General features: G+C 49.5%; 55 protein-coding genes, 3 tRNA genes and 2 pseudogenes (2 of these 60 only partly in view). 21 read left to right on the top strand and 39 right to left on the bottom strand.

Features of this window, described 5'->3' with window-relative positions; translation table 11 throughout:
* The 8 genes from EBA_RS04715 to EBA_RS04680 all read right to left on the bottom strand — a co-directional run.
* Positions 1-307 carry the start of a hypothetical protein gene (locus EBA_RS04715; protein WP_192373584.1) on the bottom strand. 311 nt of this gene lie to the left of the window's left edge, so only the first 307 of its 618 coding nucleotides appear in the window; the start codon lies at positions 305-307; its stop codon lies beyond the left edge, outside the window.
* Positions 308-1,194: 887 nt separating this feature from the next.
* Positions 1,195-1,929: a hypothetical protein gene (locus EBA_RS04710; protein WP_192373583.1), complete on the bottom strand. Its 735-nt coding sequence runs from the start codon at positions 1,927-1,929 to the stop codon at positions 1,195-1,197.
* A gap of 108 nt (positions 1,930-2,037) precedes the next feature.
* Positions 2,038-2,532 carry a hypothetical protein gene (locus EBA_RS04705; protein WP_192373582.1) on the bottom strand — a complete coding sequence of 165 codons (495 nt, stop codon included), beginning with the start codon at positions 2,530-2,532 and terminating at the stop codon, positions 2,038-2,040.
* Positions 2,533-2,791: 259 nt separating this feature from the next.
* Positions 2,792-4,078 (bottom strand): phospholipase effector Tle1 domain-containing protein, encoded by a 1,287-nt coding sequence (locus EBA_RS04700; RefSeq protein WP_192373581.1) that lies wholly within the window; start codon positions 4,076-4,078, stop codon positions 2,792-2,794.
* 768 nt (positions 4,079-4,846) lie between these two features.
* Positions 4,847-5,836 carry a hypothetical protein gene (locus EBA_RS04695; RefSeq protein WP_192373580.1) on the bottom strand — a complete coding sequence of 330 codons (990 nt, stop codon included), beginning with the start codon at positions 5,834-5,836 and terminating at the stop codon, positions 4,847-4,849.
* Between the two features lie 60 nt (positions 5,837-5,896).
* The gene (locus EBA_RS04690) at positions 5,897-6,718 is read right to left on the bottom strand and encodes a class I SAM-dependent DNA methyltransferase (RefSeq protein ID WP_225615907.1); all 822 of its coding nucleotides are present in this window, start codon (positions 6,716-6,718) and stop codon (positions 5,897-5,899) included.
* 126 nt (positions 6,719-6,844) lie between these two features.
* Positions 6,845-7,081, bottom strand: a complete 237-nt coding sequence (locus EBA_RS04685; RefSeq protein ID WP_192373579.1) for a WGR domain-containing protein — start codon at positions 7,079-7,081, stop codon at positions 6,845-6,847.
* 3 nt (positions 7,082-7,084) lie between these two features.
* Positions 7,085-7,393 (bottom strand): helix-turn-helix domain-containing protein, encoded by a 309-nt coding sequence (locus EBA_RS04680; protein ID WP_225616469.1) that lies wholly within the window; start codon positions 7,391-7,393, stop codon positions 7,085-7,087.
* A 48-nt stretch (positions 7,394-7,441) separates the two neighbouring features.
* Between EBA_RS04680 and EBA_RS04675 the strand changes: the two genes are divergently transcribed.
* The gene (locus tag EBA_RS04675; protein ID WP_192373578.1) at positions 7,442-8,044 is read left to right on the top strand and encodes a winged helix-turn-helix domain-containing protein; all 603 of its coding nucleotides are present in this window, start codon (positions 7,442-7,444) and stop codon (positions 8,042-8,044) included.
* A gap of 407 nt (positions 8,045-8,451) precedes the next feature.
* Here the strand turns inward: EBA_RS04675 and EBA_RS04670 are convergent, their stop codons facing one another.
* The 16 genes from EBA_RS04670 to EBA_RS04595 form a co-directional block, all read right to left on the bottom strand.
* The gene (locus tag EBA_RS04670; protein ID WP_192373577.1) at positions 8,452-9,408 is read right to left on the bottom strand and encodes a VPLPA-CTERM sorting domain-containing protein; all 957 of its coding nucleotides are present in this window, start codon (positions 9,406-9,408) and stop codon (positions 8,452-8,454) included.
* A gap of 777 nt (positions 9,409-10,185) precedes the next feature.
* On the bottom strand, positions 10,186-10,353 hold the full coding sequence (locus EBA_RS04665) for a type II toxin-antitoxin system RelE/ParE family toxin (protein ID WP_229427825.1): 168 nt from the start codon (positions 10,351-10,353) through the stop codon (positions 10,186-10,188).
* Positions 10,350-11,063, bottom strand: coding sequence for an AAA family ATPase (locus EBA_RS04660; protein WP_192373576.1), 714 nt, complete (start codon positions 11,061-11,063; stop codon positions 10,350-10,352). The genes EBA_RS04665 and EBA_RS04660 overlap by 4 nt, the downstream gene beginning before the upstream one ends.
* 44 nt (positions 11,064-11,107) lie before the next feature.
* Positions 11,108-13,024, bottom strand: coding sequence for a Mu transposase C-terminal domain-containing protein (locus tag EBA_RS04655; RefSeq protein ID WP_192373575.1), 1,917 nt, complete (start codon positions 13,022-13,024; stop codon positions 11,108-11,110).
* A complete protein-coding gene (locus EBA_RS04650) occupies positions 13,014-13,649 on the bottom strand; it encodes a hypothetical protein (RefSeq protein WP_192373574.1) in 636 nt (211 codons plus the stop codon). The genes EBA_RS04655 and EBA_RS04650 overlap by 11 nt, the downstream gene beginning before the upstream one ends.
* A gap of 116 nt (positions 13,650-13,765) precedes the next feature.
* Complete coding sequence (gene parE, locus EBA_RS04645; RefSeq protein WP_192373573.1) at positions 13,766-15,655, bottom strand: DNA topoisomerase IV subunit B; 1,890 nt, start codon at positions 15,653-15,655, stop codon at positions 13,766-13,768.
* Between the two features lie 484 nt (positions 15,656-16,139).
* Positions 16,140-16,637: a phage tail protein gene (locus EBA_RS04640; protein ID WP_192373572.1), complete on the bottom strand. Its 498-nt coding sequence runs from the start codon at positions 16,635-16,637 to the stop codon at positions 16,140-16,142.
* Positions 16,638-16,851: 214 nt separating this feature from the next.
* Positions 16,852-17,604 (bottom strand): hypothetical protein, encoded by a 753-nt coding sequence (locus EBA_RS04635; protein WP_192373571.1) that lies wholly within the window; start codon positions 17,602-17,604, stop codon positions 16,852-16,854.
* Positions 17,550-17,756, bottom strand: coding sequence for a hypothetical protein (locus EBA_RS04630; protein WP_192373570.1), 207 nt, complete (start codon positions 17,754-17,756; stop codon positions 17,550-17,552). Before EBA_RS04630 ends, EBA_RS04635 begins: the two co-directional genes overlap by 55 nt.
* On the bottom strand, positions 17,722-18,039 hold the full coding sequence (locus tag EBA_RS04625; protein ID WP_192373569.1) for a hypothetical protein: 318 nt from the start codon (positions 18,037-18,039) through the stop codon (positions 17,722-17,724). Before EBA_RS04625 ends, EBA_RS04630 begins: the two co-directional genes overlap by 35 nt.
* A gap of 130 nt (positions 18,040-18,169) precedes the next feature.
* Positions 18,170-19,528, bottom strand: coding sequence for a cytochrome-c peroxidase (locus EBA_RS04620; protein WP_223146642.1), 1,359 nt, complete (start codon positions 19,526-19,528; stop codon positions 18,170-18,172).
* On the bottom strand, positions 19,525-19,932 hold the full coding sequence (locus tag EBA_RS04615) for a FixH family protein (RefSeq protein ID WP_192373568.1): 408 nt from the start codon (positions 19,930-19,932) through the stop codon (positions 19,525-19,527). The genes EBA_RS04620 and EBA_RS04615 overlap by 4 nt, the downstream gene beginning before the upstream one ends.
* A gap of 702 nt (positions 19,933-20,634) precedes the next feature.
* Entirely contained in the window at positions 20,635-21,255 is a 621-nt protein-coding gene (locus EBA_RS04610; RefSeq protein WP_192373567.1) for a hypothetical protein, read from the bottom strand.
* Positions 21,256-21,353: 98 nt separating this feature from the next.
* Positions 21,354-21,593 carry a hypothetical protein gene (locus EBA_RS04605; RefSeq protein ID WP_192373566.1) on the bottom strand — a complete coding sequence of 80 codons (240 nt, stop codon included), beginning with the start codon at positions 21,591-21,593 and terminating at the stop codon, positions 21,354-21,356.
* Between the two features lie 149 nt (positions 21,594-21,742).
* A complete protein-coding gene (locus EBA_RS04600; protein WP_192373565.1) occupies positions 21,743-23,050 on the bottom strand; it encodes a c-type cytochrome in 1,308 nt (435 codons plus the stop codon).
* Positions 23,047-24,516, bottom strand: coding sequence for a c-type cytochrome (locus tag EBA_RS04595; RefSeq protein WP_192373564.1), 1,470 nt, complete (start codon positions 24,514-24,516; stop codon positions 23,047-23,049). Before EBA_RS04595 ends, EBA_RS04600 begins: the two co-directional genes overlap by 4 nt.
* A 502-nt stretch (positions 24,517-25,018) precedes the next feature.
* On the opposite strand from EBA_RS04595, the gene EBA_RS04590 reads away from it, so the two are divergent.
* From EBA_RS04590 to EBA_RS04575, 4 genes are all read left to right on the top strand, one after another.
* Positions 25,019-25,252: an exodeoxyribonuclease VII small subunit gene (locus EBA_RS04590; RefSeq protein ID WP_020484945.1), complete on the top strand. Its 234-nt coding sequence runs from the start codon at positions 25,019-25,021 to the stop codon at positions 25,250-25,252.
* The gene (gene ispA / locus EBA_RS04585; protein ID WP_192373563.1) at positions 25,245-26,138 is read left to right on the top strand and encodes a (2E,6E)-farnesyl diphosphate synthase; all 894 of its coding nucleotides are present in this window, start codon (positions 25,245-25,247) and stop codon (positions 26,136-26,138) included. The genes EBA_RS04590 and ispA overlap by 8 nt, the downstream gene beginning before the upstream one ends.
* A 116-nt stretch (positions 26,139-26,254) precedes the next feature.
* A complete protein-coding gene (gene dxs, locus EBA_RS04580; protein ID WP_192373562.1) occupies positions 26,255-28,114 on the top strand; it encodes a 1-deoxy-D-xylulose-5-phosphate synthase in 1,860 nt (619 codons plus the stop codon).
* A 16-nt stretch (positions 28,115-28,130) separates the two neighbouring features.
* Entirely contained in the window at positions 28,131-28,646 is a 516-nt protein-coding gene (locus EBA_RS04575; protein WP_192373561.1) for an adenine phosphoribosyltransferase, read from the top strand.
* A 32-nt stretch (positions 28,647-28,678) separates the two neighbouring features.
* Here EBA_RS04575 and EBA_RS04570 read toward each other — a convergent pair whose 3' ends face one another.
* The 3 genes from EBA_RS04570 to hpnH are packed head-to-tail and all read right to left on the bottom strand — an operon-like array spanning position 28,679 to position 31,485.
* Positions 28,679-29,707 carry an MlaA family lipoprotein gene (locus EBA_RS04570; protein ID WP_192373560.1) on the bottom strand — a complete coding sequence of 343 codons (1,029 nt, stop codon included), beginning with the start codon at positions 29,705-29,707 and terminating at the stop codon, positions 28,679-28,681.
* Between the two features lie 22 nt (positions 29,708-29,729).
* Positions 29,730-30,335, bottom strand: coding sequence for an ABC transporter substrate-binding protein (locus tag EBA_RS04565; protein WP_192373559.1), 606 nt, complete (start codon positions 30,333-30,335; stop codon positions 29,730-29,732).
* A gap of 46 nt (positions 30,336-30,381) precedes the next feature.
* Positions 30,382-31,485 (bottom strand): adenosyl-hopene transferase HpnH, encoded by a 1,104-nt coding sequence (hpnH, locus tag EBA_RS04560; protein WP_192373558.1) that lies wholly within the window; start codon positions 31,483-31,485, stop codon positions 30,382-30,384.
* A gap of 439 nt (positions 31,486-31,924) precedes the next feature.
* Between hpnH and EBA_RS04555 the strand changes: the two genes are divergently transcribed.
* From EBA_RS04555 to EBA_RS04515, 9 genes are all read left to right on the top strand, one after another.
* Complete coding sequence (locus EBA_RS04555; protein WP_192373557.1) at positions 31,925-33,016, top strand: phytoene/squalene synthase family protein; 1,092 nt, start codon at positions 31,925-31,927, stop codon at positions 33,014-33,016.
* A 9-nt stretch (positions 33,017-33,025) separates the two neighbouring features.
* A complete protein-coding gene (shc, locus tag EBA_RS04550) occupies positions 33,026-34,984 on the top strand; it encodes a squalene--hopene cyclase (protein WP_192373556.1) in 1,959 nt (652 codons plus the stop codon).
* Positions 34,981-35,685, top strand: a complete 705-nt coding sequence (locus tag EBA_RS04545) for a phosphorylase family protein (RefSeq protein WP_192373555.1) — start codon at positions 34,981-34,983, stop codon at positions 35,683-35,685. Before shc ends, EBA_RS04545 begins: the two co-directional genes overlap by 4 nt.
* Before the next feature lie 83 nt (positions 35,686-35,768).
* A complete protein-coding gene (locus EBA_RS04540; RefSeq protein WP_192373554.1) occupies positions 35,769-37,154 on the top strand; it encodes an aspartate aminotransferase family protein in 1,386 nt (461 codons plus the stop codon).
* A 10-nt stretch (positions 37,155-37,164) separates the two neighbouring features.
* A complete protein-coding gene (locus EBA_RS04535; protein ID WP_192373553.1) occupies positions 37,165-37,524 on the top strand; it encodes a copper resistance CopC family protein in 360 nt (119 codons plus the stop codon).
* 5 nt (positions 37,525-37,529) lie between these two features.
* Positions 37,530-39,161 (top strand): copper resistance D family protein, encoded by a 1,632-nt coding sequence (locus tag EBA_RS04530; protein WP_192373552.1) that lies wholly within the window; start codon positions 37,530-37,532, stop codon positions 39,159-39,161.
* Between the two features lie 2 nt (positions 39,162-39,163).
* On the top strand, positions 39,164-41,026 hold the full coding sequence (gene dxs / locus EBA_RS04525; protein ID WP_192373551.1) for a 1-deoxy-D-xylulose-5-phosphate synthase: 1,863 nt from the start codon (positions 39,164-39,166) through the stop codon (positions 41,024-41,026).
* A gap of 96 nt (positions 41,027-41,122) precedes the next feature.
* Positions 41,123-41,890 carry a hydroxyacylglutathione hydrolase gene (gene gloB, locus EBA_RS04520; RefSeq protein WP_192373550.1) on the top strand — a complete coding sequence of 256 codons (768 nt, stop codon included), beginning with the start codon at positions 41,123-41,125 and terminating at the stop codon, positions 41,888-41,890.
* Positions 41,891-41,975: 85 nt separating this feature from the next.
* Complete coding sequence (locus EBA_RS04515; protein ID WP_192373549.1) at positions 41,976-42,839, top strand: glycosyltransferase family 2 protein; 864 nt, start codon at positions 41,976-41,978, stop codon at positions 42,837-42,839.
* A 1-nt stretch (position 42,840) separates the two neighbouring features.
* On the opposite strand, the gene EBA_RS04510 is transcribed toward EBA_RS04515, so the two are convergent.
* The 10 genes and pseudogenes from EBA_RS04510 to EBA_RS04465 all read right to left on the bottom strand — a co-directional run bounded on the left by EBA_RS04510 (position 42,841) and on the right by EBA_RS04465 (position 51,571).
* Positions 42,841-43,974: a methyltransferase gene (locus EBA_RS04510; RefSeq protein WP_192373548.1), complete on the bottom strand. Its 1,134-nt coding sequence runs from the start codon at positions 43,972-43,974 to the stop codon at positions 42,841-42,843.
* Between the two features lie 246 nt (positions 43,975-44,220).
* Positions 44,221-45,021 (bottom strand): TatD family hydrolase, encoded by an 801-nt coding sequence (locus EBA_RS04505; protein ID WP_192373547.1) that lies wholly within the window; start codon positions 45,019-45,021, stop codon positions 44,221-44,223.
* A gap of 50 nt (positions 45,022-45,071) precedes the next feature.
* On the bottom strand, positions 45,072-45,425 hold the full coding sequence (locus EBA_RS04500; RefSeq protein ID WP_036273356.1) for a PilZ domain-containing protein: 354 nt from the start codon (positions 45,423-45,425) through the stop codon (positions 45,072-45,074).
* Between the two features lie 4 nt (positions 45,426-45,429).
* Entirely contained in the window at positions 45,430-46,431 is a 1,002-nt protein-coding gene (locus EBA_RS04495) for a DNA polymerase III subunit delta' (protein WP_192373546.1), read from the bottom strand.
* Positions 46,431-47,057 (bottom strand): dTMP kinase, encoded by a 627-nt coding sequence (gene tmk / locus EBA_RS04490; RefSeq protein ID WP_192373545.1) that lies wholly within the window; start codon positions 47,055-47,057, stop codon positions 46,431-46,433. The genes EBA_RS04495 and tmk overlap by 1 nt, the downstream gene beginning before the upstream one ends.
* Positions 47,054-48,043 (bottom strand): endolytic transglycosylase MltG, encoded by a 990-nt coding sequence (gene mltG / locus EBA_RS04485; RefSeq protein ID WP_192373544.1) that lies wholly within the window; start codon positions 48,041-48,043, stop codon positions 47,054-47,056. The genes tmk and mltG overlap by 4 nt, the downstream gene beginning before the upstream one ends.
* Positions 48,044-48,045: 2 nt before the next feature.
* Complete coding sequence (gene pabC / locus EBA_RS04480; RefSeq protein WP_192373543.1) at positions 48,046-48,867, bottom strand: aminodeoxychorismate lyase; 822 nt, start codon at positions 48,865-48,867, stop codon at positions 48,046-48,048.
* A 27-nt stretch (positions 48,868-48,894) separates the two neighbouring features.
* Positions 48,895-50,138 (bottom strand): annotated as a pseudogene (gene fabF / locus EBA_RS04475) (beta-ketoacyl-ACP synthase II).
* A 90-nt stretch (positions 50,139-50,228) separates the two neighbouring features.
* A complete protein-coding gene (gene acpP, locus EBA_RS04470) occupies positions 50,229-50,462 on the bottom strand; it encodes an acyl carrier protein (protein ID WP_013820083.1) in 234 nt (77 codons plus the stop codon).
* 176 nt (positions 50,463-50,638) lie between these two features.
* Positions 50,639-51,571, bottom strand: a complete 933-nt coding sequence (locus tag EBA_RS04465) for a hypothetical protein (protein ID WP_192373542.1) — start codon at positions 51,569-51,571, stop codon at positions 50,639-50,641.
* A gap of 171 nt (positions 51,572-51,742) precedes the next feature.
* Between EBA_RS04465 and EBA_RS04460 the strand changes: the two genes are divergently transcribed.
* Complete coding sequence (locus EBA_RS04460; protein ID WP_192373541.1) at positions 51,743-52,429, top strand: VIT1/CCC1 transporter family protein; 687 nt, start codon at positions 51,743-51,745, stop codon at positions 52,427-52,429.
* A 37-nt stretch (positions 52,430-52,466) separates the two neighbouring features.
* On the opposite strand, the pseudogene draG reads toward EBA_RS04460, so the two are convergent.
* A pseudogene (gene draG / locus EBA_RS04455) lies at positions 52,467-53,326 on the bottom strand (ADP-ribosyl-[dinitrogen reductase] hydrolase).
* A gap of 11 nt (positions 53,327-53,337) precedes the next feature.
* Positions 53,338-54,144 carry an NAD(+)--dinitrogen-reductase ADP-D-ribosyltransferase gene (locus EBA_RS04450; protein ID WP_192373540.1) on the bottom strand — a complete coding sequence of 269 codons (807 nt, stop codon included), beginning with the start codon at positions 54,142-54,144 and terminating at the stop codon, positions 53,338-53,340.
* A gap of 306 nt (positions 54,145-54,450) precedes the next feature.
* Between EBA_RS04450 and aqpZ the strand changes: the two genes are divergently transcribed.
* The 6 genes from aqpZ to EBA_RS04420 form a co-directional block, all read left to right on the top strand.
* Positions 54,451-55,140, top strand: coding sequence for an aquaporin Z (gene aqpZ / locus EBA_RS04445; protein WP_192373539.1), 690 nt, complete (start codon positions 54,451-54,453; stop codon positions 55,138-55,140).
* Between the two features lie 198 nt (positions 55,141-55,338).
* Entirely contained in the window at positions 55,339-56,259 is a 921-nt protein-coding gene (locus tag EBA_RS04440) for a DUF3616 domain-containing protein (protein WP_192373538.1), read from the top strand.
* Between the two features lie 571 nt (positions 56,260-56,830).
* Positions 56,831-57,376, top strand: coding sequence for a hypothetical protein (locus EBA_RS04435; protein ID WP_192373537.1), 546 nt, complete (start codon positions 56,831-56,833; stop codon positions 57,374-57,376).
* A 50-nt stretch (positions 57,377-57,426) separates the two neighbouring features.
* A tRNA-Gly gene (locus tag EBA_RS04430) sits at positions 57,427-57,502 on the top strand.
* Positions 57,503-57,551: 49 nt separating this feature from the next.
* Positions 57,552-57,625, top strand: a tRNA-Cys gene (locus EBA_RS04425).
* A 12-nt stretch (positions 57,626-57,637) separates the two neighbouring features.
* A tRNA-Gly gene (locus EBA_RS04420) sits at positions 57,638-57,671 on the top strand; it runs 42 nt beyond the window's last position.

Genomic DNA, 57,671 nt, shown 5'->3' with positions numbered 1-57,671 from the left:
GGCCCGCTGTTGCGGTTGGGCCATTCAATCCAAGATTTAACAGATCCAGTTGATCACCTAGCAACGGATCCCCAAAAGTTACTTGTGAAAAAGATAATAAGGTGGGATCGAAGCCGATATCCAGATCGTAAACACTGAGTGCAGTATTGGCGTCAAGCCCAGATAAAGTAACCGCAAAGGAAACAGGTGAACTGATACCAACACTTTGAATGCTAGGTGAGATATCTAGGATGGCAACAGCATGCGATGGTGTTATTGAAAACATATACAGAGCTGCACTGATAAGAGTCGATGCAATCTTATTCATAATGACTTCCCTTTCGGACAATTGATTAAGTTTAAATAATTGATCTATCTTTACTCAAAACTCGTGCCAATAAAATTACCATATAAAAGTCATTGACTTATAAACGCCCCAAAATATCAACTAACAAAAATTGTAAATAATGCTGACATCGATTAATTCGTTTGAAGAATTCAATCGACGTCAATGAAGTCATATTTTTAATGTTGAATTGCTACGAATTCCCTAGCGCAGGAACAGAGTTGAAAGAACTTTATGCTAATCGCTGATGCCCGTTCTAATGAATATGTATGGACGCTAGGTGTAAAAAAAATCGACACCCCATAATCCTGATTGAGTTCAGTTACGTCAATTTGCTAAAACAGGATAGATCAACCCTATTCGATTATTGGTTGAAGCTGATCGAAACTTTGATGTCAGCTTTGAGGGTATAAGCCGCCAATGTTTAAGGAGAGGCGACTGACTCCTGAGGGTCGCCTTGCGACTGCCAGCTTTCAGATTCATCGCCCGAAAGCCGTCATTGAATTCCGATACCCGATAGCGGCCGTTCGTCACTGGGTCAAACCGACCCAAACTTGCCTGTCGGGTTTCTCCAAAGCGGCCAGTGAAAAAATCCAGAGTATGCTGGTTGTAAATCTACAAAGCGGTCTTTGGTGACCTCACCAAACCGGCCACTAGCTGACATTCGAGGCTTTGCGTTCAGTGTCGGCGATGTTTCAATGAGCTGCCGTTCAACTTGGGGCCGGCCCAAATAGCTAACCGCATTACAACCGCGCCCCGGTTGAGCGCCATGTTAGGATGACCACTTCGACTTTTCCAAACACAGTAAGAATTGGGTGAATATATTTTCCGGTTCGGAAGTCAGTCACAATTAGGCTGAAAAATATTTTTTATTCACCGTTATCTCTAGTTATATCAGATGCTCTAGCACTTAACCTGTCGGATAACAGATCAGCAAGTCTGTCTGGGACATCAAGGTGCATCACCCCTGCGCGAGGATGAATCTTCGCCAATTCTACCTGAATATTCTTAATTGAATTGTCATTGCCAGCAGCTGCGTTTGAAATAATATAGTCTAATTCCAATATCTCTTTGACCAAATTTCTTATTGGCCTATAGATTTCTGAATCTACTGATGCTAAAAACGTTACGGCTCCCATTAGATTTGCAATCGTTTCTTTCATTGATAAATTATGAGCCTTTATAGTCTCAAAAGTTAGATTATCAGAATCAAATTTCGCACACCATGTGATCCAGCAGAACGCATTTACTGATGAAGAAACTTGTTTAGATATTTCCTGAAAAGTCAAACTAATAGTCGACATCATCGCGTCTTCGCGATTCTTGGCCCAAAGTTCGAACTCCTTTGATATTTCCAATTGCTGCTTGAGGGATATGTTAAGTTTCTCAGCTTCCGTGCGAAGGCTTTGGATATCTAGTTGGGCTTGTGTCTTAAATTCTTCCAACGCAATTGCCGCGCAATCTTTTTGATTTTGGAGCTCTTTGTCAATAACTGATTTTTCTTCTCGGGCAATTCTTGCTGCCCACACTTTTCCGAGCCAAGCAGAAAGGCCAATTAGAAATGGAGTTGAGGCAATTAAACTTAGAATTTCTATCGATGACATACAGACATAATACTGTAAATTGCGAGCACACCAAATAATTAAACAGTTAACTGAATAACGTCGACAACAGGCATCAGGAGTTGGTAATGGTCAAGTCGCTGCATTGAATCACTTCTTCTCCGGTACCTGCCTTAACGATGCTGTACCCGTTGTTTCCGGTATATGTATGCTATTTTCTGAATCAGTTTTTTTTGTGGATTCCCCTAAATAGACTCTAAAAACATACATTCCAATCGCGCCAATTATTGTGGCAGACACGAATCCGAGAAATCTAACCCCATAAAATACGTTGTTTATTAATCCTGAATTCTCAAAAATATGATTTAGTGTTGGCTCCAGTTTGGCGAGAAAATACCCAGTGACACCGGAGTAAATTAAATTCGCATATTTTGGAAAGTTAACAACCTCATGTTGTCGTTTTGGGGTGGCTAAATAAACGGTTAACCACCCGATGAGAATTCCAAATAAAGATAACAATAGAGTTATCCAAAATTCCGTCGAGTATTGGCCGCCATGACACCGGTATAAAATATAAACAAGCGCGCATAAACAACTAAAATCAATAATCAGTGCTGCAATACACTTAGCAAAATTCCTATTCATAGCCCCCTGCATGTAATCAGTGACAGGCACCTTTGCCTGATAACGATCAACTCTCTGCCTCATCGGTGTGGCAACTGCCCGCAAATAGGACGAATTTGCTCATTCAAAATCGGTAGCAGCCGGAAATGAACGACTGCTACCTTGTCAAGCCCTAATTTTTAGTATGCACTGAAATTTCCAAGGCCTCATTATGCTTAGTTGCCGCCACGATAGAGGCGGTCAACTTGCAGCGTTGAATAAGCATAGTTGCTTCTCTGAATCATTGTAAATCTGCACAATTAAGAGGGTAGCCTAAACGTTTCACAACCCCATTAACTCGGATGGGTACCGGGGAGGATCGTTTTCGCTTATCGATACTGGGATGGAGTGTGGCCGCCGGAGGTGGCTCGCGATCTACGCACTCGCTCCCGGTATTTGCAGGAAAGTCTTTTATAGACCAATGAGCTAAACCTTCTGCTACACCCTCAATTTTAGGTGGCCTTGGATTGAATTTATATTTACCTTTATTTGCAAGTTGATCAATCATCCAACTTAATGAAATGTCTTGGAGTTCATGCGAATCCTCATATCCTCCACCGACATCAGCATGAGCTCCAGGAAACCAAACTTCTGTCGTCTCAGTGGCTTGAGCATTGATGGGCGGACATAATAGTATCGGCTTGAATTTGCTCCGTTTTTCGTCTAATGACACCGCATGAACAATGTAATGGATGGCTGGGTATGAGTCTGTCTTATAGCGTTCTCCAGCACTAATCCCAGGAAGCCAAGAAAAATACGTTTTAACGAAACCTTTTTCCTCTTTGCAGGCACCATAATTTTTAAATGAAGAACCTGGAACCGTGTCCCAAACACCTAAGAACGTAATTTCCACCGGTAACATGTCTAGGTCTAATTCTTCTTTAATCTCTTTTGCTAATACGGGGGGTTGGCCCGGAACAGAAGATTTCAATGCATTTCTATAATCTGCGTCCTCATCACTTTTATCTTTTGAAAAATCTAGAATTGTATTGCCGATGTCCATAAGTTTGTTTTTGTTTTCGGCAGACAATATTGGATATCCAGCTAAAGCGAGGAGTCCAGCAAGAGATCTGGCTTCATGTGCGCCTCTACTAAAACCAAAAATATAAATATTATCTCCAGGATGGTAATTTTCAATAATAAATTTGTATCCTGTAAGAATACGTTCTTCCATTCCTTTCCCTAGGGCTGCACCTAGTACTGGATTATCAGTAGTTCCAACGCCTTTAATATAGACCTCAGTAGTTTGTGGGTCATTATTACCAGCAATTAAATTATATAAGTTCCAAACATTTGTTGATGATTTTTGGTCATTCAAGGTTCCATCAAAAAAAATGAATATATTCTTATGTTGATCTGGATTTCCAAGTAGTTTAATATTTTTTTCACCAACATCGGAAGTTTCTATTTGTGCCATTGGTGTCTGCGCGAAACCAGATAATAAAAAAACCAGGGCGATACCACCTATTTGTCGCAAAAAATACCTCTGATCCCACGCCCAAAAAATATTGCCAAGTAAAACTTTCATGTTCGGTTCCCCTTTATTATCAGCAGTGTATTTCCGATTAGCGATAGCGTAATCGGAGGAATGTTGATCTGGTATGTGCGATTACTCAAACTAATCGCACCTATACGTTGAATGGTAGGTTTCTCGTCGTTTCCTGTAAAAGCAAATTAACTTATGTCTGTCAACTTAGGGGCCATAACACCAATTCAATCAAATCTTCATTTATCCTGTAATAAATCGCGTCTTTTATCAATGGCGCATTTGTACCAGTACAAATGTACTAATAGCCTAACAATAAAAATATTAGTGGGTTTGAGAAGTTGCAACGGAATGGCAGCATTACGTTCATTTGCTGCCATCAAAAAATTCAGGCTGACCGACTAATTTGGGTCGCCAAGCGACCGTCTTCTCTTCGGATTCATCGCCGCAAAGCGGTCAATGAAATTCCGATTCCCGAAAGCAGCCGCTCGTCATTGAGTTCAACCGGTAGAGTCGAGATGTGGCGCGGTAGCATTAGGTTTGGCTTGCTGTTTCCGTGCCTTTCGTTTGACGGTGTCCTAATAGCCTTACCGTAACCCCGTTTCCACACCCCGCTCATCGAACCGGACTGGCAGATTTCCCGCATCCGGCTCTCGGACAAGATGTCACGCTTTCGCCCACGGTTCGTCACACCCCAAGCGGCTTAAGCGCACCAAACCTAGTGTCTGGTAGAGATACGAAAGTGGATAGCCTCCGTCTGCACGCTTTCTCACCTTATACTTGTTGCGTAACGCTTGCCAGTGGCGGGCTTTAAAAATAGATGTACAGATTCTTCCTTTGCTCGGCCAGCCCCGCGCCCTTCCGGGTTGCTATAGCAAGCACCTTAGGGCGGACCTTTTCACGGTAATAATGAAGTTTTAGAGCTAGAGGTAATGGCAAAAGAATTTCACCGGATGGGCCGATCTTGTCGCCGTGATCACGCCCATATTCCTTACCTTTTGTCCCATATCGAAGGTTGACGGCCACTGCCTGGTTTTCGATTTCAGATGACGGATTAACAATCTGCCACTTGTCTCGCTCTATGGGCAAAGTGTCCAGCCTCCAACTCGCGGCTTCTTCACGACGGATACCAGTTTCCAGTACAAGCTCGGCAATCAGTCCTACAGTGGGTCCTGAAACTTCCTTTGCGTACAATCGATTAAGCCAGGCAGCTATCTCCGTGTCATCCGGAAATTTTAAGTGCCCGTCGGCTTCGCGAAGTTTACCTGCCCGAACCTCGATTTCTTTTGGAGAGTGCCCCCGAAAACTTTTGGGGTTTGCAACCACACCGGAGCGCGTGATCTTCGGTATCGAGAACGGAGCGCGCAACTCCTTGTCTGCCATCCAGGATAAGTAGTCAACCGCAGTGTCGATACGAACATTGATCGTGCGTTCAGACAGCGGCCTGTTATCGCGAGACCAGGTTCCATTAAGCATTTCGTTTTGATATCGTCCAATCAAATCCCGCTTGTAATCGGCAATCTTCGGATTAAGACCACGAACTGTGCACCATTCCAGGAAATTCGCAAGCCGATCCGCATAGTTTTTTATGCTCTTGGTCGTTGGTGGGTATGGGTTTTGGTCAGCTCCGCGATGACGAGGATCCCAGATTCCTAGCCCACGATCAATCAGGAATTGGCTACCTAGGCGGTGATAGGCAAGCTGTGAGTCAAAGATGAAAGGTAAGTCTGCGACTTTCGCAAAGCCGGCCTGAGCGATGAACCCAGGGTCTGCGTATGCGACTTTAAAGCTCCGTTCCATACATTAATATCTAATGTCGTTATATTTTGTGAATTTAGACAAAAGGACCCTCTTGTCAAGTTATATGTAGTGAAATCTACCATCCACTCTATTGGCGACTACGTAGTCGAAGGTTTTAAGTGTTTCGCCGTCTTTGAATTTAGGGTCTGCCAGCGTGTTGCCTTGAAAGATCAACGCCGTAGCATGGTCGTGCAGGATCATATTCATCCGTGCCAAACCGCTGGTAGCGCCGTCCTTTTCCTGACCATTTAGAGTAACTTTGGCATTGGCTTCGTCGCCGACTTTCAGTAACAATGAGCCTGAGCCGCAGGTGGGATCGTACACCGTAGTATTGCTGCTGGTGTTGGCCTCGCTGATACCGATGATTTGGGCGATAACCCGACTGACTTCCGCCGGCGTATAAAACTGGCCTTTGCTCTTACCGCTGTCGACAGCAAAATGCCGCATCAAAAATTCGTAGGCATCGCCGAGGATGTCGTCGCCTTCGGCGCGGTTTTTGGAGAAGTCCAGGGCGGGGTTCTCGAAGATGGCAATCAGGCTGGTCAGCTTCTCGACCATTTCACTACCGCTGCCCAGTTTGCCGGCATCGTTGAAGTCCGGCATGTCGGTCAGTTTGTTGGCTGACTTTAACGGCGCAATGATCTTTTTATTGATCTGATCGCCAATGTCGGGCTTGCCTTTGAGGGCGACCATATCTTTAAAACTGGCACCTTCCGGAATGGTAACCGGGGCGTAAGGTATACCGGCATATTTATCACTGACATATTTGATAAACAGCAATACCAGCACACAATCCTTGTATTGCGATGCATCCATTCCGCCGCGCAGTTCGTCGCAGCTTTTCCATAGCGAGCTATACAGCTCGGATTTTTTGATGGCCATGAGCTTTTTGCTGTTATCTACCGGTAAATTTGGCGGTAGCGTGATTGAAAGTCCTTGTAACCCTAAATGAGGTTAACGCTAGGCTGCGGAGAATACACTGATAGCAAGCGCTGTTTCAATTGCGGCCTAAACGCTAATCACTTGATAACCCTTTTTACATTTGGCCGTGTACAACTTATTCCCAGCGACAATGGCTTCTTCCTGGGTATCGAACCACTCCTTCCTGACTGTGCCTGGAGAACCTACCCTGCCCCACTCCTTGATCAGTGACCAATCATCAAATAGACCTGGCGTGACAAACATCTGGTAAAACCGATGCAGGTTGTTTTCGGTATCGTGTCTTTCAAGATATAGATGATTCATCAGTTACTCCCCAGAAGAGTGGACCGTATGATCAGTTTGCGGTGATTTCATCGCCGCTTCCCGAATCCGCATAATGGTTTGCCGAGTGGTTTTGAATTCTCGAGCCAACTCGGAAACGTTGCTGCCTGCGGCCAAGCGTTTGACAACGTCAGCACGCGCTTCCGCATTAAGTGCCGGCGGCCGACCAAACTGTTTACCCGCGGCCTTCGCGCGACTGATTCCCGCTTGGGTTCGCTCAATCAACAGATCACGCTCAAACTCGGCGACAGCTGCGATCACTTGCATGGTCATCTTGCCGGCAGAACTGGTCAGATCAGCGCAAAGTCGAGTAATATTCAGCAGCCTGTATGAAGAGCCTCCATGACTGAAGCGTTACTACTCTTTTTCATCCTGACTATGGTGTATTTCATGACGAAGAAACCTAAAACCACCCCCGAAAAGCCCCTATCTACAAAGGCCAAAGCGGAACAACCTGCAGCGTCGGTAGCTAGTAAAACTACCGCTAAAAAAACCAGCACCGCGCAGAAAACCCCGAATCAGACCTCGGATGTCGAAGCCAACGCTAAGGCTGAACACACACCTACAGTCAAAGCGACTAAAAAACTAACTGAAACGCCTACAGCAGCTATAACTCCCACTGCCGAAACCGAACAGCCTAAAACTACCAAAACCACCGCTAAAAAATCCAGTCCAGCAAAGAAAGCGCCGAAAAAGCCTGAAACCGCAGTCCCGGAACCCGTAGCGGCAACGTCGGAAATATCGGCAAGTGAACGGACCGGTTTAACCGCAGGCAGCATTTGGCATTACTTATCCGAGAACGGTGCTACCTCGGTTACAAAACTGATTAAAGAACTGCCGGAAGAAGAAAAAGTCATCCAGCGAGGTATTGGCTGGTTGGGCCAGGAAGGCAAAATCACACTGAGCATCGTAGACCGGGCCGAGATGATAGCGCTGAAAGAATAGCTTTGCTTGTAATAGGACGAGTGATGGCCAATCAGTTCGTCCTTGTTTCATAGTAAAGGATTGCGATGGATCTGAGATTAAGATTGGCAGAAATTTATTGGTTTGTAGAAATTTTCGTACTCACAGTTTCGGCCAAAAGCCGACTATCGGGGTAACATTCCAATTTCAATAGTTAACTTATCCTGTAACCCGCTTGACTGTCCGATATTTGGCGAGCAATTTGATATCACTGAGTCCCTGCGGCAATTTTGCGACGTTAAAAAAAATTCAGTGGATTGCGACTGCAAGCTGGAATATACAGTTTGCAGTCGTTTGAAGCATCTGCTTGTCGTGTCATTCAAATATTAGGTGCGATAGCTTACGCAATCGCACTTTTCGACGCCAACGTGCCTCCGATTGAGTTATCGCTAATTGGACCTACTAGGGTTTTTCCTGATCACCATTCGGGTCAACCCAACTAATCCAGTTAATAAAAACAAGGCGCTGGTTGGTAATGGGACTGGAGCGTAACTCGCTTTCCAGTCTACTCCGCTACTACCGAGCGCATTGAAATCGGTGATGTTTTGGCTTCCAACTTTGATGGACTCAATGCCGCCCCAGTAAAATGAGTTTGCCAGATCAGCTACACCGTTGCTGTTAATGTCACGACTAATCACACTAGCAACCGCTCTCATCTCAAGGGTGAAGGCTTGGCCTAAGGTTATAGGGATGTCCACGGTGTAATGTCCTTTGGCGCCCGCAAGACTCGTATTGGTGTAGACATCTGTAAAGTTGGCAAAAAGGGAGCTTTGCTCAGTGTAATTAAACAAAGTTACTGATCCGTTTGGCCCCAGTAAATTCAACGCCGCGATCGCTGATGCATCGGCATTTCCTAAATGACTGGTAGCAGCAGCGGTATTACCACTTAGTGGAAGATCAATGTAGATATGCCCTCTAGCTAAGCCTTGGCTACCATCGATAATTTGCAGCGAATGAATTGTTACGTTGTCTTTGATGCTCGCATTGCCATTGGCAGAAGCGGGTTGATTTTGCGGGCCAGCGTTAGCAGCTTGAGCGAAGACTTTGAGTGTCCCGTTCGTAATGTTAGCACTCGAACGTCCTTGTGAACTAGACGATGACGTAGTGACGGCGGAACCATCGTTAGTGGATTTAGGGTCTTCATATTGTTCGGCTATGACAAAAATACCGTTTTGTACTTTGCGAACTTGGGTGTTGCTATTTGCACTATAAACAACGCTCGCCGATGCTTGGCTAGCAAATGCCAACAAAGAAATCGCAGCTAAGGGTATGAATTTGTTAAATCTACTAGAATGTTGATCTAAAATGGATTGCTTTTGCGGTTTTTGTAATTTGCTAAATTGCATAGAAAGGCTTCTCCCAATCTGGTGCCTAAATAAAGGTAGAACGCATATTACCTAGCACTGATATCAAACTAAACCGTCTATAGAATTATCCAATTAAACAGCCTAAGTATCTTGCCATTGCCAAATGAATATTGAAGTTACAAATATCTGGAGCCAAATTGTCCACCCATATTTGAACTGGGTCAAATTTTTAGAACGCTACCACTAACTATGGTGCGCAAGGTATTTCTGCCCACCTTATTGAGGTAATAGATTTCACCCGCGTGTGGCACAATAGTCGTATTACACCCTACCAGACCTAAGCCGAGCAACCGCGTGAAGTACTAAAAGGCAGGGTCAGGTCTTGTAATCAAGCATCAAAAGATAATTGACAGGCAGATAAGCATTCAACTACTGTCATTGTTGGTCGAAATGCAGTCTGGCCAATTGGGCGGGGTCCCCAACGTCTGCTTTGTAGCTCCACAGTTTGCAGAATCCGGATAGACTGACTGGCCGGTTCAGATAAACGCGACCGTCACGAATGGGTCGATTGTGACAATTCAACACGTCAAAAAGCTGTCATTCAATACTGGCGCAATTGTATCGGAATCGTTGGCTGGTTTGTTATGGAATCTGCATCCTTTATAGGCAGCAGTAAAAAGGGATTCTAGGCCCAATAAGCTAAAAGTTATCCGGCCACAATCTTGCGCCGTGAAATACAGCCAATATTTGAATTTGTTGTTCTTTTAATCGATAAGGCAATATGTATTGTGTACCGACAACCACTAACTCCCTTGTTCAATCGACGCGGCCAGCGCGGCCTAGTTGCGGGTTGTCTTGCAGCAAGACGGCGCGTTCTTTGATTTCAGCTAATAGTCTGCGGGCTGCATTGGGATTTTCTTCGGCGATGAATGTCAACATCTCGCGTAAGTCCTGTCGGGCGGGTTCGGTCCAAACGAGTTTCACGCCCTACCCTTGGCCTTTTGTTCGATCTGTTCTTCCATTTCACGCATAACATCGTCATGATCGATCAGTTCACCACGGTCGGCGGCCGCTATACCTTGGGTGATTTTCTCGACCTGCCAGGCATGGGTTTTCAAGTATTCCCGTAAAGCTTGATTCACTAGGTAATTGCGTGATCGATCTAATGCCCCGGCAATAAAATCGAGTTGATGCACGATGTCTGATTCAGCCCTAACGGTAAATGCTTCGGTTGCCATGGTTGCCGCTCCGGTTAATGGTGGTTCATTTGTAATCATAATGCATAACTTAACGTATTGTCGGAATAGATTGATAGCCTTTTTTACATTTGGCTGTACACAACTTCTTCCCGGCGACAATGGCTTCTTCCTGGGTGTCAAACCACTCCTTCCTGACGGTAGGCGATCATAAAGCTCGCCTTTATTTCGTGCGCCTAAACCCTGCTGGGGATCACCCACAGTAACAAGCAAAGCCCTTAGAAACTCTTCTGGCGTAGAGATTGATTTAAATTCGAAATGAAGCACGGGGATTTGAGTACGCTCAGCCTGCTCAAAAACAGGATTGTTTTTCACATAATACTTAGCAAGCTCACTCTTACCGCTCCCAGACTCCCCTATGAGCAACAAACAAGAAGCCACGCCGAAATTTATCTTTTTAAATCGCAACGAATCAAACAGCTCGATTATGTTCGACAAAAACGGGCTCTTGATGAAAGGTCGATCGATATAGGAGGACTCCACTAGTCCACACTCCAACCGTCTAAATTCAGTTCTTTCTCTTCTGAATCATGCTCCATTTGAATTACTCGCTTCGAATTATCGACAATCAGTTTGACATCGCTTATACCTACTTTTTCTGATCTCGCAGCATTTGAAGTTGTTACCTGAGTTTTTCTTCTGGAATTTCTTGAATGAAGCTCATCACGCTCCTTAGATAATTTTACTTTAGCTCTTTTCAAGTCCAGATTTTCTAATTTCGACTTTCTTATTCTCCTTGCCTCTTCTTTAATTTTGTTATGTTCAAAAACTGACAAACCCGATGCATAGGCATAATCATCGCAATCCACCTTTAAGTAGACTTTATTTATCACATCCAAAATCAAAATATAGCCAATATCAAATGGGCTATATTTAATAGTTACCGTTACTGGGCCATCTCGTCGATACAAATCTTTGAGAATCGATGAATTGTAATCCATCCCAAAAATTCGAACCCCACCTTTACTTAGCTCTCGTGTGTCTGTCGCCATTAGAATTGGGGTCAGCTCCATTTCATCTTCTAATGGTACTGGGAAATCTTCCTCTGACGCTTTCCAAAGCTCATTTGGAGTCATATCTAACTCCTCAATTGGCAAATTATTATAGATTTCCGTCAGCCAAGTAACAAAATAATACTTAAACTCCGAGAAAGTCATTTTGGCTTCTTGCCGCGCATCATAACCTTCTCCACTTTTTCCGGGTTTTCGGACGACGCCGGGCAGATCATCAAGTACCAAAGAATTTACGATCCCAAAGAATCGTTCGATGCGGCTTTTATAATTCCCCTTTCGAATCGGACAATACTGAAAAATTGAACCGATTTCGTCAGCAACAGCAATAAAACTATTCCCCCAAAACTCATTGGCGTTGTCTGTGACCAACAACACCGGAATACCATGTGCTGACCAACTTGAATCACAACCAAGGTTTTTTAAAAAGGATTCCTTTGGCAGAAAAGCATTCATACAGGCCATGCATACTGACGCAAATGAAGGCTTCTCAAACGAAAGCTGAAAACCAAGCACCATATGTGAATAATGATCAATCAAAACAGTGATGTTCGGCCTACCCAATAGGGTTTTATGATCATCATGTAGTACATGTATATCCAATAATGTATGGTCTATTTCAACTCTTTCCAAAATCCTTATTGTCTCTATTCCACTTTTAGCGTTTGCAAGTTCCGCCAAGAAAGCTCTAGTGCCTTGCCTCGCTTTCTGCTTATTCTGATACAGCCCCTCCATAACGCGGTTTTGCACTGTCAGGTAAGTTGGTATCTTGAGTGTATCGTCTGGATTATCTATGTTATGTGCGGTAATTTTATCTTCTACATTCCGCACAATTGACGCCATAGTAGGCTGACTAAGCTTAAAATAACGCTTTGCTTCTTTTCGAATTATTGCCAAGACCCTTGCATCAATTTTTGGCTCCCGAGAGCCTTTATTACGATGCTTTGGATACAACCCTCGCATTTTTCTGCCAGCATCAATGAAGTTTTTATGCCAGCCTCTGACGGATTGCCAATGAGGAGCCTGCTCACCTAATTCCTGGGCTACTTCCCGTATTATTGATCCAGCGCTTTTTTCAGTAATCTTGCTTACGCCCTTTTCCTGCAACCATTTGACATACTGATATTTCCGATTAGTCTCACGTTGCTCCCGTTCAGTTAGATCAAAAAACTTCAAGTCACCAAGGTCACGAGACTCTGCAAGAAACTTCAGGCCCCCAGATTCGTAAATGCTGTTGAGGCCGTCTCTATGCAGTTTAGATGTCGCGCCGTTTGCTATATTCGCCAGCACCATTTCATTTTTTCCGACTTGCCTAACAATGGCTCTATCACAGGGTTGACCATTGATGAATTCAACAATGGCTCCTTCGACACATAATTCAACCAACATGAAACTTTACCTCTGTCATCATGGTTAGTTGTTCGGAACTCATGTCAAAACTCAAGTATCCCAGCGCGAGCCACGAATATATTTCCCTTAACGACGCACTGTCGCCGAGTTTGGCAACTAGACGAGACAGAGGCATCGAAACAGTTATACCTGCGGCGCAATGGTGAAGGTTTCTTATATCTAATGAAGGGCGTTTTCTGTATTGGTACAGTTTTTCGTAATTGGAAAGTAGTGGCTGCTGAAAAATTTCAAGCTCATCGACTACGAAAAAATTGACATTAGGTTGGTATTGGAACGTCGATTCAAAACGAGCCAAAAGCTGCTGGAGGTGAAATGTTGAAGCCCGCTCAAGCGACTTTACCCCTACATAACTACGGGCACCCGAAGCGTAGTGCACCTCGAAATTCGGCTTGAAGGCAGTTTCTTCATCCTCTCCTGGAATCTTGAATGTTTTTGGCTGAGGAAAGTAGGTTGCTACGTTGGGGTCAAATTCCAAATGCAGACAGTATTTCGATTCGAGAATGGATTCGACGAGGATTGTCTTGCCACCATTTGCCTTGATGGCGGGAAATCGGACGATGTTCTTAACAGCCGATCTTTTAAGCTTGCGGGCAGAATTTGTCATTTTTATGCGTATTCCGAGCTTCCATGCTCAAACTATACGCTTTTTATAGGCTTCTTATAAAAATCTTATAATGTTTTCCTAAATTTTTATAAATTTTCCATAAAATTCACATTTGCTTATATTTGCGCCAAGTTGCCACGGTCTTCAAGCCAGCTCTTGCGGTCGCCGGCACGCTTCTTTGCCAGTAATAAGTCCATCTGCTCGCGAGTGTCGTCGTTTTCTTCGATGGTCAGTTGCACTAAGCGGCGGGTATCCGGATTCATCGTGGTTTCCCGCAATTGCGACGGATTCATTTCACCCAAACCTTTGAAGCGCTGAATGTTGATTTTGCCGGTGAGCTTTTCGGCTTCGATGCGTGCCAACACTCCCAAACGTTCCGATTCGTCTAGCGCATAAAATACTTTTTTACCCACGTCGATACGATACAGCGGCGGCATCGCCACGAACACATGCCCTGCCCTGACCAAGGCGTTGAAATGCTGATAAAACAGCGCGCAAATCAAGGTGGCGATGTGATTGCCGTCTGAGTCAGCATCGGCCAGGATGCAGATCTTGCCATAGCGCAGGTTTTGCAGGTCGTTACTATCCGGCTCTATGCCCAGTGCCACGGCGATGTCATGTACTTCTTGAGAAGCCATGACCTCATTGGAATCGACTTCCCAAGTATTCAATATTTTGCCACGCAAGGGCATGATTGCCTGGAACTCACGGTCCCTGGCCTGCTTGGCCGAACCGCCGGCCGAGTCGCCCTCCACCAGAAACAGTTCGGTGCGGCCAAGATCCTGCCCGGAACAATCTGCCAGCTTGCCAGGCAAAGCCGGGCCTGAGGTGATGCGTTTCCGGATAATTTTTTTGCCGGCTTTCAAGCGCTTTTGCGCGCTAGCCAATATGATTTCAGCGATTTTCTCGCCTTCCTGCGGATGCTGATTCAACCACAGGCTGAAAGTATCTTTGGCGACGCCGGAAACGAAGGTCACGCATTCGCGCGAACTCAGCCTTTCCTTGGTTTGTCCGGAAAACTGCGGGTCCTCCAGTTTTACCGACAACACAAAATGACAGCTTTCCCAAACGTCTTCCGGCGCGACCTTGACGCCGCGTGGCAACAGACTGCGGAAATCCAGAAACTCGCGCATCGCCTCGGTCAAGCCGGCGCGAAGGCCGTTGACGTGGGTGCCGCCTTGCGCAGTGGGAACCAAGTTCACATAACTCTCGGCGATGGTTTCCGGCAGGCTGTCCGGCGTCCAGACGATGCCCCACTCCACCGCTTCATTGCTGGCCGCCATATTGGCCATGAACGGTGGCTGTGGAAAAATTTCGGCATCGCCAACTCTATCGAGCAAATATTCCTGTAAACCGTTCTGGTAACACCATTCGTATTGCTCGTCGCTGAGTTCGGAATTTAAAGTGATTTTTAAGCCCGGACACAATACCGCCTTGGCCCGTAACACGTGCTTGAGCTTGCTGACCGATACCCGGTTGGAGTCGAAATACTTGCCGTCCGGCCAGAAGTGCACGCTGGTGCCGGTGTTGTTTTTACCGACCGTACCACTTTGCCGCAAGTCGCTGACTTTGTCCCCGCCTGCATATTCCATCTGATACACGCCGCCACCGCGCTTAATCTCAACCAACAGTTTTTCTGATAAAGCATTGACAACCGACACGCCGACACCGTGCAAGCCGCCGGAAAATTGATAGTTTTTGTTTGAGAATTTGCCACCGGCATGCAGTTGCGTGAGGATCACTTCCACCCCTGGAATACCTTGCTCGGGATGAATATCCACCGGCATGCCGCGGCCGTTATCATCCACACGCACCGAGCCATCTTTATAAAGTACAACATTGATGGTATCGGCGTGGCCGGCCAAGGCTTCGTCCACGCTGTTGTCCACCACTTCCTGCACCAAATGATTAGGGCGGGTGGTGTCGGTATACATACCGGGACGTTTACGCACCGGGTCCAGGCCGCTCAATACTTCTATAGCAGCCGCGTTATATTCTTGGGTCATGATGTCTTGTAAAAAGTGATTATCAAGTGTTAGCTGGTCATTATATGTCACCAACCAGCACGAGGACGCTGGTAAAAACTGCTTGCAAGCCAAGATACTGTCCCAATTTGCCATTAGCACTCAGTGGCCGTGGTTACTGGCATACGAAATTGTATTGTTAAGCAATTAACGTGAGAACTACATGACGGGACGGGATCAAGCGATGCGCACTGCCGAAATCGATTTTTACACCGGGGTATTTGCGCCAGCCGCAGCAAGTTTAGCCGATTAGACCTTGAAATCCTTGCCGAAGAGCTGGAAAACCTGCGACGAAGCGATAAAAATGGCCGCGATTGCAAATGACTTCCATGAATCTAAAAACGCCACTATTGTCCCAGCCTGCTGAAGACTAGCGGATAGGCCCTTCGAAAAGCCGGAAGAACGGCGTTTTCCAGGGCCCCACGGCTGTTTCCGATGATGAGCAAACAAATCTTCGCGCTTTCGATCAACGCAGCCGTTGGATCTGATCGGCGGCGAAGACCATGGTTTCTTTTCCGGGCGTTGTTTCGTTGAAATCAATCGATACCGGCCACACGCGAGCAAAGCTCCATTCCGCGATGGGACTCATTTTTTGATCGTAGACAATCAATGTAGCATCGACACGCGCCTTACCCCCTCTGCCGCTGGCAACCTGTTGTCGCCAATTCCAAAAATCCAGCGACTTACTCAAGCCTTTACTACAGGTAAGATTTTTAACCGACATGCGCCCCGGTATTTTACTGAAAGCGATGTCGTCGCGCGTGACAATCTTCATTTGCTCCACTTCGTTCTGCGAACCCATGCCTTTGCAATCCGTGAAATAGGTGGAGATACCGCCGGCGTTGAATTCATAGTAGACCGGCAGTCCGGAATCACCCGCGACATCCTCAGTGGCGGCTCCGCTGGCTGACGAGACCATGGCGAAACCCAATATAACGCTAATAAAATGGGTAGCTGCTTTCATAACATATCCTCAAAAAGTTCAATGAAAAACTATTCGGCTAAGCCTAGACGGCGGCCGAACGATTCGATAATTCGGTTGGGCTGAAAGCCATCGACTCGATGTTTAAAAAATCTGTCGTAAAAATCGATGAACTTCAATTTGTATGAGCAAATCGGATGCCATTTTTTGCGAACCGGGGCGATGACAGGCTAAACCATTGAATATAAAACGCTACTCATACTCCACGACCAACAAACATTGCCATGGATACAGCCTTCTGAGCACGAAATTTCGTTTTTACACGACATATCGTGTAATCATTGAAAGGGCGGTTGGCCGGCATGCTGACAAACCGCTCGGCATCACCGGCCACCTGCCGCATTAGCGGCTCGGGAAGGACGGGACTTTGGCTCAGCGAGACGGCTTGCAAAATCAGCGTGATCTGCTCGGCCGCCAACAAGCCGCGCGGCACGATGTCGCCGTACAACCAGACCGCGGCTTCGTTGGCCGGCGGCGCGCGATCCATGCCGGCCAGCGCCGCCACCTTATCAAGCAAGGCTGACGCCAGCAAGTCCATCACCCCGGCCATACATTGTTGTTCCAGCAGCACTTGCGCCGAGCGCAATTTTTGCGCGGCCGTCTCGTGCAGCGGGTTGACTGGCGCCGGGTCGGCTGCGCTTTCGAAAATCTGCCGGGCTTCGGCCAAGGGTGAGGCGCCTCCCAATCGTTGCAAGCTGCGCCAGGTGCGGCGGTCGATCACCGCGACTTTCAGGCCGTCGGACGATAAATCCTCGGCGGCTTCCTCGTCTCCCTCCCGCCAGCTTTCGACCACCACCAGCAAGCCCCCGGCTTTGGCCAGTATGCGTTCGATGCGCGACCCGAACGCGGTTTGAATACCGATCACGGCTTGGCGCACGCTGCCTTCGTCTTCTGCTAGGTATTCCAGCGGGACATGGACGGTAGCCCGACTAGATGGTTCCGCTTCCATTTCGGAATGACCAGCGCTTCGGCCGTTTCTACCTTGGCCGCATCGTCGGCCGGAGCGCCGCTCGCCAAGTCGTCGATCAAGGTCTGCAACATTTTCTTCGACAAACCGACCACGTCTTCAGTCGCATCCGGCTCGACGACGTTGTCGAACAAATCGCGCTCGCCCTTCACCAATTGGGCGATACGTTGGTCGAGGATCGCCGGATTCGGGATGGCAATCGCAGCTCACCAGCAAATTGCCATCGACATCGGCCACCAGTTCCAGCCAATATTGCTCGCCGTTTTCGTCCTCGACCTGAGCCTCCAAGCGGGTCCCATCGCGGGCGACACCAATCACCCTGTTGTCGTTGAAATAGCGCAAGCCTTGCTTGACCAAGTCTTCCGAGGCAATGGCATGCAGGCGCTCGGTATCGTAGAGGTAGATGTCGTTGTCCATCGCAAATCAGCGGCTGGCAAAAATTGGCTAGATTTTACCGGCAATCGACGGTGCGGCGAAACCCAAACACGGTTACGAAGCCTATCTTGTCAGACGCTTCGGTTGGTAAAGCCTCAGAAGGTAGTTCTGCTCACCTAAAAACAGGTACCGAGCCGGGACTGAGGATGGCGCCGCTGAGTGTTTTCAGAAATGCGATCAATTGACGAATTTCGGCTCCATTTAGATGCAAGGGTTTGATTTCGCTACGTCCCTCCGGAGCGGCGGGTGCCCGGCTGTAATGACCGATGACGGCTTGCAGGCTGGGGAATTGGCCGGCGTGCATGTAGGGCGGGCGTTCGGCGACATTACGCAAACTGGGCGGCTTATAGGCTCGCAACAAGCGAGGATCGCTCTTGTTGATGAAGTTCAACTCCCGACATTGCTCCGGATTGGCATCGCTGTAAGGTCCCAAGCAGTTGAATTCGTCGGCGACGACTTGTTCCGCGCCGGCCAGACGGCCTAAATCCCTGGGCAAGCCAGGGCGAATCGGGACCCCGGTATTGTGAAAATCCAGATCGCTGAACAACGGCCCGCGATGGCATTCGACGCAATGCGCCTTGCCGATGAATAGTTTAAGTCCCGCAACTTCTGTCGCACTTAGTGAATTTTCCTGCCTGACCGGAGCATCGTCCCACAAGGCGCGCACATAGGCATCGAAACGGCTTTCGCCCCACGTAATTCCACGCTCGTAGGCCGCGATGGCTTTGCCGACATTGGCAAAGACGCGATTGACGCCGTCACGTTCCGTGTCTTGGAGCCGCGACCAAGCGCGTCGCGCCGACTTGTTACCCAGCGGTCCGGCGTTTTCCGGCACGGCCGTCAGATCGGCCGGTGCGCCGAACACGGCGCGATATTCGGGGCGATAATATGCCAAAACCAATTTGGCTAAACGGCCACGGCTCAGATTGTGTTCGTTGGAATTCTCCAGTGGACCGAGTGCCTGCGACCATTGGCTGTCCTTGCGACCGTCCCAAAACAGCCATGGACTGTAGGCCATCCCCGTCAACGGCATGGCTCGACGACTGGCCCGGCCGACGCCTTTCGCCAAAGCTCGCCCGTCCTGAAAGCCTCGTTCCGGATCGTGGCAACTGGCGCAAGCGACTTTGCCGTTCGAACTCAAGCGTCGGTCGAAAAACAAGCGACGGCCCAATTCCACCGCAGCCGGGCTATCGGCAAAGCGGTTGGAAGGATCTGCCGGCAACGGCGGCAGACTGGACAGAGCCAGCGACCGCAATAGCGTCAATTCACTTTCCGTCCAATTAGCGCGGCCTGAGGCTTGAATGGTTAAGCTGCTAAAAAGCAACATCAGAGCCAAACCGTTGACCAAGCGGGTAGTCGGATGGTCTCGGCCTTGGCTGGTAACGGGTTCTTTCCGCAGGGTTTCGACGCTGCCGGTTCGGTCGCGGCAGCTGGCCAAATGGGCGAGAATGAACTTGATCGCGACTTTCATTTTACCGGGACTTCGAAGATCACCCAGTCGCGCCGGTTCTTCCACCACAAATCGAAGCGAACCCACCAGATACCGCTCATTTGAAACTTCATACCGTCGATACGGTAATCCCCGTCACCAAGATAAGCGGTTGCCCTGGGTTGTGTCGGCAAACCGTGAGCATGCCCCGGCATATGAGCGGAAACGGTGATGGTCAAGTTTTCCGCCGGACGCCGATCGGCCGTTTCCACATGCAATCGCCAGTCGTGAATCAAATCTGTCGTCACTTCCGGCACCAGGCTTTGCCAACGAACCCGGTAGATGCCTTTGCCGCTGATACGGTCGTCCGCTGCCGCTGAGGACGGAAAAATGGTCAGAGCCAAGATCATGCCCAATATAACGTGCGGGAATTTCAGGTTATTCATTCGTGTAACCAGTGTTCAAATTACAGGCAGATGAACACTATTAATGTTCGATTTCTAAACAGTTGGCACGCGCTTAGCACGCTAAGCGCGTGGGTTTCGGCCAGTGTCCGGTTTACGTAGAAATATTTGTGCCATGTTTCCGATGTCGGGCAATTTGAACACCTAAGCAATGTAGGATACTAGGGGCGGTTCCCCAAATGCCGCGCGTTTTCGAAGGCGTGGCGGCCTTGGCGTTGGCATAGCGTCTAGGTCTTGTGGGCGCGGGTCTGTTGCCAGCCGCCGGCGTCCGGGATCAAAACGCAAGAATAGAGTCGGGGCAGATTAATTTCTGAGAAAACGCGGCAAAAAATAAGCCGTCACTTTTGGCCCGCTCAAGAAATAGTAATAACAGACAAATAGATTACTGCGTCAACTTGTCGCGCGGCATTTTGTCATATTCAATTATTATTAATATTAAAGTATTATTAATCCCACTCTTGTTACATCCTACTTCCTAAAACCTTTTCAAGAGACTTTGTGCGGCTAATACTTAATTAGCCGCATTTTTTTTACCTCATCCGACTATCGCCGAGCAATAGGCTAACCGTTTTTCGGTAACTCACAGCCATTCGACATGGAATATGTTATGCGGGCATACATATCATAGATAAATCGAAGTTTTATATGCTCACACCGACCAACCAGCAAGCCTTAACCGAACAGCTAAGCTATTAATAAAGCCGACATGGCATCATAATAAATATTTAGCAATATAGACAGCGCGTTAGTGTACATTGCAGTCAATGCGGCATCAGGTTGATCGATTAAAAATCGTAGCCATTCGGACAGAATATAATATCCACCAATCAAACCCGCCTCGGCGCTCTCGGTAAACATTTGCCAATATTGTTCCGACTGGTCGGCCGCCGAAATCAAATAACGACTTACCGGCTCGATTGCAGCGATAGTCGCCTGCTCCGGATCGTCGTAAAAGCGCTGCCAATACTGGCTTGCTGTATCCGCTCCCGCTAATAATCGACTCTGCCAATGTTGATAAACTGCCATCGCTTCGGGCAAGAAATCGCTCTCGATCCGTGTATATAAATCGGTCGCACCATACATAAGCTGATCGGACCACGCGCTGAGTGTTTCCACTGGATGTTCGTACAATGCCTTGCCCATTTCAGCCAGATATTCATGTGAATTTTGCAATACCGCGCGAATATCATGATACAGAACATTCAATTTAAAACCGATTTGCTCATATAACATCAAAGTCGGCTGAACGAATTTGCTATCCACCTCGACACTGGAAATAACCTTAAAACTCAAATCTTCAAACATAGCCATATTTCCCTAAGTACATTCCGCATCATTACAGCAAAATATTGGTTGTATATTTACAGTTATTCATAATAAATACTTCTACCGTAAGAACATGACTAATTCAAATCCCTTCCCAACAACCTTAATATTCTATCGAGTTTTCTTTCTATCTCATCGATGCGTCGTAGCAGCTGGCCATCCTGATGTTGCAAATCCGACAAGCCATCTTGAATATATTCAAAATGAACTTGGAAGTATCTAGGTGCAGGAAACAAATGATCAACATCGGCTTTGCCGGATTGAGCATTTTCCAAACATCTTTCTACTGAGTTTGCGGAATATTTTGATGAGTCCATTTAAATTTCTCCTTGTTAATAGCCTTTACCGTAAAGCTAATCCTTGAATTTAATGCGCCGATCAGGCTGAAATAAATCTTGATTCAACCATCATTTTGCTGCGAAAACAAAATGGCGGTCGAAATCAAAAATTCCAGCCGCCAACTCGGCTAGTGTGTATCGAGCATATAGTTTGCGATATCCATTAACTGCTGATCGCTAAGCTGGGGAAACCCCGGCATCCGCATGCTATCCGGGCGCTTTTTACCAGGAGCCTTGGTCCAAGCAGCTATACCCTCGGGGTTACCGGCATAGGCATCCTTAATCTCTTGCAACGCGGGACCGACGGTTGGTAATTCAGGGTGATGGCAGGCCGAGCAATATTGCTTGAAGTCGGCTGCTCCGGACGGTTCATTGGCCGCGACCCGGTTATTTTTGCTGAATTCGGCATCGTTGCGAGCTTGGGTGACGGCCGCCTGATAGTTGGCGGTTTTCAGCGCGATCGCAGTTTTATGGTCGGCCAAGGCATTTTCACGGTATTCGTGCCTAGCCATGCCCATGATCACAACCGAGCCGACGAACATCAGCACTACCCGGTTAAAATATTTGAAACCGCTGCCCTCCTGATCTTGCAAATCCTGCCACATCCACCCAATTGCCGGCAGTGCAATGCCACCGCCCAGCAACAGTAGCAGCACGATTTCCCAACTCATGCCGTTGGCCGGCAATGACACCAGTACGATCAAACCGGTGAGTATCTGAACGATCACCGCCCCGAAGGCAAACACGTAAAAAAACCGCCGCACTTCCGCTATTCGCTGCGCGCTCAAAGCCACCTCGTCGACAAAGCCGCGCCGGCCAACCAGCCATACTAAAAACAGCGCGCCAAACAATACCGAGGCGGTGACGAAATGCAGATAACGCTGAATGACGTTGGGCAACAGCATCGCCGAGAAGAAACCCTTTACGTCGGGCCAGCGCTCGGGAAACAGCATCAGATTGACGTTGGTCATAAAGATCAAGGGTATTGTCAGAAACAGCAAGGTTTCCATCAAGGCAATGCCGATATGCAGTTCTCTGATGTTGACGAAGTGATTCCACCAGAACTTATGCGCATACGCGATCAAAAAGGCGATGGTCACCAGCGGGACGACACTCATCCAGGCATCGCCGATCAAGGCACTAGAGGCGTAAAACTGCGGCGCATACAAGGTGTTGATCAACAGTAAGGGCGCCACCCCCATCACCACTGCCAGACTTTTATTAACGGTAATGGTGCGCATGATGGCATAAGCGACTTTTTCAAAGTCGGGAGTTTTCAGTCCTTTAATTTGGCAAATCAAGCTGAAAATCGACCCGCCCAGCATCAGATGGACAAAGACGATATGCACGATGAACGACACAATCAGCAAAAACTCCAACAATCCCTCCCCAGCCGGCAGCGGCAAGGGAATATCGCGTGGTATCGGGGCGTTCATTCATTAACTCCTGTTAATACTTTGGAAAGATCGGGTAAAAAACCATAGCTTGTGGAAGTGGCCACGCTATCCGGCTTGGGAATGCCGCTGACCTGAGCACCGTGAAACGGCTCGGCATTCTTTTGCAACGACGCTAGATAGGCGGACAACGCTTTCAGTTCCTCGTTGTTGCCGGGAAACGGCGGCATGAAATAACGTGCGTTGTGCATATTCTCCAGATAAGCCGTGATGATTTTGGCGTCCCACGGTTTATCGCCATACATCCGTTGTAACTGCGCCCTGATGCCGTTGACACCCTTCACGGTATGACAACGGGTGCAGGCCTGGGCAAATACTTCCCGACCGGCATGGAGCGTGTTATCCGGCGTTACTTCGCGAATGCCGGCATAGATGGCATGTTGCAATAGCCCATCGCGTTGCAATAAAGGGTATTCCTCGACGCGAATGCCGTTGGCATACATGTATTGGCCGATGATGAAGGGTTTACGGATGAACTCGCGGACGCGTTCGAACTGTCCCAGCATGGCGAACAGCAACAGTACCGAGAACGCGTAGCGTTTCATCGATACCTCGCCTGGACATTTAAAGCTGGCGCGAATGGTCAGACCGACGAAGATCAGGCCGATAATCAGCAGCCATTTCAAACTGCTGTGCCAACTAACATAGTCTTGAGTTGCAATCGCGACCGGCAAGCTTTCCAGCATGTGTCCGGGTACCACGTTGTAATACCAAACCGAGGCAAAAATAAGCAACAACACCCAAACAGCGGACCACCGCGACAGCAAACTGACGGCATCGCGCTTGAACTCGACGTCTCTGACCGAGGTTTCTCCACGGCTGAACAAACACAGCAAAAACAGAACCACCATGCTGCCCATGACCATCGCCAATGCGGTCCTAAACGCAAGTTGCGGCAGATACATCGGATTAAACAATCCCGACAGTAAAGAACGATCACTCAGCCAACTGCCAGGATCCATCATGAATCCCAGAATGGCGACGATGATCGCCATCGTGATCCACGAAAAAGTCGCCAGAAACACCCCGAAACGCAGATGTTTACGTTTGGCATCCACGCACTTGGCCGCCTGTTGCCAGCTGAGGAAATACACCATGATCAAACTGACTTCGGTAACAAATACCAGCCATTCCACAAACCATCCCCAGAAAAATACCCGGATCAGGCTACCGATCGCCGCCGGATTCACCAGCGCCGCCGAAAACCAGATGCCGACGCCGGTTAGCGCCCCGACCGTGGTGGTCAAAATGAAGATGATTTTCAACAAGCGATAGGCAAGGTCGTCCCACTGGCGGTTCCCGGTTTGCATACCCTTGAATTCGAACAATGCCACCACCGGCAATGCACCAATCGCAAACGCATGATTGATGATGACGTGCAAAATGGCATCGATGGCAATCAATAAACGATTACCGATAAAATCGATATGAAAAATAGGAAAATCCATTGACAACCTCAAAAGAAAAAAAGCCAGCTATCGCCCAAATCGAATAGTACGCACAATGACGCGCCAACTTGAGCCTTCCGGAGTTCAACGCAGCCTGGAAGACTACATCCGGGGTTATTGAGCATTTCTTAGGCCACAATTGGCCGATGAGTTGCCGACTATATTTACTTTTTAAAGGTCAATGACTTAGAACTAGAGCGTCCGGCTTTTCCAACAATGCCGGCCAATTACTCTCGCTGTTGTAGACGTATAGATTCGCAACAATGATCAAAATTTGTACAGTGCCTTGGCCGGATTTACCGGGATGACCAGTGTCTAAACTTGCGTGGTCGATGGTGAAGGCATTTTTTTCTAATGAACGATAATTTTGCAAGATGCTCTAGCGTTCAAGTATGTTTAGAGCCTGTACTTTAGTACTAGTCATTTCGGCAAATGACGGTCCACCAGCGCGTGATTCATACTATAATGTTCGGTCATTTTTGAGCACCGTAAGCCACATCACATGTCGAGACGCAAAAGCGCATCCCAATTTGAGGAAGCGATGGAAGAACTGGAGAAATTGGTCGAGCAAATGGAACGCGGCGATATTTCTTTGGAAGAATCCTTAAAATCCTTCGAACGCGGCATCAGACTTACCCGCACCTGCCAGCAAGCGCTACAAGACGCCGAGCAGAAAGTCCAAATTTTATTAGAAAAAAACGGCCAGCAAACTTTGGAGCCATTCACCGATGAGTAACTTAAAAGCCTATCTTACTGCCTGTCAAAACCGCGTCGAACGGGCGCTGGATGCCAGGCTGCCCGGCGAGAACATTCTGCCGCAAACCTTGCATCAAGCCATGCGTTACAGCGTGTTGGACGGCGGCAAACGCACCCGTCCCTTGCTGACTTATGCAACCGGCCAGGCCCTGGGTTTAAGTGAAGATGCGCTGGACGCTCAAGCTTGCGCGGTGGAGTTTATCCACGTGTATTCATTGATCCACGACGACCTGCCGGCCATGGATAACGACGATTTACGCCGCGGCAAACCAACTTGCCACAAGGCTTACGACGAAGCCACCGCCATCTTGGCGGGCGATGCTTTGCAAGCATTGGCTTTTGACATCTTAGCAAACGACTCAGCCATTCAGGCCGGCGCGGAAGCCAGAGTCAAAATGATCGCAGCGCTGACTAGAGCCAGCGGCTCGCAAGGCATGGTAGGCGGGCAAGCTATCGATTTGGGTTCGGTTGGACGCAAGCTGACTTTGCCGGAACTGGAAAACATGCATATCCATAAGACCGGCGCCTTGATCCGCGCCAGCGTCAATCTGGCTTCGCTATCCAAACCCGATCTCGATACAGATGTTGCGAAAAAACTGGATCACTACGCCAAATGCATAGGCCTGTCCTTCCAAGTCAAAGACGACATTTTGGATGTGGAAAGCGACACCGTCACTTTGGGCAAAACCCAGGGCAAGGATGTCGATAACGACAAACCTACTTACCCAGCACTGCTGGGAATGGCCGGCGCCAAACAAAAAGCCCAGGAGCTGCATGAACAAGCAGTCGCCAGCTTGGTGGGTTTTGGTAACGAAGCGGATTTGTTACGCAATTTGTCGCTGTACATCATCGAACGCACGCACTAATCGCCACGAACGGCACGATTTATACTTCTTGCGCCGCAATTCGCGTTATTCCCATCAGCCACCCTTTGCCGATGCGGATGATTGCGGCGCAAACATATAATGGAATTTTTTAAAACATGACTGTCTCTGACTTCCCGCTCCTTAATACCATCCACAGCCCTGTCGACATACGCGCGCTGAAGCCGGAGCAACTCGAACCACTGGCCGATGAGTTGCGTCGCTATCTGACGCATACCGTCAGCATCTCCGGCGGCCATTTCTCGGCCGGCCTGGGCACGGTGGAGTTAACGGTGGCGTTGCATTATGTGTTCGATACGCCGACGGATCAGTTGGTCTGGGATGTGGGCCATCAGGCTTATCCGCACAAGATTTTGACCGGCCGCAAGGACAGGATGCCGACGATACGTACTTTCGGCGGGGTGTCGGCGTTTCCGTGCCGCTCGGAGAGTGAGTATGACGCCTTTGGCGTGGGCCATTCTTCGACGTCGATCAGTGCGGCACTGGGGATGGCAATTGCTTCGCAGTTGCGTGGTGAAGACAAGAAGATGGTGGCCATCATCGGTGACGGCTCAATCACCGGCGGCATGGCTTATGAAGCCATGAATCATGCCGGCGATGTGAATGCCAATCTGTTGGTGATTTTGAACGATAACGATATGTCGATTTCGCCACCGGTCGGGGCGATGAACAATTATCTGACCAAGGTGTTGTCGAGTAAGTTTTATTCCTCGGTGCGGGAAGAAAGTAAGAAAGCCTTGGCGAAGATGCCATCGGTTTGGGAGTTGGCGCGGAAAACCGAAGAGCATGTGAAAGGCATGATTGTGCCCGGCACTTTGTTCGAGGAGTTGGGGTTTAATTATTTCGGTCCTATCGATGGGCATGATGTAGAGATGTTGGTGTCAACCCTGGAGAATCTAAAGGATTTGACCGGCCCGGTGTTTTTGCATGTGGTGACCAAGAAAGGGAAAGGCTATGCGCCGGCGGAGAAAGATCCCTTGGCGTATCACGGTGTGCCGGCCTTCGATCCGACTAAGGATTATCTGCCTAAAGCCGCGCCTTCGCCGCATCCGACCTACACAGAAGTGTTCGGCCATTGGTTGTGCGATATGGCAAAACAAGATGAGCGGCTGTTGGGGATTACCCCGGCCATGCGCGAGGGTTCGGGCTTGGTGGCGTTTTCCCAGCAGTTTCCCACCCGCTATTTCGATGTGGCGATTGCCGAGCAGCATGCGGTGACCTTGGCGGCCGGGCAAGCTTGTCAGGGTGCGAAACCGGTAGTGGCGATTTATTCGACCTTTTTGCAACGCGCTTACGATCAGTTAATCCACGATGTGGCTTTGCAGAACTTGGACGTGTTGTTTGCGTTGGATAGAGCCGGATTAGTCGGACCGGACGGTCCGACCCATGCCGGGGCGTTCGATTACAGTTATATGCGCTGTATTCCGAATATGCTGATCATGGCGCCGGCGGATGAGAACGAGTGTCGGCAGATGTTGACCACCGGTTTCAAACACAATGGCCCGGCCTCGGTACGCTATCCGCGCGGCAAGGGTCCGGGGGCCACGGTAGACAAGACATTGACTGCACTGGAGGTCGGCAAGGCGGAGATTAAACATCAAGGCAGCCGCATAGCGATTCTGGCCTGGGGCAGCATGGTAACGCCGGCTGTGGAAGCCGGCAAACAGCTGGGCGCGACGGTGGTGAATATGCGTTTCATCAAACCCTTGGATGAGACTTTGATTTTAGAGATGGCGAAAAGCCACGATGTGATCGTCACGGTCGAAGAGAACGTGATTGCCGGCGGTGCCGGCAGTGCGGTGAACGAGTTCCTGCAGGCGCAACGGATTTTAATGCCGGTGTTGAATATCGGCTTGCCGGACCGGTTTGTCGAACAGGGTAGCCGCGAGGAATTACTAGCCTTGTGCGAGCTGGATGCCAAGGGTATCTTGGCTAAAATTCAAGCGGTTTGTGCTTAAGCAATGAGGTGAGACGATGGACAGATTAAGAAGCAAGATTCGCGACATTCCGGATTTTCCAAAACCTGGAATCATTTTTAAAGATATAACGCCATTGGTCAAAGACCCGGCAACGTTGCGCCTGACGGTGCATCAATTGCTACACCCCTTTTTAGGTCGCGACATTACCGCCGTGGCCGGCATGGAAGCACGTGGCTTTATCTTCGGTTCCTTAGTGGCATGGGAATTGGGCATTCCCTTTATCCCACTCAGAAAGCCGGGCAAACTGCCTTACGATGTGCAAAGCGTCTCTTACGACTTGGAATACGGTTCGGCAGAACTGGAGGTGCATATTGATGCTGTGGACAGCAACGATAAGGTATTGTTGATCGACGATTTATTGGCTACCGGCGGCACCGCCAAGGCCAGTTGCGAACTGATCGAAAAGCTCGGCGCCAGTGTGGTCGCCTGTGCTTTTGTAGTAGAACTGGATTTCTTACAAGGACGGGAAAAGCTGGAGAACTATGAGGTGCATTCCTTGCTGCATTACTGAGAAATACTACAGAGACGCCTCCCTACGTCTCTTCAAGCAAAATTAACGGCGTCTATACTGTCTTTTTTTTTACTAATCTGATCCATTTTGTCCGAGGCTTTTTCAAACTCCGATGCAGCAGTATCAAACGAGTTAGACATACTATCGAAAGCGTTAGCGCCAGTCCTGGCACTGCCATTTTTTAGATCAATGGTATTTTCGACGTGTCCAGGCAATTTTTTGGCCGTATCGGCTTTGGGCTTTTGCGACGCACTCTCCTTAGGACCAGCCGGCGCTATTTCGCCAACATCCACGTCCGCATCGATATCCAGATCATAGTCAGTGGAATTGCTCTTGCCGTCATTGATCAAGTTTTTGCGATATTGCAAAAACGACTCGCGGGTAAACACGTAAGGATCCAACGCGGCTTCGTCGATAAAATTCAACGCGCCTTCGGCATTCGCTCTATCGTTAATCCCTTCGACGATACCTGTACCAGGTACGTATGATCCTGGATTTGCCGCTTTATCAACTACGATAGCAGCACCATCACGAACAGTCGTCGGACCTAAAACCGGCAACACCAGGTATGGACCTTGATCGACACCCCAAACAGCGAGAGTTTGCCCAAAATCTTCAATGTTACCTTGCAAGCCTAAGTCACTGGCCACATCGAACAAGCCGAGCAAACCAACCGTGGAATTAGTCAAAAAACGCCCGGTGTCGGAAGCCCCTTGTTCAAATTTACCTTGCAGGACATCATTTAATACGACATTGATACCCTTAAGATTGGTAAAAAAGTTGCTGACCCCGGTCTGCATAAAATCAGGCGTTACGGTTTTATAACCGCTAGCAACCGGCTTCAGTAAATGCTTATCCAAGCCCATGTTAAAACCATACATGGAACGATTAAAGCCCTCGTAAGGATCGGCGGCATCGGTGGTCTTGCCTTTAGATGCTCTAGTAGCGTCTACCGCACGAGGTTCCTTAGTAGCACACCCCGTGACCGATAATGCACTTGAAAATAACACTGTCCACAGCAAGACTGCTCGAGTGTTGCCTTGATAACTGGGGTTAAACATTACTAACGATTCCTAACAATCTCTATTGTTTTGCGTAACTTTCAATTTTCTCATTGATTTTGGCGATCAGAGCGTCAAAACCATCACGGCTTAATACGCTAGTGTAATCAGATCTTTTCAATGCCAAATCACTGACACCATCGGCTATTATATTGATAATTTGCCAGCCATCGTCTTTTTTCTTCATCATATAATCAAACTTGACATCCTTTTCGCCGGGAATATGCAAGTTGGTGTGAATCACCACACCACCTCTGCCAGTCTCCTCTTCGGATGCAAAGGTAAACGATTCGCCGGAATAGTCTTTAAAGTTATGAGCATAAGCAGATACACTGAGCTTGCTGAATACGCTTTCCAGCTTATTCTGCTGCTCCGTAGTTAGCTCTTCCCACTGCTTGCCGACGACGATTCTGGCTATCTTAGGTAAATCATGGCTCTTCTTAACCGCGACATCCAATTTGTCGTAGCGCCCTTGAAAGCCAAGCTCTTTGCCCGCTTTCATGACGCTCAACAACTGATTTTGAAACTCATCGACGACCTGACGAGCAGAAATCTCTTCGGCCATAGCCAAGGGAGACAGGCACACGAGCAATAGCAAACTCAAACTGAAATACAATTTTTTAAACATAGCCGTTATAAAAACCTGTTAATGAAGATGACTTCCTAGATGCGTCTTAAGACTCAACTTTTACCGGGATTTCGGAAATTGCCGATTTCTTGTAAGAAGCAACAAACTCAGGCTTCTTTTCCGCAACCATTTCGCCGGAGGTTTTTGGTCCACGAACCGCAGCCCACAGCGCTTTCAGAGGATGCGCCAAAGTATCCTCAACCGCCGTTGCCTCATAGCCACAATGCGCCATGCAGTTAGCACATTTAGGGTTTTTCACCGTGCCGTATTTATCCCAAGGCGTATCATCCAACAACTCTTTAAAAGAGTTGGCATTACCTTCATCCGCCAATAAGTAGCAAGGTTTTTGCCAGCCGAATACGTTGCGAGTTGGATTGCCCCATGGCGTACAGTCGTAATTTTGATTACCGGCCAAATAATCCAAGTACAGTGAAGAATGGTTCAACTTCCACTTGCGAGTCTTCCCGATTTTGAAAATACCGCGGAACAGATTTTTAACATCAAGACCTTTAATAAACACGTCCTGCTTAGGCGCGCGCTCGTAGCTAAATCCCGGCGCAATAGTGATACCCTCTACGCCCAACTCCATCGCATAATCCAGAAACTCCGCCACTTCGTCCGGCGTCTCGCCTTGAAACAAGGTGCAGTTAACGGTAACTCTAAAACCTTTGCCCAATGCCAACTTGATAGCTTCGACAGCGATGTCGAAAACACCTTCCTGACAAACAGAGGCGTCATGCCTGTCTTTCAAACCATCGAGATGCACGGAAAACGTTAGATAAGGCGATGGGGTGTAATCGTTAATTCGTTTTCTTAACAGCAGCGCATTGGTGCAAAGATAAACAAATTTCTTCCTGGCAACTATGCCTTCCACAATCTGCGGCATTTCCTTGTGAATTAACGGTTCGCCGCCCGGGATGGAAACCATAGGCGCGCCACACTCATCAACTGCGGCCAAACATTCCTCAACTGACAGACGCTTATCGAGAGTATCGTCCGGATAATCGATCTTACCGCAGCCCGCACAAGCCAAATTGCATCTAAACAGGGGCTCCAGCATCAAAACCAAAGGATATTTTTTTACCCCTTTGATTTTTTGCTTAATCAGATAACTACCTACAGCCAATTGCTGACGTAAAGGAACACTCACAGCATTATTCTCCAAAAACTATCACGACATCTAGCGACCACGACTGTTACAAAAAAACAACAAGCGCAAATCGACAACCATCCTAGAAGCGACACCTGGTACAGCCCATGCAGACTACCAATCAGACCTAAGGCGCACAATTAGATGTGGTCAGAATACCACTTTTATACAACATACTCCAGATAAAATGCGCAAAAACAACAAGAGCATAAGCGCACTTCCTGAAAGCCACACAAAGCCCCCTAACATCCACACAAGAGACCATCAATTAAAAAGCCATAATTATATTTTTAAAACAACAACAAAGGTCCGAAGCATTAGCCCAGACATTGCTTCCGACAGCAGGCTTTCGGCAAATTTGCCATAAAGCAACATCGCTTTGCAAAACACCAACAAACAGTCTATCATTTAGGCTACTAATAGTTAGCGTTGAAAACACATGAACGGACCTCAAACACTAATCAACAATCCGGAGCTACTCAGACAACTATCGGATAGCGAGCTTCAAGCCACCCTGCTTGAAGGCGTGTCGCGTACTTTTGCACTAACTATTCCGCAACTGCCTGGAGAGTTGTATCCGGCGGTGGCGAATGCTTATCTACTGTGCCGAATTGTTGACACCATTGAGGACGAAATATCCCTTAGCCCCGCACAAAAAAAATACTTTTGCAGCGCCTTTATTGACATAGTCAACACCGGCAATAACGCAGAAGTATTCAGCGCCGAACTAGCACCATTACTGTCTGAACAAACCATTCCGGCCGAACACAGCCTGATTCACCTAGTGCCGCGCGTCATCGCGATAACCCGATCACTAGACGCCCCGCAAATTGAAGCGCTGGCCTGTTGCGTGGAAACCATGGCTAACGGCATGCCGGTGTATCAAGCCCTGGACTTACATGCCGGATTGAAAACGCTGAAAGACATGGACGACTACTGCTATTACGTAGCCGGTTGCGTCGGCGAGATGCTGGCGAAGTTGTTCTGCCATTATTCACCGGAAATTGCCGCGCATCGCGAAGAGCTATTAAAGCTCTCGGTATCGTTCGGCCAAGGTCTGCAAATGACCAACATCCTGAAAGACATTTGGGACGACGCCAAACGCGGCGTATGCTGGTTACCGCAAGATATATTCACTGAGACCGGTTTCGACTTGGCCGAATTGACACCCGCTACCGACGACGAGCGCTTTAGACTTGGCTTGAGCCGCTTGATAGCTATCGCTCATGGTCATCTGCAAAACGCGTTGACCTATACCCAGTTACTGCCCCGCCACGAAACCGGCATCCGTAACTTTTGCCTTTGGGCATTGGGCATGGCCGTGCTGACCTTGAAGAAAATCAAGACAAACCTTAATTTCAACGAATCCAATCAGGTCAAAATCAGCCGCAACAGCGTCAAGGCCACCATAGTCGCCACCAAGCTGACGGTGCGCAGCAATATGCTGTTATCCCTGCTGTTTAACCTAACCAGCCGTAACTTGAAATCGCCGGATTGGCACTATTCACCTATATCGCACACTGGACAATAAGGAATCACTATGTTTACTGAAGCCCATATAGATACCAGCAGCCACGACACAAACCAACACTTTGGCAACAGCAGCAATGGCCTCGGCTTACTGAATGCAGCCATCGAGCGAGCCCAAGAAAAATTACTTAGCTTGCAAAGCCCGGAAGGTTATTGGGTATTTGAGCTAGAAGCCGACTGCACCATCCCGTCCGAATACATCATGATGATGCATTACCTGGATGACATTGACGAAGAACTGCAACGCAAAATCGCCGTTTACCTGCGCAGCCGCCAAGCGGAAGACGGTAGTTTTCCGCTATTTACCGGCGGACCAGGCGACATCAGCGGCAGCGTCAAAACCTATTACGCACTGAAAATGGCCGGCGACTCCATTGACGCTCCGCACATGATCAAACTGCGCGACTGGATACTCGGCCAAGGCGGTGCAGCGCGTGCCAATGTCTTTACCCGTATCACGCTGGCGATATTCGAACAATTGCCATGGCGCGGCGTACCCTATATCCCGGTGGAAATCATGCTACTGCCTAGCTGGTTTCCGTTCCATCTGGACAAAGTCTCCTACTGGTCACGTACCGTAATGGTGCCGCTGTTCATCATGTGCACCTTAAAGGCTAAGGCCAAAAATCCGCACAATGTCAACGTATTGGAATTGTTTGTAGTTCATCCTGACGAGGAAAAACATTATTTCCCGGAACGGACTCTACTCAACAAGTTTTTCCTGGGCCTGGATAAATTGGGTCGCATCACCCAACCGCTGATTCCGAAACGCGTGCGCGAGCATGCCATTCAAAAAGCCGTTGACTGGTTTACCGAGCGCTTGAACGGCGAAGATGGCTTGGGCGGTATTTTTCCGGCTATGGCCAATGCTTACCAAGCGATGTTGTTACTGGGCTTTCCAGCCGATCACCCTAATGTTGTGATCGCCCGCCAGTCCGTCGACAAGCTATTGGTCATCAAAGATGACTATGCCTATTGCCAACCCTGTTTGTCGCCGGTTTGGGATACCGCACTGGCGGCGTTAGCACTGCAAGAATCCGACAAAACAGGCAATGTCCCTAGCCTGACAAGCGCTTATGACTGGCTAAAAAGCGTGCAATTGTCAGATGAGCCCGGCGATTGGCGGGTGCGCCGGCCCAATCTGGCCGGCGGCGGTTGGGCATTTCAATTCGCCAACCCGCATTACCCCGATGTAGACGACACGGCAGTAGTAGGCTTTGCCATGGCCGATTCCAATCTGCCGGAATTAGATGAATCTATCCACCGAGCCACGCGCTGGATTGTGGGTATGCAATCAGAAAACGGTGGTTACGGCGCCTTCGATGTCGACAACACCTATTACTATTTGAACGAAATTCCGTTTGCCGACCACGGCGCCCTGCTCGACCCACCAACTGTCGATGTCAGCGCCCGCTGTGCGATGCTGATGGCCCGGGTTGCGAAAGACCACGATGAATATTTACCGGCACTGCAACGCACTATCGACTACATCCGTAGCGATCAAGAAGCCGACGGCTCCTGGTTCGGCCGCTGGGGAACCAATTACATTTACGGCACCTGGTCTGCCTTGCTGGGTCTGGAGCAAACCAACGTACCGAAAACCGACCCGATGTATACCAAAGCGGCGGCATGGCTAAAAAGCGTACAACGTGAAGACGGTGGCTGGGGCGAAGACAACCTGAGTTATCACGACGACAAAAAATTCCGCGGCCACTACCATTTCAGCACCTCGTTCCAAACCGCCTGGGCAGTGCTGGGCTTAATCGCCGCCGGCGAAGTTCACAGCCAGGAAGTCAAAGCCGGCATCGATTTCCTGCTGCGCAGTCAACAAGCCGATGGCGTTTGGAACGACCCCTGCTTTACCGCGCCGGGCTTTCCTAAAGTGTTTTATTTGAAATATCACGGCTACGACAAGTTCTTCCCGCTATGGGCTTTGGCTAGATACCGTAACGAATTAGCCAAACAGTGAGCATAGGCATTCTTGTTGCGCTACCGGAAGAGCTCTCTACCCTGACCCCCCTAAAGCTGGTGCAGGGTGATTGCGTCAACATTGCCGACAACATTCTCCTAGCGTTTGCCGGTGCCGGACCGGCTAACGCGGAACGAGCCACGCATTTGTTAATTGCCAACGGAGCCAAAAAACTGATCAGCTGGGGTTGCGCGGCCGCATTGTCGCCACAACTAAAACCTGGCGATTTGATGTTGGCGGAACAGCTATTATCAGAGCAACAGCAAGTGTTCGATACCGACCCCCGCTGGCGAAAGCGTCTGCATGAGTTGCTTGACAAGCAATTTTATGTGTCCAACGGCAAGTTGGCTGAGAGCAGCCATATCGTCAGTAACAGCAGTGATAAGCACAATATCTACCGGCAAACCGGTGCGATTGCCTTGGACATGGAAAGCTGCGCCATGGCCAAAGTTGCCGGGCAATCCAATTTACCGTGTTTGGCAATCCGCACAATTGCCGACCCGGTCAGCATGAGTCTACCGGAAGCGGTTACTCAGGCCTTAAATGGTCACGGCCAGATAGAAATCAGCAAACTATTGTGTTTTTTGGCAACCCACCCATGGGAAGCGCCCAACCTGATCAAACTGGGCTTGCATTTTCATGCCGCACAAAAAACCCTGAGAATCATCGCCAAACAACTAAACGAAATCATCGTTTTTTAGTAAAGAACTAAGAATTATTGAAGGGCTAACCAGCGGGAACACGGTGCAACCCTAAAATAAACCAAGCACTTACGAGGTATTACATGTCTTTTAGCATTGCCGATCTTTTTACTCAGCATTTCGACGAGAAATTCGACCTGCATGAGCATTATCTAAACAACCAGATGGTGCGAGTCTTACGTACTATCGGTTACGACAGAAATTATAAAAAAGCCATCGGCCAGTATCTTTACGACGAAGACGGTAACGAATACCTAGACTTGCTGAGTGGTTTCGGCGTGTTTGCGATGGGACGCAACCATCCGACCATCATTAAAGCCCTGCAAGAAACCCTAACCTTGGAATTACCCAGCCTGGTACAGATGGATGTTTCCTTGCTAAGCGGCCTGCTGGCCAAGGAAATTCTGGCTACCTGCCCGGACAATCTGGAGAAAATGTTTTTCTGCAACTCCGGCACCGAAGCCGTCGAAGCGGCGATCAAATTCGCCCGCTACACCACCAAACGTTCGCGCATCGTGCATTGCGATCACGGCTATCACGGCTTGACCATGGGTTCATTATCGTTGACCGGCGAACACATCTTCCGCGAAGGCTTCGGCCCATTGCTGCCAGAATGCACTTCGGTGCCATTCAACGACTTGGTAGCGCTAGAACAAGCCTTGAGCAGCAAAGATGTGGCGGCTTTCATTGTCGAACCAATTCAAGGCAAAGGCGTCAACATTCCGGACGATAACTATTTGCCTGAAGTCGAACGCTTATGTAAAAAATACGGCACCTTGTTCGTAGCCGACGAAATTCAGACAGGCATAGGCCGCACCGGCAAGTTCTGGGCCATTGAGCACTGGGGCGTCAAACCGGACATGATTTTGATGGCGAAAGCATTATCCGGCGGCTTCATCCCCGTCGGCGGCGTAGCGATGACCACGCACATCATGGATACCGTATTCAACCGTATGGATAGAGCCGTCGTCCACGGCTCGACCTTCTCGAAAAACAATATGGCCATGGCCGCCGGTTTATCCGCGTTGCATGTGGTTCACGAAGAAAAACTGGTCGAAAACAGCGCCAAGGTCGGGGAAGACATCATCGCCACCATCAACGCAATGACGCCGAAATACGAATTTCTGAAAGAAGCGCGGGGCAAGGGCTCGATGATTGCCATCGAATTCCAGTCGCCGAAAAGCTTAGGGTTAAAAGCCGCCTGGGCCATGCTGGAAGCGGCCAACAAAGGCTTGTTCTGCCAGATGATCCTGATCCCGCTGTTCAAGGAACACCGGGTACTGGCACAAGTGGCCGGCCACGGCATGAACGTGGTCAAATTTTTACCGCCGCTGACACTGACTCAAAAAGACCGCGATTGGATTGTCAATTCCGTGGAAAAAACCATCGCCGATACGCACAATGTTACCGGTTCGATCTGGACGCTGGGTAAAAACCTGGCCGGCCATGCCCTAAAAAACAAAAAATAAGGTGTCATACATGAATTGTTTCAAACCCGCTTTGTTCGCCTTGGCGCTGGCTGCCAGTAACGGCGCTTTTGGTCACGCAGTGGTCACGCATAACTCATTAAAACTCAACCCGGTGCCATTGCAGCAGGCTAGCGAAGTGGCGTTATCGTTCAATTCCAAAGTGGAGTTGGATCTCTCAGAAGTCTTTCTAGTCAGCGCCGGCGACAAAATGCAAACCATCACGGCCACGCCAGGTGAAAAGCCCGGACAAGTATTGCTGCACCTGCCAGCCTTGGAAGCGGGCGAATATGCGATCAAATTGAAAATATTTGCCGCCGACGGTCATCTCAGTGAAGACCTGTTACGTTTTTTCGTTAAACCAGCTAAATAACCGGTATGGAAGGCATTGCGAATTATCTGGATTCACTGATCGGCGGCGTCGATCTTACCTTTTATTCCATCACCATTGGCGGTTTGCTCTGGGGCTTGTTCGTTTTACGCCCCTGGGATGAAGAGGCGCTGTATAACTCGGCATTACTGACCAAAACCGTCAACCTGATCCATTTCGGCAGCAAAGCACTAATCATTACTCAATTGTCGAAAATCGGCCTGAAGATTTGGTTGATGGCGGCGACCTTGGGGAAATCGCCGTTTCCGGCATTTTTCCAAACGGTGCAGTTCCAAGCGGGTTTGGCGCGGGCCACTTGCGCATTTATCCTAGCTCTGTTCATCAGACAAACGCTAAAAAGTAACCCTCGTTCCAAACAATTCTGGGTGCTATCGACAGCGATTATCGTGCCGCTGGTCATCTCCGCGGCCTGGCTGGTACATGGCGCCAGCCGCCTGGAAGATCGCGGTCTGTTGATGACTCTGACAGTCACGCATCAAATCGCTGCCGCCACTTGGGTAGGCGGTATTTTTCAAATCCTGGCTTTGTGGGGCCTGAAAAAACGCAATTTGATCGCTGTCGAAGTTTGGCCCTTATTATTAAAACGCTTCTCGGTAATCGGCATTAGCGCTGTCGTGCTTTTGCTAGCTACCGGCACGCCGCTGGCTTGGTATTACATCCGCACCTTCCAAGGCTTTATCGGCGCGGGTTACGGCAATCTGTTACTGGTAAAAATTATCATGCTGGGTCTGGCTCTGGGCTTTGCTTGGTTGAACCGCCAAGCTGTCAACGCCTATTTTACAAGCCGCAGCCTTTATGCCCTTACCGCGCGCGTGCCCTATTACATCGAAGCGGAAACCCTTATTTTACTGACTATCCTGTTCACTGCCGCCAGTTTGGCCTCTCAACCGCCGGCAGTCGATATTCCGCACCTGACCGCCAGCTTCGAAGAAGTGTTAAACATGTTCCATCCGCGTATACCGCGCTGGGAATCGCCAACTCATGAAGCCTTAATTGCCGGCGAAGCAGGACGGGTAGCCATCGTCGGCCAAGTACCGTCGGAAGCAGCTACCGCCTGGTCGGACTACAACCACAATATCTCCGGTATCTTCCTGACGACGATGAGCTTTTTTGCGATGTTGTCGTTCTCCAACCGCTTCCATCGCTGGGCCCGCTTTTGGCCGGTCGGTTTTATGGCTTTGGGTATATTCCTATTTTTCCGTAGCGACGCGGAAAGCTGGCCGCTTGGTCCTATCGGTTTCTGGGAAAGCACCTTTAACAACGGCGAAATTTTGCAGCATCGCATCGCCACCTTACTGGTATTTGTGCTGGGTTTGATCGAAGTCAGAGCGCGGCTAAACAACAACAGTGGCTTCATGCCCTACATGTTTCCGTTACTGGCTGCGTTCGGCGGCATGATGTTGCTGGCGCATTCGCATGTCGGTTTTGAGGCGAAATCGGCCTTCTTGATTCAAGTGGGCCATACCATGATGGGCGTGTTTTCGCTAATCCTGGCTTGCGGCCGCTGGCTGGAACTTAAGCTGGATTCACCCGGCAAAAACGTTGCCGGATTTATTTCAGTATTCGCCTTATTCCAGATAGGCGTCATCCTGATGTTCTATCGTGAACCCCTGTACTGATTATGAAACAGACTAACGAATTTCCGCTGTTACAAACCATTCAAAGCCCGTCCGATGTTCGCGCGCTGAAGCCGGAGCAACTCGAACCACTGGCCGATGAGTTGCGTCGCTATCTGACGCATACCGTCAGCATCTCCGGCGGCCATTTCTCGGCCGGCCTGGGCACGGTGGAGTTAACGGTGGCGTTGCATTATGTGTTCGATACGCCGACGGATCAGTTGGTCTGGGATGTGGGGCATCAGGCTTATCCGCATAAGATTTTGACCGGCCGGAAGGACAGGATGCCGACGATACGCACGTTCGGCGGGGTGTCGGCGTTTCCGTGCCGGGCGGAAAGTGACTATGACGCGTTCGGGGTGGGTCATTCTTCGACGTCGATCAGCGCGGCGCTGGGCATGGCGATTGCGTCGCAGCTGCGTGGCGAAGATAAGAAGATGGTGGCGATCATCGGCGACGGCTCGATTACCGGCGGGATGGCCTATGAGGCGATGAATCATGCCGGCGATGTGAATGCCAATCTGTTGGTGATTTTGAACGATAACGATATGTCGATTTCGCCGCCAGTCGGGGCGATGAATAATTATCTGACCAAGGTGTTGTCGAGTAAGTTTTATTCCTCGGTGCGGGAAGAAAGTAAGAAAGCCTTGGCGAAGATGCCGTCGGTCTGGGAATTGGCGCGGAAAACCGAAGAGCATGTGAAGGGCATGATTGTGCCCGGTACTTTGTTCGAGGAGTTGGGGTTTAATTATTTCGGACCGATTGATGGGCATGATGTAGAGATGTTGGTGTCAACCCTGGAGAATCTAAAGGATTTGACCGGCCCGGTGTTTTTGCATGTGGTGACCAAGAAAGGGAAAGGCTATGCACCGGCCGAGAAAGATCCCTTGGCGTATCACGGTGTGCCGGCCTTCGATCCGACTAAGGATTATCTGCCTAAAGCCGCGCCTTCGCCGCATCCGACCTACACAGAAGTGTTCGGCCATTGGTTGTGTGATATGGCCAAGCAGGATGAGCGGCTATTGGGGATTACCCCGGCGATGCGCGAGGGTTCGGGCTTGGTGGCGTTTTCCCAGCAGTTTCCAACGCGCTATTTTGATGTAGCGATTGCCGAACAGCATGCGGTGACGCTGGCGGCCGGGCAAGCTTGTCAGGGTGCGAAACCGGTAGTGGCGATTTATTCGACCTTTTTGCAACGCGCTTACGATCAGTTAATCCACGATGTGGCTTTGCAGAACTTGGACGTGTTGTTTGCGTTGGATAGAGCCGGATTAGTCGGACCGGACGGTCCGACCCATGCCGGGGCGTTCGATTACAGTTATATGCGTTGTATTCCGAATATGCTGATCATGGCGCCGGCGGATGAGAACGAGTGTCGGCAGATGTTGACCACCGGTTTCAAACACAATGGCCCGGCCTCGGTACGCTATCCGCGCGGCAAGGGTCCGGGGGCCACGGTAGACAAGACATTGACTGCACTGGAGGTCGGCAAGGCGGAGATTAAACATCAAGGCAGCCGCATAGCGATTCTGGCCTGGGGCAGCATGGTAACGCCGGCTGTGGAAGCCGGCAAACAGCTGGGCGCGACGGTGGTGAATATGCGTTTTGTTAAACCGTTGGATGAGACTTTGATTTTAGAGATGGCGAAAAGTCATGATGTACTGGTCACGGTCGAAGAGAACGTGATTGCCGGCGGTGCCGGCAGTGCGGTGAACGAGTTCCTGCAGGCGCAACGGATTTTAATGCCGGTGTTGAATATCGGCTTGCCGGACCGGTTTGTCGAACAGGGTAGCCGCGAGGAATTACTAGCCTTGTGCGAGCTGGATACCAAGGGTATCTTGGCTAAAATTCAAGCGGTTTGCGCTTAAATGCCGGCTATGGGCATATCAGCTTTGATCACTGATGTGCCTTTGCGCTTAAGTTCTGAAAGCCGACGATCTTAAGAGTGAGCTTGAGTTCATACTATGTTGAGCATTCTTCTCATCCCAGCGCTAAACGATAACTATATTTACCTGTTACACGAATCAGACGGCGGTGAAACGGCGGTAGTCGATCCTGCTGTTTCCTCACCAGTGCTTGACGTGCTTCAGCAACAGGGCTGGCAATTAGATTACATTTTTAACACCCATCACCACAGCGACCATGTCGGCGCCAATCTACAACTAAAGCAGTTAACCGGATGTAAGATCATCGGTGCGGCAGCGGATAAAGCCCGTATCCCTGGCATCGACATGGAAGTTAAAGAAGGTGATTTTATCCAGCTTGGTAATCACTCTTTTCAGATCATGGACACACCCGGCCATACTTTGGGGCACATCGTTTATTACTGCGCAGATAGCCAGGCTTTATTTTGCGGCGACACCTTGTTTTCGCTGGGCTGTGGCCGCCTATTCGAAGGTAGTGCGGAACAGATGTGGCATTCCTTGCAAAAACTAAAAACCTTGCCAGCCGAAACCCGCGTCTACTGCGCTCACGAATATACCGCTGCCAATGGCCGTTTTGCACTATCGGTTGATCCGGATAATTCAAGGCTGCGGCAGCGGATTGCCCAAGTCGCCGAACTTCGCCAACAAAACCTCCCCACCCTTCCCTCTACTATTGGCCTGGAATTGGCGACCAATCCCTTTTTCAGAGGGCACGACGCTAGTATTCGCCGCAATATCGGTACGACAGAGCAAACGGACGTGGCCGTGTTTAGCAAATTACGCTTAATAAAGGACCAGTTTCAATAAGCCTACCCCAGCTGTCGATAATATTTAATTCTGCTAGACTGGTTTCCACATTTCGGCATGTTTCCCTGCCAAGCTTTGGACATTCATGAATAACACCCCCTCGATCAGCATCGTACTCCCGGCTAAAAACGAGTCGAAAAACCTGCCGTCCTTTTTACCGATGCTACATCTGCTCTACCCTGACGCCGAGATTCTTCTAATAAACGACGGCTCGACAGACGATACCGCCGCCGTCGCTCGCGCAGCCGGCGTAACAGTCATTGACCATCCCTACAGCATGGGCAACGGCGCGGCTATTAAGACTGGAGCCAGGCATGCTAAAAACGATATTTTAGTGTTTATGGATGCCGACGGCCAACACGATCCCGGCGATATTCCGGCCTTACTGACCAAACTAAACGACGGCTACGATATGGTAGTCGGCGCCCGAAACGCCGGTAGCCACGCCTCTTTATTCCGACATTTGGCGAATAAGTTTTACAACAAGCTGGCATCGTTGATGACCGGGCATAGAATCGAAGATCTTACCTCCGGATTTCGTGCCGCCAGGGCTAGTAAATTTCGCAAATTTCTATATCTACTACCCAACGGCTTTTCTTATCCGACGACCAGTACGATGGCATTTTTTCGTTCCGGCTTCCCGGTTGCTTATGTGCCAATCCACGCAGGCAAACGCAAAGGCAAAAGCCATATCCGCCTAATGCATGACGGTTTTCGATTTTTTATTATTATTTTGCGCATCGGGGTGCTGTTCTCGCCTATGCGGCTGTTCCTGCCAATTAGTAGCACGGTATTTAGCTTGGGAGCAGGCTATTACGCCTATACCTATTTCACCGAAAGCCGTTTTACCAATATGAGCGCGGTGTTGTTTTTATCGGCTTTATTTATTTTCTTGATTGGCATCGTGTCCGAACAAATATCTTCGCTACATTATAAAAATATTGAATAGATCAAGTATTTACGCAGCTAAAAATCACGAACTTGGCATTAGTCGCCACCTGCCGGCAATTCCCGAATAACTTCTTCAGGGGCAGATGGTAGTTCAAATGGCGATTGCCAATTACCCGTAACTCACCGCCCTTACGCAAGACCTTATGCGCCTGCTGAAACATCTGCCAGGCGATATGATCGCCTATGGTGTGCTGTTGATGGAACGGCGGGTTACAGACTATGCAATCCGCACTGCTCTCGGGGTAATCACTCAAACAATCAGCGACTAAAAATTCAGCCTGCCGACTATCGGCAAAAGCTTCCAAAAAATTTTCCCTGGCCGAAGCAATGGCCATGAACGATTCGTCTATAAAACATATTTGCGCCTGCAAGTTTTGCTTTGCCAGCATCACGCCGACAACACCATTACCGCAACCCAGATCGATAACATCGTGATGTTCGGAGTTTTGCGGCAGGTGCTCCAATAAAAAACGGGTGCCTATATCCAGGCTATCGCGAGAAAACACATTGGCGTGATTGCAGATCGACAGCTCGCTATTCTCCAGTCGATAGCGCGTAGGGTAAGGATTTTCCGGCAGCAGCAGCTTTTCATCCACACTGGCAAAAATCAGTCTGGCTTTTTTTACCGCCTGGGACGGCTGCGTGGGGCCAATCAAGCGTTCCAACAACTTCCAAGCCGTTGGCGGCAGACTCTTCAGCATGCCGGCAGCAATAACCTGACAATCGGCCTTTAACAACGGTTTAAGCCTGTGCAACTGATACTCCAGTAACGCCAGGGTTTTGGGGATTTTAATCAGTAGACAATCGATGCCGGCTTCCGGTAGCGACAAGCTATCCAACAGCCGCACTTGCTCACCGCCAATGCCATTCAATGCCAGGTTGTTACGCGTCGCCTGCTGCGATAGCCAGGAATCGGAGAGGGCAGTTGGTCGGTAAGCGCTAAGCGAAACCGACAACGCACCAAAGCTGTCGTTGAGTATCACTATATTGGAATGTGCCGTAATGTCTGCGACAACCAAATGATTCAACACATATTCGTCTGCCGCGTCCCAAGCCCGCAACAATTCGTTTTTGCGAAGCGGCAAACGCTTGAGTTGAACGCACCCTAACGGGCTATTTAATTCCAGTTCCATATTGCGAGAAAAATAAATTTGCTATAACCCGCACTAAAAAGGATAGCTTGATGCAATGACGGCCTTTTAAGACTCAGATTAAGCACTAGGCCAGCGACAATTTGTCACGCGTCAATATGCCACATTTTCAAGGCCGAATAGCTTCAGTAAACTGTAAGCAACTCTTGTATGCGCCCCTTTGGGGAATGAGAGTTACCCCACCTCTATTAACGACCGGTCCATCACACACGGACCCGGTCGTTTTTTTTAGCTTAGCTTATGTAGTCTATCCGCCGAAGATCCGGCAAACAGGCGATAAAAATTTTCGGTTGATTGCTCGGCAATCGCCTCCACCGAGGTCCCGCGCAAATCGGCAATATGTTCCGCCACATAACGCACATAGGTCGGGTAATTAGGTTTTCCGCGATACGGCACCGGCGCGAGATACGGCGAGTCGGTTTCAATCAGAAACCGGTCGGCTGGTATTTTACGTGCCACATCCTTGATGGCTTCCGCGTTCTTGAAGGTCACGATGCCGGAAAAAGAGATATAGAAATTCAAATCCAAAGCCTTTTCCGCGTAGGCCCAATCCTCCGTAAAACAGTGGATAATCCCGCCGACTTGATCTGCCCCCTCTTCTTGCAATACATCCAAGGAATCTTGCCCAGCCTCGCGAGTATGGATAATTAAAGGCTTATTCAGCAATTTGGCGGCGGCGATATGCGTGCGAAACCGTTGAAATTGCCATTCCAGATCACCTTCGCTGCGAAAATAGTCCAGGCCGGTCTCGCCGATGGCGATGACTTTATCGTTATCAGCCAACTGCAATAAGTCGTCCAGCGTCGGTTCGCGGCCGTCACTGACATTGGGATGCACCCCCACCGACAAGGAAATATCCGGATAAGGCATCACCTGTTCCAGCATTGCCGGGAAGGCTTCCATATCGATGGCGATGCACAGCATATGTCGGATTTTGGCAGCCCGCGCGGCATCGACAAAGGTGTTGAAATCGTTAGCGTAAGGCGCCAAATCGATACGATCAAGATGGCAGTGGGAATCAATGAACATGGGAATGACAAAAAATTAAAACAAGCGAAACACCGCGCCCGCGGGGTGATTTACATCGTATGTGTGGAACGATCCGATTCCAGTGCGCCGGCCAGATAGGTTTCGATCTTGTTGCGAGCAGCGCCGCCGTCTTGATCGCTGAATTGCACGCCTATTCCGGCAGCGCGATAACCCTCCGCTCCGCTCGGCGTCTTCCAGATGATCTTGCCGGCAATTGGCAGGCGCTCGGTTTCTTCCATTAAATTCAGCAACATGAACACTTCCTCGCCCATCTCGTATTCACGCTTAGTGGGAATAAACAATCCGCCGTTTTTCACGAACGGCATATACGCCGCATAAAGCGCGTTTTTATCCTTGATGGATAAGGACAAGATACCTTGTCTGGGTGCTGCTGATTCTGCCATACGCTTATTGTCTATTCAGTTGCGACCAGCTAATCAAGAGCTGCTCGACCATCAATTGTTTATTAAGTTGCGTGTTCAATTGCGACTTGGTGGTAAGCACATTATCGTAAAACCGATATAAGCGTTTCAATTCTAGCCGCTCGGCAAGGGCTTGCAAGGGATTTTTCAGATCCGGATTGGCAAGCGTCGGAGATTCCGAGCCATACGCATATTTAACAATGTCCGCGACCCAGCTTGCCATCCACCGTAAAACCACTGCCAAATCAATTTTTTCCTGCTTTTGCCAGTACTCAGCTACCGTCAACAAATTTTCCTTGCCTTGCGCGACATGCAACCAAGTGTCGAAATACTGCTGTCTGAGCTGCACCATATTCTGTTCGGCGTAATGTTTAGCCAACAGCGGCGAACCTTGGGCCAGTTTTAATAGCAGCTCGGCGTGTTCTTCGACACCCTGCTGCTGTAACCAAGTCATCGCCAGTTCGTGGGCTGCCGTTGCGCAATCGATTTTTTGGCAACGGCTACGGATAGTCGCCGGCAATCGGCTCGGTTGCTCGCTGATCAACAACAAACAAGTGCGTTCGGTCGGCTCTTCCAGACACTTCAAGAAAGCATTCGCCGAGGCGGTATTCAAGGCGTCGGCCGGCTGAATAATCACGACTCTGTAAGCATCGTCGTACTGCGGCTTCAAAGCCAGCTTGACGATTAACTGTCTGATTTTGTCGATACCGATGGCCTTGCCGGGCTCGTCGGGTTCTATCATCAGAAAATCGGGATGGGTTTGCGCGTCGAACAATTTACAAGCCACGCAATGACCGCATGCGCTCTTATCAGCCAGCGGCGCCTGGCACAATAAGTGTCGCGCATAATATCCGGCCAAATGCCGCTTACCCTGACCCGCAGCACCGGAAAACAGCAAAGCTTGCGGGATGCGCTGTTGTTCCATATAACCGTGCAGCTGCCGCCAATTATCCTGTTGCCAGGGATAAATCCCACTCCGTGCAAACATCAATTGGCCCACAACCCAGCCAACTCGCGGCGCAACTGCTGTTGCACCTCGCTTAACGGCAAGCTGGCATCGATAATCTTATAACGATGCAAATCCGTGGCGGCACGTTGTAAATACGCTTGCCGAACTCTTTCGAAAAACGCCAGTTGCTCGGTTTCGAAGCGATCCAGCTCGCCTCTGTGCTTGGCGCGCTGCATACCTATTTCGATGGGCGCATCGAAAACCAAGGTCAAATCCGGCCTAAGCGCGCCTTGCACGGTGTTTTCCAGCCAGGCTATGGTTTGCAGATCCATGTTACGACCACCGCCTTGATAAGCATATGTGGCATCGGTAAAGCGGTCGCACACCACCCAGCGGCCTTGCTGCAAAGCGGGCAAAATCACTTGCTGAATATGTTGGGCGCGAGCTGCAAACACCAGCAATAACTCGGCCTGCTCCGAGAGGCTTTCTTCCTGCCGTTCCAACAAAATCCCGCGTATCTTTTCGGCAATGCCGGTACCACCCGGCTCACGGGTATGCACGAACGGAATACCCCGTTCCTCCAATAACTGCTTGATAAATTGCAGATTGGTGGACTTACCGACGCCCTCGCCGCCTTCCAGGGTGATAAATCGTCCGAGTGTCATCGTTGATATTGATCGACGTATTTTTCGTGTTCCGCCAATGTCGCCGAAAAGGCGTGTCTACCATTGCCGCGGGCGACAAAAAATATGGCATCACTATGATCGGGATGCAAGGCGGCAACAATGGCCTGTTTGCCCGGCATGGCAATCGGTGTGGGCGGCAGTCCTTCGATGATATAGGTGTTGTAGGGCGTGGGTTCGCGTAAATCCTTGTGGCGAATATCACCGTGGTAATCATCGCCCATACCGTAAATCACGGTAGGATCGGTTTGCAACAACATGCCTTTCTTCAAGCGCCGAGCAAATACCCCAGCAATCTTTCTGCGCTCTTCGCCGGCACCGGTCTCTTTTTCGACAATTGACGCCAAAATCAGGGCTTCATAGGGGTTTTCTAACGGCACGCCGTCATCGCGTTTTTGCCATTCCTCGTTCAATACCGCCTGCATTCTTTCGTGCGCACGCTTCAATAGATCGACATCGGACGTGTTTTTTTCAAAGAAATAAGTGTCTGGAAAAAACAAACCTTCTGGATGATTTTTATCTGAGCCGATTTGCGCCATCAACTCTTCCAGTTGGTTATCAGTCAGCGTGTGTTGCAGGTTGGGATTACTCTTGATGGTGTTAAATACTTGCTTGAAAGACCAACCTTCCAGAAAAGTAATCGAATACTTACGGGTCTTACCGTCGGTCAGTTGTTGCAGAATATCGGCGGCAGTAGCCCCTTTAGCCAGCACATACTCGCCTACCTTCAGCAAGTGATCCAAGTTATGTCGATACGCAAACAGGCGGAACCATAAGCGATTGACGGTCACCTGCTGCGCACGCAGATTCTTCACCACCGATTCCAGTGTATCGCCTTTTCTAATCTCTATGACTGTTTCGGTCATGACTACCGGCTTTTTCAGGATCAGATGATAATGCATGCCGGCCCAAATCGACACCAAACCCAGCACCATCAATAAGGTAAATGCGATTATGCTTCTGAACACTGCTATACCTCCGCCATACGGGCTGTGTTGAGCAGGTCTTGCAAACACCGAGTGACCACACCGACGTTAAAAACCTGCGCTTCCAACCGCTTTATCGGCCAGATACCGATCACCGAGTTACTGACAAATAATTCGTCAGCCTGCAAAACGGCAACTTGATCAATTGTTTGCTCAAATAACGGCAACTTGATCCGCTGCGCAAACGCCATAATCAACTCCCGCACGATACCCGCGACGCCGCACTGCCCAAGCAGCGGCGTGTATAAACTTCCTGACTTGACGATGAATAGATTACTCATCGTGCCTTCCACGACCCGGTCTTGAATATCCAACATCAAACCCTCTTGAATCGAATCATCTTGCCATTCCGCTCTGGCTAAAATCTGCTCGAGTCGGTTCATATGCTTGATACCGGCCAAGCTCGGGTTGATTGCCAAACGCTGCGTACAGAATCGCGCGCTAATACCGTCGGTTTGAAACTGTTGGGGATAATCAGGATAAGGATACAGACTGAACAGTCTGGTGGGGATAATTTGCTCTGGCTGCCGATAACCGCGGCCGCCACTGCCACGCGTGACCATCAACTTCAACACGGCCCGCTCGCTGGACTCGCACAATTGCCGGGCTTCAGTATCAAGCAAGGCAGTATCCGGCATCGGGATCAGCAGCCGCTGACAGCCTGCTGCCAGCCGTTTTAGATGTCGATCAAAAAACAGCGGTTTGCCCTGCAGCACTTCGATGGTCTCGAATAGACCGTCGCCGTACTGAAAACCTCGATCAGAAACATCGACACAGTGTCTGTGCTCGCCGTTTAATAAAAACATAGCCAGACACTGCGGAAGCGGAAGCGCTTATTGGTAACGCTTGAAAACCAGAGAACCATTGGTGCCGCCAAAGCCAAACGAATTGGAAATGGCCACATCGATGTTCATGTTTCTGGCGATGTTCGGGACGTAATCCAGATCGCATTCGGGATCGGGATTTTCCAAATTGATGGTCGGCGGTGCGATTTGATTCTGGATAGCCAAGGCTGTCAATACCGCTTCGATACCGCCTGCCGCGCCCAGCAAATGACCGATCATCGACTTGGTGGAACTGACCGCCACGTTATACGCGGAATCACCCAGCGCCAATTTCATCGCATGCGTTTCGCCAATATCACCAGCCGGTGTCGAGGTACCATGGGCGTTGATATAGTGCACGTCTTGCGGATTTATTTTGGCGTCACGCATCGCATTGCGCATACAGCGCGCCGCACCTTCGCCGCCCTCGGATGGCGACGTAATGTGATAAGCATCGCCGCTCATCCCATAACCGACCAGTTCCGCGTAGATTTTCGCCCCGCGCGCCTTGGCATGTTCCAATTCTTCCAGAACCACCACACCCGCACCGTCGCTGAGTACGAAGCCGTCGCGGTCTCGATCCCAAGGCCGGCTGGCTGTCGTCGGACTGTCATTGCGACGCGACAGTGCTTTCGCCGAAGCAAATCCGCCCATCGCGGTCGGCGAGCTCGTGCACCGTTCCGCACCGCCCGCCACCATCACATCGGCGTCGCCGTATTTGATCAATCTTGCCGCGTCGCCAATATTATGGGTACCGGTCGAACAGGCGGTGACAATGGCAAAGTTAGGGCCTTTCAAACCGTATTTGATCGACAGATTACCGGAAATCATATTGATGATGTTACCCGGTACAAAGAACGGTGAAATCCGTCTGGGACCACCCCCACATAAGTGGCATAGCATTCTTCAATGCCGGTGATACCGCCGATCCCGGCGCCGATGGCTACGCCGATCCGCTCGGCATTTTCTTCGGTGACTTCAAAACCGGAATCCTCAATCGCCTGACAGCCCGCCGCAATGCCGTAATGCACGAAGCCGTCCATGCGCTTGGCATCCTTCTCTGCTATGTAGTCGCCGATATTGAAGTTTCTAATCACACCGCCGAACGTCGTTGCAAAGGGGGATATGTCAAATGAATCGATCGGACTAATGCCGCTCTTACCGTTGACAATGCCATCCCAGGTATCGGCAACATTATTGGCTAACGGCGTAATAGCGCCTAAGCCCGTTATAACAACTCGACGTGTGCTCACAGTAAACTACCGGTAAAAAAAGAAGACAACCAGAGAAGGGGGATAAACCGGTTAGTGGATGGAAACCATCCACTAACTTTTGGAAACAACTTACTGCAGATTGGCGTTGATATAATCGATAGCCAATTGGACTGTGGTGATTTTTTCAGCTTCTTCGTCTGGAATTTCGCATTCGAATTCTTCTTCCAGAGCCATGACGAGTTCAACTGTGTCTAAAGAATCAGCGCCAAGATCGTCAACAAAAGACGCATCGTTCGCGATTTCTTCTTTTACGCCTAATTGTTCTGCGACAATCTTTTTAACTCGTTCTTCGATATTACTCATATTTTTTTCCTCGAACAATGCAAATGCCTGACTGCGAGCACTTACCTATCTTTAGTGTTGTATTAATTGAATTTGCAATCTCGTCACTGGCCTTGCCTAACGACAGCGCGGATTATACTTTATGTTCCAAAAAATTCACAACATTCGCCCACGACGGGGCGATTCGTGGCCTGAGGCTATGTTTTCCCACTCAAATTTTTAATAATTTCTTCCAAAGGCACCAAATTCAGTTTGATCCTGAATAAAACCGCTTTGTTTTCCAACACCCCGAAGCACTCGTAGGTACGTAACATGATGCTGGTGTGGTTCAGCGTTTTGTCCGGCGACTCCGGCAGTTGCCTGACCAGAATATGCAGTTTATCGTTGTTTTTCAACTTAGCCAGATGCACGCGATCGACCGATATATCATGCGAGGTATACACCATCGGATTGCGCTTGAAATCGTGATCCTCCATTTGCGCCTTCTCCAGCAAGGCCCCGGATGTCAAGCTGCATGGAAACACTTCCGGATAGTGCGCAAGCTGCATCAACTCATCAAAGTAATCGGACTGCTCCGCAAACGAACCGGACAGAAAGTTCTTCACATTGCCGTTATTCATCCACTTACGCTTCAGAAAAAACTCGGTGCCGGGCACGATGGTCTTATCGGCAAGCGCATTCAAATCCGGCAGACTGCTTAGGTCGGTGTCCACCAAAAACAAAGGATTTTTTGTTTCCTTTTTATAGCCCAGCAAAATAGTTTTGCCTTGCGATTTAATCGCGATGCGATTAGTCAAGGTCAGTTCCGGGATAGTCGCGATCAGCGTTTTTTTAATATCCAGCGTCATCTCCTGCCGCGGCCTTAAGGCATTGACAAAAATGATCTGGTAATTGCTAAAACGCAGCTGGTTGTCGGCGATGATCTGATCTTCGTGATGCGCTTCCCGATACAAGCGCATCTGATATTCGATCAAGGTATTCAATTGAAACCCCAGCACGATCGGGCCTTTGAATGGATTATGCGTGACCTGCAACCATTTATGCTTGTCATGAAACAGGTTGAAATCGTCGGACGCGTTACGGGCGACTTCAATATGAATTTGTTCGAAAGTAAACGACTGATCTTTCATCGGTGACCAATGACAGTAGAGATTAACCGGCTATTCTAGGCCGATTGCCGCAAATCAGAAAGTAACGCACCAAACCAGCCCATTCAGAACCGACAACAATGCTCGGCCTAGACCAGGAAATCAGGTTACTATCCAGGCATAGTCTCATCTACTTGGATAGCGAAAAGCCGAATGCATATCGAAAGACACAAAAACCACCGAATCGGCTGGCTCCGCGCGGCCGTGCTGGGCGCAAACGACGGCATCGTCTCCACCGCCAGTCTGATCTTGGGCGTCGCAGCAGCCGGCGTGGATGCCAAACATATCTTGATCGCTGGCATTGCCGGCCTGGTAGCCGGCGCGATGTCCATGGCCGCCGGCGAATATGTGTCAGTCTGTTCGCAAGCCGACACAGAACATGCCGACTTGGAACGTGAGCGTAGGGAACTCGCCGCCTATCCGGAACACGAACATGCGGAAATGACGGCTATTTACGTTGGGCGCGGCCTGGACGAAACGCTGGCCGCTGAGGTGGCCAGACAGCTAATGGCGCACGATGCGCTAGGCGCGCATAGCCGCGACGAACTGGGCATCACCGACACCTCCGCCGCGCGCCCGGTGCTGGCGGCATTTTCATCGGCAGCTAGTTTTTCGATCGGCGCCATATTGCCTTTGTTGATTGTGTTTTGGGCACCGGCAGCAGTGTTGATTTGGGCCGTAGCGAGCGGCTCCTTATTGCTGTTGGTATCGCTAGGCGTCCTATCCGCCCGTGCCGGCGGCGCTGCCATGCTGGCCGCCGGTGTGCGAGTGTGTTTTTGGGGCACGTTGGCGATGGCCTTGACGGCTGGCGTTGGCGCTTTATTTGAAGTAGCGGCTTGAGCTGCTACTCACCGGTAACCTGCATCCAACCGCTTATTCAGGCATTCATTTGAATAAGTGCCACCAGCTGCCGCCGTATTTGCCCAGCAACCTGCCCATCCAATTGCTCGAGCCAGCGAATTGGAATCTGTTCCAACCCGTATTTCGCCCCGGCCAACATCCCCGCCAAGGCCCCCGTCGTATCCGCATCCCCCCCTGATTCACGATAGCGATCAGGCAGGATTCGAAACTGTCAGTATTAAAAAAATAATACAGCACCGTCTGTACGGTATCGACGATGTAGCCGGAGGCTTTGCCCGGATACGGGTCGAAGGCAAATTCGCGGTATTGGTCTATCAAACGCCCAGCTTCCAGCCGACAGACATCCAAGCCTTGTCCGTTAATCAATAGATTGGTCATCCGCCCCAAAGCCAAGGTTGCAGCGTCGGACAGTGGGTTATGATGGGTAATCCGACTCTGTTGCAAACTCCAAATTTCAAAATCATCCGGCCGATTCAGCGTCGCCAGTATCACCGGCAGGTTACGCATGCAAGCACCGTTGCCGGCTTCGTCGTCACGCGGCAAGCCAATTAACACACCCTCGTCGCGATAACGCACGATACCGCGCCGACAAGTATTGCCGACATCCGGCGGATCGCTTTCCAGCCAAGCCAGAAAGTTGTCGGCCACGGCCTGTAAATTCCAATCCTGATGGTCGATGATGGCTTGCCCTAACGCTAACGACATTTGTGTATCGTCGGTAACCTGCCCCGGCTCCAGCCCCAACCAGCCGCCACCAATCATTTCCGTATGCACACCGTAACGTTTTTGGATTTGCTTGGGCGACATGAACTCCACCGTCGCCCCTAACGCATCGCCGCAAGCAAAACCCAAGTAAGCGCCTAAAGCCCGACTCATTAACTGCTCATTCATCGTTGCACCTTCACTCGATAATCGCCGCCAATTACCAGATATTCCGCTTCGCCACGCAAGGCGTGGTGCGGCAGCAGGTCGGTAAAAAACACTAACTTCACCATAGGCACCTCAACTTCCAAGATATAGCCGCCAAATTCGCTGGCGATGCTGTAGCGGTCGGTAAACGACACGATGCTGTTGAAACGCACAATCTTATGCTGCTTGTCTTGATCGGCAACCACCCAATCGTCCAAGGCATTGACGCCGCGATACAGGGTTTTATGGGTCGCGGCCGGCACTTGAAAGCGCTCAATCACCCACTGGCAAAACTCGTACAACAAATCCAGCTGCATATAAATGCAATTATTATGGTAGCGGCTGTTCATCTTTTCTTCGATGTAGACTATCCAATCCTTGCTCATAAAACTGCTGATTTGTTGTTTATGGTAATTGGGGAACAGGCCAAAGCGGCTTTCCACCCAGCCCTTCAGCACCGCGCCCTGCGCATTGTTGGAATCCAGCCCCCAATCCTGAATCAAGCGCAGATAACTGTTGCGATACCGGCGCCGTCCCTCGGCATCGTCGCGCAAACGTTGCTCGGTTTCGAAGCCAAACACCACGCACATATAGTCTTGAAATATTCGTCCGCACTCGGCCAACGTGGCTTGGCCGGCCAACTGCTCGAACAGTCCGGGCACCGACTCACGGGTACCGGCAATATGCAAGGGCTTGGGGTATTGGTTAAACAGATGACTAGCCATGCAAGCCGTCGCCATGCCGATCAAGTTGGTGCTGTGGCCGTGTTTCGAAATGTCGGGCATGGATTAACCGGGAAGAATGTCAGGCAATCTGACAAACGCTAATTCTCACATCGAATAGGGAAATTAGCCATACAGAACAGACCTGCTTGGACTAATTCCTCTGGAATTCGCGATGCAGCAAAACTTACAGCAATCCACGCAACTGAGTAGCTAGCTGAAAATAGCAAATACAAAGCAAGAATCTAGCCGTTTTTTGTGATTGACATCACACAAAGACACAGAATACAGTGCTCTAGCCGATTGATTATTAACCAAAAACAAGTAATCGATGACAGGCAAAACTATAACAACACGCAGGAGAGTCATATGAAAAAATATGTTGCGGAGTCCTTCGGGACTTTTTGGTTAGTTCTTGGCGGATGCGGAAGCGCAGTATTGGCGGCGGCGTTTCCGAATGTGGGCATCGGCTTACTTGGCGTTTCACTGGCCTTCGGTTTAACGGTACTAACCATGGCTTTTGCCATTGGCCATATCTCCGGCTGCCATCTGAATCCGGCTGTGTCTGTTGGCCTGTGGATGGGGGGGCGTTTTCCCGCCAATCAATTGTTACCGTACATTGTCTCGCAAGTGATCGGCGCAATTGTGGCCGGCGGCGTGCTGTATTTAATCGCCAGCGGCAAAGCCGGTTTTGATGTGTCCGCAGGCTTTGCGTCCAACGGTTACGGCGAACATTCGCCGGGCGGCTACTCCTTGCTATCGGCGTTAATTACCGAAGTAGTGATGACCATGATGTTTTTGCTGATCATCCTCGGCGCCACCGACGCCCGCGCCCCAGCCGGCCTAACCCCTATCGCCATCGGTTTGGGCTTAACGCTGATTCACTTGATCAGCATCCCGGTCACCAACACGTCGGTCAATCCCGCCCGCAGTTTGGGTGTAGCCGTTTATGTCGGCGATTGGGCTTTGGCGCAACTATGGCTGTTCTGGGTTGCACCGATTATCGGTGCCGTATTGGGCGCGTTGGTTTATCGTTTCATCGGCAGCCCTGACGAGTAAGTACCCCGCTCAGTTCTTTACTTAAACCAATCCGTCGTCCGGCGGGGAATGCGGGAAACCGAAGAGGCCATGGACGGCGAAGCCTCTCACGCCCAGACGACCTGGAGCCGGCTTTCCCCCCTGACATTCCACTTTAATTTGATGACATCACCGGGCGACCATCTTCCTTAAAATCAAAGCCTTGCCAGCATTTCCGATATGGATATAAAAACCTACAAAGGCCGGTCCAATGTATCCGGTGCGATTGCACTGGATGACCGCCACTTCATCGTCGCGGACGACGAAAGCAACGAACTCAGCGTGTTCGACATAAACGCAAAAAAAGCCTTAAAGCCTGCGATTGCCCTCTCAGAGGTTTTCGACGGCGAAATCAAAGACGGCAAGCAGCAGGAAATCGATCTGGAAGGTGGCGCGCATATTGGCGATGTTTATTTCTGGATAGGCTCGCACAGTACCAATAGCGAAGGTAAAGAACGGCCGGCTCGGCAGCGTTTGCTCGGCATTCATCTATCCGAAGCCGAGCCCGATAAATTCAGCGCCCAGCGATATGGCGCGATTTACACACAATTGATCGCCGATTTGAAACAAGACGAACGCTTTGCCCGCTATGACTGGGAGCAAGCCGAGCGCACCCCACCCAAAGGCAAGGGCGGTTTGAGCATCGAAGGTCTGGCAGCCACAGCGCAGCAAGGCTTATTGATAGGCTTTAGAAACCCGCTAGCCGGCGGCGTAAGCGACAACGGCTACCTGAAAAACGGCAAAGCCATCCTGGTGCATTTACTCAACCCACTGGCACTATTGCAAGGCCAAACCGCACAATTCGCCGAACCGATAGAGTTGGATTTAGATGGCTTAGGCATTCGCGACATCGTCTTGCACCGAGACAATCAATACCTGATCGTCGCCGGCCCTTACCATGCTAACGAAAAGCGGCTGGAGAAACATTGGTTGTATTTATGGGATAGTGCTTCAGGACAGCTGGAGCGGCTGGAACATATCGATCTGGGAGAGTTGAATATCGAAGCGGCGTTCTTTTTTTCGGGCGAGAATGATCGTGTCGTATTACTGACCGATGACGGCGAGCAGAAGGGGTTTCGATGCGTTTTAATGGGGCTTTGACAAAAATCCGCTTTATCAATCGAACACTGTAAAGCAGCAGCTATAGAGTTTTGGAGACTGCCTATCTTGCTAAAGCGACAGAGGGAATTGCCTCACATCCTCAAACAGCCATGTAGCTCTGTTAGCATTAAAGAAAACGCATACCTCCCTGAATTGTTCCGATATGCAGCCCTTTAATTACTTGCCGCAGGCCAAAGGATTTTGACAGGCCGGTGCTATGGGGCTTACGAATAAGCCGCAAAAAGAATAAGTCGAAGCGAAAATTGCACTCGTGATTGGACCAAAAAATCCGGCTCCCATCATCACAAGCCCGAGCACCACGACAACCACAATCAAAGAATCCAGATTTATTCTGGTAAGGCCGAACTCGATATTCTGATTGGCCAATCCCATCTTAAAGACAGCAAACCATTAACCCAATCAGCTTTTTTATCCCGGCTTGTTCATTTTTGCTACAGTTCCACTTAAGATACGACTAAATGACAAAAAAATGAATGCTTGAAATGTTCGAACGGCGTGGTAACTTTAGCCACTTAACCATAATAATAACTAGCTTAAGAGGAAACATCGCATGAGCCTTGACGAAAACAACAACGAGACCGAAACCGCTAATCAAGCTGAAGAGCCTAAACAACCGGAAACCAGTCCGGCGGCAGATTCAGCCGCTGCGGCAAAAGACGCTGCCGGCAATATCCTGGCTAACGTACTGGCACTGAAAGAATCCAACCCTAAAGTATTTTTTGGCGGCGTGGGCGCTGTGGCGCTAGTCTTAGTCGCCTTGATTTTTGGCGGCGGTTCCGATGCTAAATTGCCTGTACATCAAGCAAAAGCCATGGTCCCCGGACAAAATTATGTACTGAAAAGTCCAAATACTTACGATCCAAATGCCACCGTTAGATTGGTCGCCGTCCCTGGCTCGATGGCGGCTTACGATGATACCGAAGAAAATGATCGTGACGGCGCTTGTAAACACATGCCGCTGAATACCCCGGTCAAACTGATCCAATCTCAAGCAGATACCACCGACAAGAATGTTTTGTGGGCGGAAGTCGAAATCACTGAATCCGGCGAATGCCAAGGCAGAAAAGCCTGGACCTCAGCAATAAACCTGCAATAATTGTTGACACAAATAAATATCTTTTTATAATACGCAGGATAGTAAGCCAAGCGGGAATAGCTCAGTTGGTAGAGCACGACCTTGCCAAGGTCGGGGTCGCGAGTTCGAGTCTCGTTTCCCGCTCCAAATTTAAAAAGCCGCGGCTTATCGCGGCTTTTTTTATTGCACCTATAAAGGCTGCGTAGCAAAATGGTTATGCAGCGGCCTGCAAAGCCGTATATACCGGTTCGATTCCGGTCGCAGCCTCCATTACTATATTTTGCGGGAATAGCTCAGTTGGTAGAGCACGACCTTG

This window comes from Methylomonas albis (assembly GCF_014850955.1).
GTDB lineage: Bacteria > Pseudomonadota > Gammaproteobacteria > Methylococcales > Methylomonadaceae > Methylomonas > Methylomonas albis.
The sequence above is the reverse complement of the archived record's forward strand: the minus strand, read 5'-3'. Positions and strand labels throughout refer to the sequence as shown.

Bases quoted from the DNA above. Each gene is read 5' to 3' on its own strand.
- EBA_RS04710 (WP_192373583.1), bottom strand. From the start codon at position 1,929: ATGTCATCGATAGAAATTCTAAGTTTAATTGCCTCAACTCCATTTCTA.
- EBA_RS04705 (WP_192373582.1), bottom strand. From the start codon at position 2,532: ATGAATAGGAATTTTGCTAAGTGTATTGCAGCACTGATTATTGATTTT.
- EBA_RS04700 (WP_192373581.1), bottom strand. From the start codon at position 4,078: ATGAAAGTTTTACTTGGCAATATTTTTTGGGCGTGGGATCAGAGGTAT.
- EBA_RS04695 (WP_192373580.1), bottom strand. From the start codon at position 5,836: ATGGAACGGAGCTTTAAAGTCGCATACGCAGACCCTGGGTTCATCGCT.
- EBA_RS04690 (WP_225615907.1), bottom strand. From the start codon at position 6,718: ATGGCCATCAAAAAATCCGAGCTGTATAGCTCGCTATGGAAAAGCTGC.
- EBA_RS04685 (WP_192373579.1), bottom strand. From the start codon at position 7,081: ATGAATCATCTATATCTTGAAAGACACGATACCGAAAACAACCTGCAT.
- EBA_RS04675 (WP_192373578.1), top strand. From the start codon at position 7,442: ATGACTGAAGCGTTACTACTCTTTTTCATCCTGACTATGGTGTATTTC.
- EBA_RS04670 (WP_192373577.1), bottom strand. From the start codon at position 9,408: ATGCAATTTAGCAAATTACAAAAACCGCAAAAGCAATCCATTTTAGAT.
- EBA_RS04655 (WP_192373575.1), bottom strand. From the start codon at position 13,024: ATGTTGGTTGAATTATGTGTCGAAGGAGCCATTGTTGAATTCATCAAT.
- EBA_RS04650 (WP_192373574.1), bottom strand. From the start codon at position 13,649: ATGACAAATTCTGCCCGCAAGCTTAAAAGATCGGCTGTTAAGAACATC.
- parE (WP_192373573.1), bottom strand. From the start codon at position 15,655: ATGACCCAAGAATATAACGCGGCTGCTATAGAAGTATTGAGCGGCCTG.
- EBA_RS04640 (WP_192373572.1), bottom strand. From the start codon at position 16,637: ATGAAAGCAGCTACCCATTTTATTAGCGTTATATTGGGTTTCGCCATG.
- EBA_RS04635 (WP_192373571.1), bottom strand. From the start codon at position 17,604: ATGGAAGCGGAACCATCTAGTCGGGCTACCGTCCATGTCCCGCTGGAA.
- EBA_RS04625 (WP_192373569.1), bottom strand. From the start codon at position 18,039: ATGGACAACGACATCTACCTCTACGATACCGAGCGCCTGCATGCCATT.
- EBA_RS04620 (WP_223146642.1), bottom strand. From the start codon at position 19,528: ATGAAAGTCGCGATCAAGTTCATTCTCGCCCATTTGGCCAGCTGCCGC.
- EBA_RS04615 (WP_192373568.1), bottom strand. From the start codon at position 19,932: ATGAATAACCTGAAATTCCCGCACGTTATATTGGGCATGATCTTGGCT.
- EBA_RS04610 (WP_192373567.1), bottom strand. From the start codon at position 21,255: ATGTTTGAAGATTTGAGTTTTAAGGTTATTTCCAGTGTCGAGGTGGAT.
- EBA_RS04605 (WP_192373566.1), bottom strand. From the start codon at position 21,593: ATGGACTCATCAAAATATTCCGCAAACTCAGTAGAAAGATGTTTGGAA.
- EBA_RS04600 (WP_192373565.1), bottom strand. From the start codon at position 23,050: ATGAACGCCCCGATACCACGCGATATTCCCTTGCCGCTGCCGGCTGGG.
- EBA_RS04595 (WP_192373564.1), bottom strand. From the start codon at position 24,516: ATGGATTTTCCTATTTTTCATATCGATTTTATCGGTAATCGTTTATTG.
- EBA_RS04590 (WP_020484945.1), top strand. From the start codon at position 25,019: ATGTCGAGACGCAAAAGCGCATCCCAATTTGAGGAAGCGATGGAAGAA.
- ispA (WP_192373563.1), top strand. From the start codon at position 25,245: ATGAGTAACTTAAAAGCCTATCTTACTGCCTGTCAAAACCGCGTCGAA.
- dxs (WP_192373562.1), top strand. From the start codon at position 26,255: ATGACTGTCTCTGACTTCCCGCTCCTTAATACCATCCACAGCCCTGTC.
- EBA_RS04575 (WP_192373561.1), top strand. From the start codon at position 28,131: ATGGACAGATTAAGAAGCAAGATTCGCGACATTCCGGATTTTCCAAAA.
- EBA_RS04570 (WP_192373560.1), bottom strand. From the start codon at position 29,707: ATGTTTAACCCCAGTTATCAAGGCAACACTCGAGCAGTCTTGCTGTGG.
- EBA_RS04565 (WP_192373559.1), bottom strand. From the start codon at position 30,335: ATGTTTAAAAAATTGTATTTCAGTTTGAGTTTGCTATTGCTCGTGTGC.
- EBA_RS04555 (WP_192373557.1), top strand. From the start codon at position 31,925: ATGAACGGACCTCAAACACTAATCAACAATCCGGAGCTACTCAGACAA.
- shc (WP_192373556.1), top strand. From the start codon at position 33,026: ATGTTTACTGAAGCCCATATAGATACCAGCAGCCACGACACAAACCAA.
- EBA_RS04540 (WP_192373554.1), top strand. From the start codon at position 35,769: ATGTCTTTTAGCATTGCCGATCTTTTTACTCAGCATTTCGACGAGAAA.
- EBA_RS04535 (WP_192373553.1), top strand. From the start codon at position 37,165: ATGAATTGTTTCAAACCCGCTTTGTTCGCCTTGGCGCTGGCTGCCAGT.
- EBA_RS04530 (WP_192373552.1), top strand. From the start codon at position 37,530: ATGGAAGGCATTGCGAATTATCTGGATTCACTGATCGGCGGCGTCGAT.
- dxs (WP_192373551.1), top strand. From the start codon at position 39,164: ATGAAACAGACTAACGAATTTCCGCTGTTACAAACCATTCAAAGCCCG.
- gloB (WP_192373550.1), top strand. From the start codon at position 41,123: ATGTTGAGCATTCTTCTCATCCCAGCGCTAAACGATAACTATATTTAC.
- EBA_RS04515 (WP_192373549.1), top strand. From the start codon at position 41,976: ATGAATAACACCCCCTCGATCAGCATCGTACTCCCGGCTAAAAACGAG.
- EBA_RS04510 (WP_192373548.1), bottom strand. From the start codon at position 43,974: ATGGAACTGGAATTAAATAGCCCGTTAGGGTGCGTTCAACTCAAGCGT.
- EBA_RS04505 (WP_192373547.1), bottom strand. From the start codon at position 45,021: ATGTTCATTGATTCCCACTGCCATCTTGATCGTATCGATTTGGCGCCT.
- EBA_RS04500 (WP_036273356.1), bottom strand. From the start codon at position 45,425: ATGGCAGAATCAGCAGCACCCAGACAAGGTATCTTGTCCTTATCCATC.
- EBA_RS04495 (WP_192373546.1), bottom strand. From the start codon at position 46,431: ATGTTTGCACGGAGTGGGATTTATCCCTGGCAACAGGATAATTGGCGG.
- tmk (WP_192373545.1), bottom strand. From the start codon at position 47,057: ATGACACTCGGACGATTTATCACCCTGGAAGGCGGCGAGGGCGTCGGT.
- pabC (WP_192373543.1), bottom strand. From the start codon at position 48,867: ATGTTTTTATTAAACGGCGAGCACAGACACTGTGTCGATGTTTCTGAT.
- acpP (WP_013820083.1), bottom strand. From the start codon at position 50,462: ATGAGTAATATCGAAGAACGAGTTAAAAAGATTGTCGCAGAACAATTA.
- EBA_RS04465 (WP_192373542.1), bottom strand. From the start codon at position 51,571: ATGAAAGATCAGTCGTTTACTTTCGAACAAATTCATATTGAAGTCGCC.
- EBA_RS04460 (WP_192373541.1), top strand. From the start codon at position 51,743: ATGCATATCGAAAGACACAAAAACCACCGAATCGGCTGGCTCCGCGCG.
- EBA_RS04450 (WP_192373540.1), bottom strand. From the start codon at position 54,144: ATGCCCGACATTTCGAAACACGGCCACAGCACCAACTTGATCGGCATG.
- aqpZ (WP_192373539.1), top strand. From the start codon at position 54,451: ATGAAAAAATATGTTGCGGAGTCCTTCGGGACTTTTTGGTTAGTTCTT.
- EBA_RS04440 (WP_192373538.1), top strand. From the start codon at position 55,339: ATGGATATAAAAACCTACAAAGGCCGGTCCAATGTATCCGGTGCGATT.
- EBA_RS04435 (WP_192373537.1), top strand. From the start codon at position 56,831: ATGAGCCTTGACGAAAACAACAACGAGACCGAAACCGCTAATCAAGCT.